The sequence below is a fragment of the Winslowiella iniecta genome, assembly GCF_001267535.1.
GTDB lineage: Bacteria > Pseudomonadota > Gammaproteobacteria > Enterobacterales > Enterobacteriaceae > Erwinia > Erwinia iniecta.
This window is the reverse complement of record NZ_JRXE01000014.1, coordinates 45602-103272: the sequence shown is the minus strand read 5'-3', so window position 1 is coordinate 103272 and position 57671 is coordinate 45602. Positions and strand designations below refer to the sequence as shown.

The 57671-nt window shown below is 54.3% G+C and carries 49 protein-coding genes and 1 other RNA gene (1 of these 50 cut by a window edge); 12 read left to right on the top strand and 38 right to left on the bottom strand.

Translation table 11 applies throughout. The features are described from left to right. From NG42_RS11535 to aas, 3 genes are all read right to left on the bottom strand, one after another. Window positions 1–46 carry the 5' end (the start) of a hypothetical protein gene (locus NG42_RS11535; RefSeq protein ID WP_052899504.1) on the bottom strand. Its footprint begins 398 nt before the window's first position, so only the first 46 of its 444 coding nucleotides appear in the window; its start codon is at window positions 44–46; its stop codon lies beyond the left edge, outside the window. Window positions 47–117: 71 nt separating this feature from the next. Continuing rightward, window positions 118–1326, bottom strand: a complete 1209-nt coding sequence (lplT, locus tag NG42_RS11530) for a lysophospholipid transporter LplT (protein ID WP_052899503.1) — start codon at window positions 1324–1326, stop codon at window positions 118–120. Next, window positions 1323–3479, bottom strand: coding sequence for a bifunctional acyl-ACP--phospholipid O-acyltransferase/long-chain-fatty-acid--ACP ligase (gene aas, locus NG42_RS11525; RefSeq protein WP_052899502.1), 2157 nt, complete (start codon window positions 3477–3479; stop codon window positions 1323–1325). Before aas ends, lplT begins: the two co-directional genes overlap by 4 nt. 364 nt (window positions 3480–3843) lie before the next feature. Between aas and NG42_RS11520 the strand changes: the two genes are divergently transcribed. The 3 genes from NG42_RS11520 (at window position 3844) to NG42_RS11510 (ending at window position 8016) form a co-directional block, all read left to right on the top strand. Continuing rightward, on the top strand, window positions 3844–4314 hold the full coding sequence (locus NG42_RS11520) for a heme-degrading domain-containing protein (RefSeq protein ID WP_052899501.1): 471 nt from the start codon (window positions 3844–3846) through the stop codon (window positions 4312–4314). A gap of 289 nt (window positions 4315–4603) precedes the next feature. Then, entirely contained in the window at window positions 4604–5983 is a 1380-nt protein-coding gene (locus NG42_RS11515; protein ID WP_052899500.1) for a glycoside-pentoside-hexuronide (GPH):cation symporter, read from the top strand. Then, entirely contained in the window at window positions 5980–8016 is a 2037-nt protein-coding gene (locus tag NG42_RS11510) for a glycoside hydrolase family 31 protein (protein ID WP_052899499.1), read from the top strand. Before NG42_RS11515 ends, NG42_RS11510 begins: the two co-directional genes overlap by 4 nt. Before the next feature lie 73 nt (window positions 8017–8089). Here NG42_RS11510 and NG42_RS11505 read toward each other — a convergent pair whose 3' ends face one another. Next, window positions 8090–9805 carry a penicillin-binding transpeptidase domain-containing protein gene (locus NG42_RS11505; RefSeq protein WP_052899498.1) on the bottom strand — a complete coding sequence of 572 codons (1716 nt, stop codon included), beginning with the start codon at window positions 9803–9805 and terminating at the stop codon, window positions 8090–8092. Between the two features lie 276 nt (window positions 9806–10081). Beyond that, window positions 10082–12361, bottom strand: a complete 2280-nt coding sequence (locus NG42_RS11500; RefSeq protein WP_052899497.1) for a molybdopterin guanine dinucleotide-containing S/N-oxide reductase — start codon at window positions 12359–12361, stop codon at window positions 10082–10084. A 220-nt stretch (window positions 12362–12581) separates the two neighbouring features. Here NG42_RS11500 and galR point away from each other — a divergent pair, with 220 nt between their 5' ends. Next, window positions 12582–13583 carry an HTH-type transcriptional regulator GalR gene (gene galR / locus NG42_RS11495; RefSeq protein WP_052899496.1) on the top strand — a complete coding sequence of 334 codons (1002 nt, stop codon included), beginning with the start codon at window positions 12582–12584 and terminating at the stop codon, window positions 13581–13583. A 34-nt stretch (window positions 13584–13617) separates the two neighbouring features. Here galR and NG42_RS11490 read toward each other — a convergent pair whose 3' ends face one another. The 6 genes from NG42_RS11490 to NG42_RS11465 form a co-directional block, all read right to left on the bottom strand. Beyond that, window positions 13618–14709, bottom strand: a complete 1092-nt coding sequence (locus NG42_RS11490) for an RHS repeat-associated core domain-containing protein (protein WP_052899495.1) — start codon at window positions 14707–14709, stop codon at window positions 13618–13620. 196 nt (window positions 14710–14905) lie between these two features. Continuing rightward, window positions 14906–15511 (bottom strand): YitT family protein, encoded by a 606-nt coding sequence (locus tag NG42_RS11485; protein WP_241488344.1) that lies wholly within the window; start codon window positions 15509–15511, stop codon window positions 14906–14908. Beyond that, window positions 15508–16281 (bottom strand): FCD domain-containing protein, encoded by a 774-nt coding sequence (locus NG42_RS11480; RefSeq protein WP_052899493.1) that lies wholly within the window; start codon window positions 16279–16281, stop codon window positions 15508–15510. The genes NG42_RS11485 and NG42_RS11480 overlap by 4 nt, the downstream gene beginning before the upstream one ends. A 115-nt stretch (window positions 16282–16396) precedes the next feature. After that, window positions 16397–16714, bottom strand: a complete 318-nt coding sequence (locus NG42_RS11475; RefSeq protein WP_052899492.1) for a PTS sugar transporter subunit IIB — start codon at window positions 16712–16714, stop codon at window positions 16397–16399. 11 nt (window positions 16715–16725) lie between these two features. Further along, entirely contained in the window at window positions 16726–18153 is a 1428-nt protein-coding gene (locus NG42_RS11470; RefSeq protein WP_052899491.1) for a glycoside hydrolase family 1 protein, read from the bottom strand. Beyond that, window positions 18150–19487: a PTS sugar transporter subunit IIC gene (locus tag NG42_RS11465; protein WP_052899490.1), complete on the bottom strand. Its 1338-nt coding sequence runs from the start codon at window positions 19485–19487 to the stop codon at window positions 18150–18152. Before NG42_RS11465 ends, NG42_RS11470 begins: the two co-directional genes overlap by 4 nt. 185 nt (window positions 19488–19672) lie before the next feature. Here NG42_RS11465 and NG42_RS11460 point away from each other — a divergent pair, with 185 nt between their 5' ends. Then, window positions 19673–19984, top strand: a complete 312-nt coding sequence (locus NG42_RS11460; RefSeq protein ID WP_052899489.1) for a PTS lactose/cellobiose transporter subunit IIA — start codon at window positions 19673–19675, stop codon at window positions 19982–19984. Window positions 19985–20140: 156 nt separating this feature from the next. On the opposite strand, the gene lysA is transcribed toward NG42_RS11460, so the two are convergent. Further along, window positions 20141–21394, bottom strand: a complete 1254-nt coding sequence (gene lysA / locus NG42_RS11455; RefSeq protein ID WP_052899488.1) for a diaminopimelate decarboxylase — start codon at window positions 21392–21394, stop codon at window positions 20141–20143. Window positions 21395–21509: 115 nt separating this feature from the next. Between lysA and NG42_RS11450 the strand changes: the two genes are divergently transcribed. Further along, window positions 21510–22430: a LysR family transcriptional regulator gene (locus tag NG42_RS11450; protein ID WP_052899487.1), complete on the top strand. Its 921-nt coding sequence runs from the start codon at window positions 21510–21512 to the stop codon at window positions 22428–22430. On the opposite strand, the gene NG42_RS11445 is transcribed toward NG42_RS11450, so the two are convergent. Next, window positions 22427–23590 carry an MFS transporter gene (locus NG42_RS11445; RefSeq protein WP_052899486.1) on the bottom strand — a complete coding sequence of 388 codons (1164 nt, stop codon included), beginning with the start codon at window positions 23588–23590 and terminating at the stop codon, window positions 22427–22429. The genes NG42_RS11450 and NG42_RS11445 overlap by 4 nt on opposite strands. Window positions 23591–24076: 486 nt before the next feature. On the opposite strand from NG42_RS11445, the gene NG42_RS11440 reads away from it, so the two are divergent. Further along, the gene (locus tag NG42_RS11440; RefSeq protein WP_052899530.1) at window positions 24077–24703 is read left to right on the top strand and encodes a hypothetical protein; all 627 of its coding nucleotides are present in this window, start codon (window positions 24077–24079) and stop codon (window positions 24701–24703) included. 47 nt (window positions 24704–24750) lie between these two features. On the opposite strand, the gene fbpC is transcribed toward NG42_RS11440, so the two are convergent. From fbpC to xerD, 11 genes are all read right to left on the bottom strand, one after another. Beyond that, the gene (gene fbpC, locus NG42_RS11435) at window positions 24751–25827 is read right to left on the bottom strand and encodes a ferric ABC transporter ATP-binding protein (RefSeq protein ID WP_052899485.1); all 1077 of its coding nucleotides are present in this window, start codon (window positions 25825–25827) and stop codon (window positions 24751–24753) included. A gap of 10 nt (window positions 25828–25837) precedes the next feature. Further along, window positions 25838–27913 carry an ABC transporter permease gene (locus NG42_RS11430; protein WP_052899484.1) on the bottom strand — a complete coding sequence of 692 codons (2076 nt, stop codon included), beginning with the start codon at window positions 27911–27913 and terminating at the stop codon, window positions 25838–25840. A 67-nt stretch (window positions 27914–27980) separates the two neighbouring features. After that, window positions 27981–29012, bottom strand: coding sequence for an ABC transporter substrate-binding protein (locus tag NG42_RS11425; protein WP_052899483.1), 1032 nt, complete (start codon window positions 29010–29012; stop codon window positions 27981–27983). 46 nt (window positions 29013–29058) lie between these two features. Continuing rightward, window positions 29059–30366 carry an MFS transporter family glucose-6-phosphate receptor UhpC gene (gene uhpC / locus NG42_RS11420; protein ID WP_052899482.1) on the bottom strand — a complete coding sequence of 436 codons (1308 nt, stop codon included), beginning with the start codon at window positions 30364–30366 and terminating at the stop codon, window positions 29059–29061. Window positions 30367–30453: 87 nt separating this feature from the next. Continuing rightward, window positions 30454–31992 carry an MASE1 domain-containing sensor histidine kinase gene (locus tag NG42_RS11415; RefSeq protein WP_052899481.1) on the bottom strand — a complete coding sequence of 513 codons (1539 nt, stop codon included), beginning with the start codon at window positions 31990–31992 and terminating at the stop codon, window positions 30454–30456. After that, window positions 31992–32621, bottom strand: a complete 630-nt coding sequence (locus tag NG42_RS11410; RefSeq protein WP_052899529.1) for a response regulator transcription factor — start codon at window positions 32619–32621, stop codon at window positions 31992–31994. Before NG42_RS11410 ends, NG42_RS11415 begins: the two co-directional genes overlap by 1 nt. A 170-nt stretch (window positions 32622–32791) precedes the next feature. Further along, the gene (lysS, locus tag NG42_RS11405) at window positions 32792–34315 is read right to left on the bottom strand and encodes a lysine--tRNA ligase (protein WP_052899480.1); all 1524 of its coding nucleotides are present in this window, start codon (window positions 34313–34315) and stop codon (window positions 32792–32794) included. A 9-nt stretch (window positions 34316–34324) separates the two neighbouring features. Continuing rightward, a protein-coding gene (gene prfB / locus NG42_RS11400; protein WP_156322106.1) for a peptide chain release factor 2 occupies window positions 34325–35423 on the bottom strand; the annotation gives its coding sequence in 2 pieces (ribosomal slippage) (window positions 34325–35347 and window positions 35349–35423; 1098 coding nt in all). Window positions 35424–35629: 206 nt separating this feature from the next. Further along, window positions 35630–37360 (bottom strand): single-stranded-DNA-specific exonuclease RecJ, encoded by a 1731-nt coding sequence (recJ, locus tag NG42_RS11395; RefSeq protein ID WP_052899479.1) that lies wholly within the window; start codon window positions 37358–37360, stop codon window positions 35630–35632. 6 nt (window positions 37361–37366) lie between these two features. Beyond that, window positions 37367–38071, bottom strand: coding sequence for a bifunctional protein-disulfide isomerase/oxidoreductase DsbC (gene dsbC, locus NG42_RS11390; RefSeq protein ID WP_052899478.1), 705 nt, complete (start codon window positions 38069–38071; stop codon window positions 37367–37369). Between the two features lie 34 nt (window positions 38072–38105). Further along, window positions 38106–39020 carry a site-specific tyrosine recombinase XerD gene (xerD, locus tag NG42_RS11385; RefSeq protein ID WP_053115805.1) on the bottom strand — a complete coding sequence of 305 codons (915 nt, stop codon included), beginning with the start codon at window positions 39018–39020 and terminating at the stop codon, window positions 38106–38108. A gap of 76 nt (window positions 39021–39096) precedes the next feature. On the opposite strand from xerD, the gene fldB reads away from it, so the two are divergent. Next, complete coding sequence (gene fldB / locus NG42_RS11380) at window positions 39097–39615, top strand: flavodoxin FldB (RefSeq protein WP_052899477.1); 519 nt, start codon at window positions 39097–39099, stop codon at window positions 39613–39615. 22 nt (window positions 39616–39637) lie between these two features. Here the strand turns inward: fldB and creD are convergent, their stop codons facing one another. The 5 genes from creD to sdhE all read right to left on the bottom strand — a co-directional run bounded on the left by creD (window position 39638) and on the right by sdhE (window position 43810). After that, on the bottom strand, window positions 39638–40957 hold the full coding sequence (gene creD / locus NG42_RS11375; RefSeq protein WP_052899476.1) for a cell envelope integrity protein CreD: 1320 nt from the start codon (window positions 40955–40957) through the stop codon (window positions 39638–39640). 89 nt (window positions 40958–41046) lie between these two features. Further along, the gene (gene creC / locus NG42_RS11370) at window positions 41047–42465 is read right to left on the bottom strand and encodes a two-component system sensor histidine kinase CreC (RefSeq protein ID WP_052899475.1); all 1419 of its coding nucleotides are present in this window, start codon (window positions 42463–42465) and stop codon (window positions 41047–41049) included. Beyond that, window positions 42462–43160, bottom strand: coding sequence for a two-component system response regulator CreB (gene creB / locus NG42_RS11365; RefSeq protein WP_052899474.1), 699 nt, complete (start codon window positions 43158–43160; stop codon window positions 42462–42464). The genes creC and creB overlap by 4 nt, the downstream gene beginning before the upstream one ends. Next, window positions 43153–43563, bottom strand: coding sequence for a protein YgfX (locus NG42_RS11360; RefSeq protein WP_052899473.1), 411 nt, complete (start codon window positions 43561–43563; stop codon window positions 43153–43155). The genes creB and NG42_RS11360 overlap by 8 nt, the downstream gene beginning before the upstream one ends. After that, on the bottom strand, window positions 43544–43810 hold the full coding sequence (gene sdhE, locus NG42_RS11355; protein WP_052899472.1) for an FAD assembly factor SdhE: 267 nt from the start codon (window positions 43808–43810) through the stop codon (window positions 43544–43546). The genes NG42_RS11360 and sdhE overlap by 20 nt, the downstream gene beginning before the upstream one ends. 229 nt (window positions 43811–44039) lie before the next feature. Between sdhE and ygfZ the strand changes: the two genes are divergently transcribed. Then, entirely contained in the window at window positions 44040–45020 is a 981-nt protein-coding gene (gene ygfZ / locus NG42_RS11350) for a tRNA-modifying protein YgfZ (protein ID WP_052899471.1), read from the top strand. A gap of 38 nt (window positions 45021–45058) precedes the next feature. Here ygfZ and trhA read toward each other — a convergent pair whose 3' ends face one another. The 8 genes from trhA to NG42_RS11310 form a co-directional block, all read right to left on the bottom strand. Then, window positions 45059–45712 carry a PAQR family membrane homeostasis protein TrhA gene (gene trhA / locus NG42_RS11345; protein ID WP_052899470.1) on the bottom strand — a complete coding sequence of 218 codons (654 nt, stop codon included), beginning with the start codon at window positions 45710–45712 and terminating at the stop codon, window positions 45059–45061. Between the two features lie 894 nt (window positions 45713–46606). Continuing rightward, window positions 46607–49477 carry an aminomethyl-transferring glycine dehydrogenase gene (gene gcvP / locus NG42_RS11340; RefSeq protein WP_052899468.1) on the bottom strand — a complete coding sequence of 957 codons (2871 nt, stop codon included), beginning with the start codon at window positions 49475–49477 and terminating at the stop codon, window positions 46607–46609. 104 nt (window positions 49478–49581) lie between these two features. Then, window positions 49582–49968, bottom strand: coding sequence for a glycine cleavage system protein GcvH (gene gcvH, locus NG42_RS11335; protein ID WP_052899466.1), 387 nt, complete (start codon window positions 49966–49968; stop codon window positions 49582–49584). A 30-nt stretch (window positions 49969–49998) separates the two neighbouring features. Further along, entirely contained in the window at window positions 49999–51096 is a 1098-nt protein-coding gene (gene gcvT, locus NG42_RS11330) for a glycine cleavage system aminomethyltransferase GcvT (RefSeq protein ID WP_052899464.1), read from the bottom strand. A gap of 500 nt (window positions 51097–51596) precedes the next feature. Then, a complete protein-coding gene (gene ubiI, locus NG42_RS11325) occupies window positions 51597–52799 on the bottom strand; it encodes an FAD-dependent 2-octaprenylphenol hydroxylase (protein ID WP_052899462.1) in 1203 nt (400 codons plus the stop codon). Window positions 52800–52812: 13 nt separating this feature from the next. Further along, complete coding sequence (ubiH, locus tag NG42_RS11320; protein ID WP_052899460.1) at window positions 52813–53991, bottom strand: 2-octaprenyl-6-methoxyphenyl hydroxylase; 1179 nt, start codon at window positions 53989–53991, stop codon at window positions 52813–52815. Next, a complete protein-coding gene (gene pepP, locus NG42_RS11315; RefSeq protein WP_052899458.1) occupies window positions 53988–55310 on the bottom strand; it encodes a Xaa-Pro aminopeptidase in 1323 nt (440 codons plus the stop codon). Before pepP ends, ubiH begins: the two co-directional genes overlap by 4 nt. Before the next feature lie 60 nt (window positions 55311–55370). Then, a complete protein-coding gene (locus NG42_RS11310; protein WP_052899456.1) occupies window positions 55371–55949 on the bottom strand; it encodes a YecA/YgfB family protein in 579 nt (192 codons plus the stop codon). Between the two features lie 172 nt (window positions 55950–56121). Here NG42_RS11310 and zapA point away from each other — a divergent pair, with 172 nt between their 5' ends. The 3 genes from zapA (at window position 56122) to NG42_RS11300 (ending at window position 57327) form a co-directional block, all read left to right on the top strand. Further along, entirely contained in the window at window positions 56122–56451 is a 330-nt protein-coding gene (gene zapA, locus NG42_RS11305; protein WP_052899454.1) for a cell division protein ZapA, read from the top strand. 41 nt (window positions 56452–56492) lie between these two features. Continuing rightward, window positions 56493–56677, top strand: a non-coding RNA gene (gene ssrS / locus NG42_RS22015) — 6S RNA. Between the two features lie 59 nt (window positions 56678–56736). After that, on the top strand, window positions 56737–57327 hold the full coding sequence (locus NG42_RS11300; protein ID WP_052899452.1) for a 5-formyltetrahydrofolate cyclo-ligase: 591 nt from the start codon (window positions 56737–56739) through the stop codon (window positions 57325–57327). A 47-nt stretch (window positions 57328–57374) separates the two neighbouring features. Here NG42_RS11300 and NG42_RS23510 read toward each other — a convergent pair. Then, a partial coding sequence (locus NG42_RS23510) for an ACT domain-containing protein (RefSeq protein ID WP_241488343.1) occupies window positions 57375–57671 on the bottom strand: 297 nt, incomplete at its 5' end.

Below are 57671 nucleotides of genomic sequence, written 5' to 3'. Positions count from 1 at the left end.
CGGAAACCACGGTTAACAGCGCAGAAATTAAGATTTTTTTCAGCATACCTTCATCCTTTTTTTAACAGCTCCATTAAGATATGCACCGGTGGTGGTGCATACCGCTCTTCTTTACTGTCAGCCGGCACGCCTTTGTTGCGCTAACTGCCAGCCCCACAGCACGGCAATGGCCAGCGCAAACAGTGCGCCAAAGCCGACGCCAGTAGCGACTGCCGGTGCGCCCAGCTTGATCGCCAGCGAATAGAGTCCCAACATCATCAGCATCGCGCTGTTCTCACCGAGATTCTGCACCGCAATGGCGTTACCGGCGCCGACCGTCGCTTTGCCGCGCTCCTGCAACAGGGCATTCAGCGGCACCACAAAGAAGCCGCCCAGCACACCAATAATCACCAGCAGCGCATAAGCATTCATCAGGCTGTGCTGAATGGCGAAAAAGATCACCGCCACGCCAATTAGTACCCCCGCAGGCATACAGCGCCCGACGGTTTTTAACGTCACCAGTTTTGCCGCTGCCGCCGCACCAATCACAATACCAATCGCCACCATCGCATTCAGCAGCGTCGGGGTTTTGTTATCGGTGATGCCCAGCGCCACCGGCACCCACAGCACCAGCAGGAAACGCAGCGTGACGCCAGCGCCCCAGAACAGACTGGTGCCCAACAGTGAAAAGCGGGTTTCGCCATTGCGCCACAGCACTTTGCAGGCGCTAAAGAAGCTGCGCGACATACTGAAAGGATGCCAGCTCTGCCCGGCTCGCGCTACAGACAGTTTCGGAATCAACAGGTTAGCAGCCACCGCCAGGCCATAGGCCAGCACACAGGCAATCAGCGCCGCCAGCAGACTCCAGTCGGCTAACACGCCGCCCGCGACCGACCCCAGCAGGATGGCGGCAATCGTAGAGGCTTCCATTAAACCGTTCGCCTTCACCAGTTTTTCACCACTGGTGATTTCGCCGAGAATGCCATATTTTGCCGGAGAGTATGCCGCCGCCCCGACGCCCACCAGGCTGTAACCGATAAACGGATTGAAGCCAAAGCAGATCACCAGCGCACCGAGCAATTTCAGGGCGTTGGCAAACATCATTACCCGGCCTTTGGCAAAGCTGTCGGCAACCTGCCCGACAAACGGTGCCAGAATGATATAGGTGGCGACAAACACCATCTGCAATACCGGCTGGCTCCAGTCGGGATAGAGCTGATTTTTAATCACTGCCAGAGTGGCAAACAACAGGGCGTTATCGCCAAATGCCGAGAAAAACTGGGCGGTGATAACCGCCATCATACCGCGTGACAGCAGCGGCTTATCGTCCGTCAGAGCCGAATTCATGCGGGTTTTGCCTCTTCTTCTGCCATTTTACGCAGGGTAACAAAGTCCGGTTTACCGCTACCCAACTGCGGCAGTTGCTTCATATAGCGAATATCACGCGGTACTGCCAGTTCCGGGTTGCCAAGGGCCCGTGCCGCACTCTGCAACTGGTCACGCGTCAGCGCTTTGTCGGTGGTAAACAGCACCAGCGCTTCACCACGATTACCATCTGGTTTAATCGATGCCGCATGTTGCTGCTCTGAAGAGGCTTTCAACGCTATCTGTTCCACCATTTCCAGCGAGACCATTTCACCGGCAATTTTCGCGAAGCGTTTTACTCGCCCCTGAATCTGGCAGAAACCGTGCTCGTCAAAACTGACAATATCACCGGTGTCGTACCAGCCCGCTTCCATCTGCCCTTCACCGTTGTCCGCCTGGGGTGCTTCAAGGAAGCCAGGACGTTCCACCCGCAGATAGCCTTTCATAATATTCGGACCACGCAGTTGCAGCAGGCCACCATTTTCAATGCCTGGCACCGAGATCAGCCGCGAATCCATGCCCGGTAAAATGCGCCCGACGCTGTGTGGGCGTGCCGCCATCGGCACATTAATCGCCACCACCGGCGCACACTCCGTCACGCCATAACCTTCGAGAATACGCACGCCAAAGCGCTCCTGCCATACCTGGCGGGTATTCTCCTGTAGCTTCTCCGCACCGGCGACCACATAGCGCAGCCGGGCAAAGTCGTAAGGATTCGCGAAACGCGCGTAGTTACCGAGGAAGGTCGAGGTGCCAAACAGCACGGTGCAGTTACGGTCATAGACCAGTTCCGGCACGATGCGGTAATGCAGTGGGCTTGGATAGAGGAACACTTCTGCGCCGGTCATCAGCGGGGTAAACATGCCGACCGTCAGACCGAAAGCGTGGAACAGCGGCAGCGCTGCCATAAAGCGGTCGCGCGGGGTGAAATCCGCCACGGTGCGAATCTGCTCGACGTTAGCCAGCAGGCTTTTATGTGAATGCACCACGCCTTTCGGATTGCCCTCTGAACCGGAAGTAAACAGTACCATCGCGGCATCTTCTGGCTGCTGCGGCACCATTGCACTGCGCGGCATCAACAGGCGGCTGAGGATCCATAATTTGTCCTGCAAGGTGACGGTATCTTTCAGATCTTCAAGGAAAATCCATTTCGCGCCGGTGACTTCCTCCGGCAGGTGCGTCAACTTGCCCTTTTCAAGGAACTGGCGTGAGGTAAAGACCGTTTTCACTTCGGCAGCCTTCAGCGCACTGGTTAATCCCTGCACCCCGGCGGTGTAATTCAGCATCGCCGGAACTCGACCGCGCATCGACGCACCAAAAATTGCCGCGGCGGTCACGGTAGCATTGGGCAGCATCAGACCGATGACCTCGCCCTGACGGGTGTAGCGTTCGAGGATACGTCCGACGCCCAGCGCTTTCTTTAACAGGCCGGTGTAACTGTCGGGTTTAAAGTTGATATCTTCGATGCAGTTTTTAAAGTAGCCATAACGGGTACGCGCACTGAGAAAGGCTTCATACAGCGTTTCTCGCGGACGCACCGCCATCCGCGCTTCCATCATCACATGATGCAGATGCTCACCTGCCAGCATGCGGCGATCGCGCGCACGTGGCGCATCCGGCATTGGAATGGTGGTGGCAGGCAGCACCGTCAGGGTGATGCGCGGAAACAGACGGCGTTTAAATACGCCGCCCAGACGACCAAATGGCGTGTACTCAGCGCCTTCAATTCGCAGTGGCACCACCGTCGCCTGTGATTTGGCGGCAACGAAACCGGCACCGCTATAAATTTTCATCAGTGAACTGGTCACCGTGATGCGCCCTTCCGGGAAGATCACCACCGGACGCCCCTGACCAATCATCCGTACCAGATGCTTAACCGCCAGCGGTTTGGAGGGATCGAGCGGCACAAAATCAATCACTGACTTCAGCCAGCGCATATACCATTTTTCACTGATGGAAGAGTAGACGGCAAACACCGGCTTAATCGGCAAAAACACCGCCAGCAGGACACCGTCGAGAAATGACATGTGGTTGGGCGTAATCAGCACCCGCTCTTTGTACAGCGCAGCAATATCCCCGCGCAACTCAGCGCGGTACATAAGACGGAACAAAAAGCGGAAAAACGTAAACAACATGCCGACTCCTTTAGCATTCAGAAACATTACGTATCACGATGCAGGATATGTCGACTTAACTCAATGCACGAAACAGCAAAACTGGATAATTTCCCCAAAAAAACCGCAGCCTTTTATCTGTTACGCCTGGCTGATGGCGCCTCCTGCACATCCCCATTTCTGCGGCAGTTATTTGTGATATGTCTCACAAATAAGCTGAATAATATGCAGACCTTAATTACCGAAATAAAAAAACAATATTTAATCAACCAGTTAACACAAGTTAAGCACCATTATTTCATAATAACAATTATTGAAATATTTATTTTAATCACTTACTCTTTTCCGCAGCTTATTCTCACGCTTTATCACCGGAGTTACCGTTATGAGCCATGCTTTAACCCTCGACGTATTACTCGCCCAGGAACAAGAGAACCGCTGTAAGGATTTTGATTTTAATGCTGCGTGGGAAATTGGTGAGGCAATCCGCACGCGTGCACTGGCAGACCATGCGCCGATTGCTATCGAAGTTTACGCCTTCGGACAGCAGCTGTTTTTCGCTGCCCTGCCCGGCTCCTGTGCCGATAATATTGAATGGCTGAAGCGCAAACGCAATACCGTATTGCGCCTCGCTCACTCATCGCTGTATGCCGGAATAAACTATGAAAAAACCGGGCAGCGTATGGAACATCATGCCTTTATTCATCAGGCAGATTACTGCGATCACGGTGGCAGCTTTCCAATACTGAACCAAAGCGGAGCCATTTTGGGCGCGGTCAGCGTCAGTGGTCTGCCTTCCGCAGAGGATCACGCGCTGGCCTGCTGGGGCATCAGCCAGTATCTGAATAAACTGTAACGCTTACAGACCGCAGATAACGGCTGGCAGGCCGTTATCTATCCCGGCCTGCCTGCTGTAAAATCCTGTCCGGCGTAACCCGTTGATTAAGCAATGATGAACTACACCATTTTGCTGAGCATAAAAGAGATTGTCGTTCTTGTTACCCGTATCACAGAAAATAAAAAACATAAAACCGTAAGTAAATCCCGCAATTGTCGCACTCCCCGCCGCTTTCTATAACTAACCTCCGAAGCAAAACGCAGGCATTCATGTCCATGAGCGACAGCAAAGACAGGTGGGAATAATCATGCAACACAGATTATCGGCTAAAGAAAAAATCAGTTACGGCCTCGGTGATATGGCAAGCCATATCGGGCTGGATAACGTCATCATTTTTCTGACTTTCTACTACACCGATGTGGTCGGTTTACCGGCAGTATTTGTCGGCACGCTGTTTCTGCTGGCACGCGTGGCCGATGCCATTATCGATCCGGCAATGGGAATGGTTGCCGACCGCACCCGCACGCGCTGGGGCAGATTTCGCCCGTGGCTGCTGTGGTTGTCGGTGCCTTTTGGCGTCAGTTGTTTATTGATCTATGCAGTACCCGAGAGCCTGTCGCTTTCTGGCAAGATGATCTATGCCAGCGTCACTTACAGCCTGATGATGCTGATGTACACCGCGATCAATATCCCCTACTGCTCAATGGGTGCGATTATCACGCCGGATAATACCCAGCGAATTTCATTGCAGTCCTGGCGCTTCTTCCTCGCCACGCTGGGCGGCGCGATGTCCACTTTCCTGATGATGCCGCTGGCGGAATGGCTTGGCGGTGGCAATAAGCTGGATGGCTATTTTGGTGCGATGTCGGTGATGGCCAGTCTGGCAGCGCTGATGTTTTTAATCTGCTTCTTCAATACCCGCGAACGCGTCAACGCACCGCCCAGCCATGGCAATTTTATCTCCGATCTGCGCGATCTGCTGCGCAATGATCAGTGGCGTGTCGTCGCGCTGCTGGTGTTTTTCAATATCTCTTTCGGCGTGGTACGCCTCGGCGCCATGATGTACTACGTCACCTATTTCCTCGGTGATGCCAGCCTGTTTATGTGGCTGCTGGCTGCCCATATTGTTGGCAAAAGTGTCGGCAGCGTGATGGCGAAATGGTTGACCCGTAAGTTAAGTAAACTCACGGTTTTCACCCTCTGTACGGTGATTACAGGCCTGCTTAGCATCAGCATTATGTTTATGCCCGCCACCCTGCCGCTGCTGGTTGCGATGACCTTTGTGGTCTCCAGTTTTTATCAGGTCACCACCACGCTGATGTGGGTGATGATGTCTGATGTGGTGGACTATGGCGAATATAAACAAGGCAAGCGGATGGATGGTACCGTGTTCTCTACCTTACTCGCCGTGCTGAAAATGGGGATGGCGGTCAGCGGTGCCATTGTCGGCTGGACCCTGGGTCTGAGCGGCTATGTCGCACAGGCTCCTGTTCAGCAATCCTCGGCCATGCTGGCGATCATTGCTCTGTTCTCTGTGGTGCCCGGCATACTTGCGCTGCTCAGTGCAGTGGCAATGCGCGGCTACAAGTTGAACGACGCCACCATGCACACCATTAATCTGCAAAAACTGTCGGCGGCACAGCCCGCGGCAGGCCCTAACGCTTTACAGCCACAGGAGTCGTTATGAGTGAATTACGCGCCGAGTCCCGGCGCATTATCTGGAAATTTGATCGTCAGACCCTGGTTATTGAGCCCTGGGGTGCCAACAGCCTGCGCGTGCGCGCCACTTGTCAGCCAGAGCTGAAGAACAGCGACTGGGCACTGTTACCGCCACCGTCTGCCGAGGTAGAAATCAGCCAGCAGCCAGAGTTGCTCAGCCTGCGCAACGGCAATATCACTGCCACGGTCAATATTCGTGGTCAACTGGCGTTTTACAACCAGCATGGAGAACTGCTGCTGGAAGAGTACTGGCGTCAGCGCAGTACGGTGGGCATTGGCGCTACCGAGAAAAGTCAGGATAAATATATCAGCGCCCTGAAGCTGGATGCCCGCGCATTTCGCCCGATCCCAGGCGGTAAATATCAGCTCAGCGTGCGTTTTGAAGCGCGTGCGGAAGAGAAAATTTACGGCATGGGGCAATACCAGCAGGAGTGTCTCGACCTGAAAGGCTGCACGCTGGAACTGGCGCAACGCAACTCGCAGGCCAGCGTACCGTTTATGGTTTCCAGCCTCGGCTATGGCTTGCTGTGGCATAACCCGGCGGTTGGCGAAGTCACTTTCGGCAAAAACGGCACCCGCTGGCAGACCGAGGTGACCGACCAAATGGACTACTGGATCACAGCCGCCGGGACACCCGCAGAGATTGTACGCCAGTATGGCCGTGCTACCGGCACCGCGCCGATGATGCCTGCTTTCGCGACCGGTTTCTGGCAGTGCAAACTGCGCTATCGCACACAGCAGGAAGTGCTGGAGGTGGCACGCGAATACCGCCGCCGGCAACTGCCGCTGTCGGTGATTGTGATCGACTTTTTCCACTGGCCGAATCAGGGCGACTGGTGTTTCGACACTCGTGACTGGCCCGATCCTGAGGCCATGGTGCAGGAACTGAAGGAGATGGGCATTGAAACCATGGTCTCAGTCTGGCCGACGGTAGACAGCCGCAGCGAGAATTATCGCCGGATGAAGTCAAAAGGCTTACTGGTGAACAGCGATCGCGGCGTTTCGGTCAATCTCGACTTCCTTGGAAATACCACCTTTTTTGATGCGACTCATCCTGCCGCCCGCGATTTTGTCTGGCAGGAGGTAAAACGTAACTATTATGACCTCGGCATCCGCACTTTCTGGCTGGATGAAGCCGAGCCAGAATATCGCGCCTATGATTTTGATAACTATCGCTACCACCTCGGCCCGGTGCAGGAAGTTGGCAATATCTATCCGCAACTGTTTGCCCGTGGATTTTATGAAGGGCTGCAACAGCAGGGCGAAAGCGAAATCGTCAATCTGGTGCGTTGCGCCTGGGCTGGCAGCCAGCGTTATGGCGTCCTGGCCTGGTCGGGGGATGTGCACTCGTCGTTTCACGCGCTGCGTAACCAGTTTGCTGCCGGGCTGAATATGGCGATGGCCGGTATACCGTGGTGGACCACCGATATCGGCGGTTTCCAGGGCGGCAATGTGAATGATCCGGCTTTTCACGAGCTGTTGATTCGCTGGTTCCAGTGGGCGGTCTTCTGCCCGGTGATGCGTTTGCATGGCTATCGTGAGCCGCAGATTGAGCCAGAAGAGAACTGGCGCGACGGCATTGCCCAATGCAACAGCGGATCGCCGAATGAAGTCTGGAGCTACGGTGAGCAGAATTATCAGCTGATGCAAACCTGCCTGCTTCAGCGCGAACGGCTGCGTCCTTATATTGACCAACTGATGCGGGAAGCCCATGAAATCGGCGATCCGGTCATGCGTCCGCTGTTTTATCATTACCCGCAGCAGCCTGAAAGCTGGCAGGTGGAGGATCAATATTTACTGGGTGGCGATGTGCTGGTTGCGCCAGTGCTGCACGCGGGTCAGCGTGAACGTGAAGTCTGGTTGCCGGCGGGTGAAAACTGGATTGCACGTAATGGCGAGCGCTATCCTGGCGGGCAGCGGCTTACCGTCGCGGCACCGCTTAGTGCAATTCCGGTCTTTCTGCGGGAAGGCGGCCAGGCCGATATCCTCGAGAACCACTAATGGGTGCCAAAGGGCTGTGCGTTTAACAGAACAGAGGGCGGCAATAAAAGCCGCCCTCACTCAAACAGCTCAGTTATCCCTGACCATACAGCGCATCCGGCGCAACATTCATATGCTTCAGCACCGGGCCGATAATATTGCCAAATACCGGCGCGGCGACCGAACCACCGAAGTGATCGCCAGCGGTAGGATGGTTAATCATAATCACCAGCGCCACCTGCGGATTGCTGGCCGGCGCAACGCCGGCGGTATAGTTGATATAACCGCCATCATATTTCCCTTCCGGCCCCATCTTCTCGGCGGTACCGGTTTTAATCGCCAGCCGGTAGCCCGGCACCGCCGCACGCACGCCGCTGCCGCCCGGCAGTGCATCACTTTCCATCATATGGATTACCGCTTTAACCGTGTCGGCATTCGCCACCCGGGTACCGATAACCGGCGGCGTCACTTTGGTAATCGACAGCGGACGATAGATGCCCAGGGAACCGAGCGTGGCATATTCGCGGGCAATCTGTAATGGCGTCACTCGCAGACCGTAGCCAAACGAGAAAGTCGCGCGCTCGATATCTGCCCAGCGCTGACGATGCAGCGGGAAATAGCCGACACTCTCGCCGGATAATCCCAGCCCGGTCGGTTTACCCAGGCCAAAGTTACTGAAGGTATTGACCAGCACCTGTGCAGGCATCGCCAGCGCGATATGCGACACGCCAATATCACTCGATTTCTGCAAAATACCGGTCATTGTCAGACGCGGCCAGTGACCGACATCACGGATTAAGTGACCATTGACGCGATACGGCGTGGTGTCGATCACCGAATCCGGGCGCACCAGCTTACGTTCCAGCCCTTCCATCACCACCAGCGGCTTGACGGTGGAACCGGGTTCAAAGCTGTCATTAATCGCCGCATTACGCATCTGCGCAGGGGATACATCAGCAAAATTATTCGGGTTAAAAGAGGGATACGACGCCATGCCCAACACTTCACCGGTATCGATTTTAATCAATACCGCCGCGCCGGAATCGGCTTTATTCAGCAACACACCGTCACGCAATTTGGTATACATGGTGTACTGATCAAACTTATCGATACTCAACTGCACCGTCGGCGGCTGCCGCGGCGGCTGATAATCGAGCATCGCGATAATATTGCCCTCGCCATCCTGGCGATACTGTTCGTGACCCGGCTCGCCCTGCAACACTTTATCGTAACCGTGCTCCAGTCCGTTAAGCCCTTTATTATCGGTGCCGACAATCCCCAGTAACGGCGCGGTGGCTTCACTCATCGGATAAAAGCGGCTGTCGTCATAGACCGTGCTGATGCCTTTCAGATGCAGCTGAGAGATATCTTTGGCAATGCCCAGCTCAATTTTTCGCCCAAGATAGAGAAAGCGGCGACCGGGATTAGCATTAATTTGCTGCGCAATTTGATCGACCGGTTGATTCAGCGCATTGGCGAGATATTGCCATTTTTCACTGGTGAAATCGGGATGGGCTTCCAGTACTCGTTTAGGATCGGCAATGATATCGCGCGACGGCACGCTTAATGCCAGCGCCTCACCGTTACGATCCAGCAGTGTGCCACGGTTAGTCGGCAGCGTTACAGTGCGCAATGAGCGCTGATCGGCCTGATGTTCCAGCATCGGATGGTTAATCAGTTGCAGATCGGCCACTCTTGCCAGCAGCACCGCCATACAGCCCAGCACGGCAAGGCAGATCAGGCGAAACCGGAACGGGTTGAACGGTGCTTTGACCTGATCTTTACCCAATATTTTTTTAAGTCGCGGCATAGGGATTCGGCAGATTTTCAGATGATAACTAACTGGAAGTTATAAAGAATAGTATGGGCAGATAACAGAAAAACTGTGTTTCATTTCATGATTGCGGTTTTCAGGGCAAAAAAAACCTGCGCATCTGCGCAGGTTGGTGTAATCAACTAAAAACAACAAATTTTTGATGTTCACCCATCAATACCTCTGGGACTTAAAATCTAGCAAGTCCGGTCGATGGGTCGCCATCACTGATTCGCAACAGTTAACCGCAAAGTGTAACCAGCCATTAGATTGTTAGGCAGTTATGCTACTAACGGCTTTTTCTACTTCAACCAGACAGCTCATGGCGTTCGGCCCCTGGGTTAATGACGACGTGCCAATATCGAGGGTTAACACATTCGGATTACCGGCGCGGTCATACGGCTGCCAGTTCGCTTTGCCAAAACCAGGGTCAAACCATGCACCGGTTGAAATCAGTACCACGCCCTGCGTAACGCCGTCCGTCAGCCTGACACCAGCCAGCATCACGCCGCGGCTATTGCTGACTTTAATCGCTTCGCCGTCATGAATACCACGCGCGGCCGCATCCTGTGGATGCATCCACAAGGTTTCATGACCGGCGGTTTTATTCGCCTGCACGCTGGCGGTAGCATCAAGCTGGCTGTGCAGACGGTCGCCCGGCTGAATTGAGATCATATGCAACGGATAATCCCGGCTAAGTGCCGACCCCAGCCACTCTTTCGGCGGCTGCCATTGCGGGTGTCCGGCGAAATCATCCAGCTGGTAATCCGCAATGGTTTGGCAGAACAGTTCAATCTTTCCGCTGCGGGTTTTAATCGGGCTGGCTTGCGGATCGTTGCGGAAATCTTCCATAAAGATAAACGGCTTGTCGCCCTGTGGGATCTCGACAAAACCCCGCTGCCAGAACTCGTCAAACTCCGGCCAGTGCACGCCTTTATTGGCATGTGCCAGCGCGCACTGCTGATAAAGATGCTCAATCCACTGCATTTCGTTGCGATTTTCCGTGAACTGTTCGCGATAGCCCAGACGATCGGCGATGTCGGCAAAAATATCAAAATCGTTACGTGCCTGGTGCTGCGGTTTAATCGCCTGATGCATGGCTAACACATAGCGGTCACGCGATGAACCGCCGATATCATTGCGCTCCAGCGTGGTGGTGACCGGCAGCACGATATCAGCCATCTGCGCGGCGGGCGTCCAGACAATATCCTGCACGATCACCGTATCCGGGCGCTGCCAGCCCTCTACCAGCCGGTTGAGCTGCTGATGATGATGGAACGGATTACCGCCCGCCCAGTGCACCAGATGGATATCAGGATAGTGATGGGTTTCCCCCTGGAAGCGGTACGGCTGACCAGGGTTAAGCAGCATATCGCTGATACGCGCCACCGGAATTGAGAGTCCTGACGGATTAGGCCCGGTCGACATTAACGGCGCTGGCGCTTCAATACGTGGATTGCCGACGCTGTTCATCGAGCCGTGACCAAAGGAGAAACCGCCGCCCGGCAAGCCCGGCTGACCGAGCATCGAGGATAAGGCAATCATCATCCAGTAAGGTTGTTCGCCGCGATGCGCACGCTGAACCGAATAGGAACAGGTGATAAAACTGCGCACGCCAATAAGCTGTTGCGCAAGTTGGGCAATACGTGCCGCCGGAACGCCGGTAATCGCGCTGGCCCACGCCGGCGTTTTGGCCATGCCATCGCTTTCACCGGTCAGATAAGCGCGCAGCTCGGCGTAACCCACACAGTGACTCTGCAAGAAAGCGTTATCCACTGCGCCCAGACGTTCAATCTCATAACCCAGCGCCAGCATCAGTGCCACATCGGTATTCGGTCGAATCGGAATCCATTCGGCATTAACGAACTCCGGGCAGTCGTCGCGCATCGGACTGATATTAATCACCCTTGTGCCCTTCGCGGCCAGTTGCTGAAGTGCTGGCTTAAGACTGTGTTGCCCGGCACCGCCCGAGGCAACCTGCGCATTTTTCAGCGCCAGCCCGCCAAAGGCGATAAACAGCTGGCAGTGTTCCACCACACTCGGCCAGTCGGTGACGCGCCCGGTCAGCGGCATGTAGGTGCCGATGACATACGGCAGGAAAAACTGCGCCGCGCCCCAGCTATAATTACCTTGCTGATCAACCCCCCCGCCACCGTTAAAGTAGAAACGGCGCACTAAGGTACGCGCATGGTTTACCCGACCGGCCGATGACCAACCGTAAGAACCGTTGAAAATGCCAGAGGCACCGTAGCGCTCACGTACCCGGCGATTTTCGTCCGCCACCAGATCCAGCGCAGTTTCCCAGCCCACTTCAACGAAATCTTCGCGGCCACGCAACGTGCGATCGCTGTTCTCACGCGATGTTAACCACGAGCGGCGCACCATCGGTTTTCGGATACGTTTATCGGAGTAGACCAGCTCCGGGATGGTGTTCAGCATTGGTGACGGATCCTGATCGGCAAAAAAAGGCTCACAGCCCGTCAGCTTGCCGTTTTGGGTTACGGCGGTAAACGCGCCCCAATGGGCGAGATGTGGCACTTTTTTAATCGTCATAGGGTGTCCGGCAGGCAGTTAAAAAATCGTTCGCCAGCATAGCATTTTTTACGCTGTCGTCCGCAGCAATCTGCCGACGCGGGAAAGCCCAATAGCCGCATCGCTGCCGGATATTTCCTCCTGCTTTGCGACACCGCTGGCATTCTCTCAGCTTGAACAAGGGCGCATTTTCCGCAACACTGAATGATGTGTAAACGCTTTCCCAGGATCAGGTAAACAGATGGCTACCATAAAGGATGTTGCAAAAATGGCTGGCGTTTCCGTCGCCACCGTATCACGTGTGATTAACAAATCACCGAAGGCCAGTGAAAGCTCCCGGCTGGCGGTAACCAGCGCCATGGAGCAGCTGCAATATCATCCAAACGCCAATGCACGCGCGCTGGCGCAGCAATCGACCGAAACCATTGGTTTGGTGGTTGGCGACGTTTCCGATCCTTTTTTTGGGGCGATGGTGAAAGCGGTTGATGAAGTGGCCTGGCAAACCGGCAACTTTTTGCTGATTGGTAACGGTTACCACAATGAGCAAAAAGAGCGTCAGGCGATTGAGCAACTGATGCGTCACCGCTGCGCGGCTCTGGTGGTGCATGCCAAGAAAGTGCCTGATGAAGAACTGATTGGCCTGATGAAGCAAATTCCCGGCATGGTGCTGGTCAATCGGCTACTGCCGGGCTTCGAAAATCGCTGTATTGCCCTCGACGATCGCTATGGTGCCTGGCTGGCGACCCGCCATTTAATTCAGCAGGGCCATAAAAATATCGCCTTTATCTGCTCAACCCACGCCATTTCCGATGCGGAAGATCGCCTGCAAGGCTATTACGATGCGCTGCGCGAGCATAACCTGGCGGAAAATGATCGCCTGGTGGCGTTCGGTGAGCCGGACGAGCTGGGTGGCGAGCAGGCCATGACCGAACTGCTCGGCCGTGGGAAAAACTTTACCGCCGTCGCCTGCTATAACGATTCTATGGCAGCAGGCGCGCTGGCGGTGTTAAGCGATAACAGTATTCGCATCCCGGAAGAGATTTCACTGATTGGTTTCGATGACGTGCTGGTGTCGCGTTATGTACGCCCGCGCCTCACCACGGTACGCTACCCGATTGTTACCATGGCGCAGCAGGCTGCTGAACTGGCGCTGGCGCTGGCCAGTAACGCACCGCTGCCGGAAGTGACCAATATGTTTAGCCCGACGCTGGTACGCCGACATTCAGTCGGCTCGCCGGGATAATTCTGCGGGCAGCGATTGCGTCCCGCAGCGGTGACTAGCCGTCAAACCTGTCAATGATCAATGGCTCACCCGGACGAACCCGAAATGAAACCGGATTACCCGCCACAATGCGGAAAAATGGCGCATTGTGGTCGAAAATATTTACGCCTGCGGCCATGGTTCTTTCCGGAAAGATATCGCCCAGCTGATTAAACGCGGGTATAGACAATTCCCGGCTCGAATATTCCCGGAAAGCACGAACCGCCTCACCTTGCAAAGTTACTACGCCACGAAAACCGCTGGTTGGCCACAGTGTCTGATAGGTAAATTCCCGGGCAAAGTGCGTCGAGTTACAACTAATAAACCTGAGTTCATGATACTCATCCAGCACAATACCATGCTCATTTAATAAGGTAGCCAGTTGGCGAGGGGCAATCATCCGATCCCCGAGCGAGATGCGGTTTCCATTAGTGAAAGCCCATATATTCAGCCTTTGTTGCGCCTGATGGCTGGCGTCCTGATAAGTGTCCTCAAAAATCACTGACATAAGCGAGTTGGCACCGCCAGCTGCACCACGCGGCGAGCTTCGTCCCAGTGTTGCCCGATAACGAAACTCGCTGTCCAGATCCATATCGATCGTATCCTCAGCCAGTCCCGCTCCCCGGCCTGCTAAAGAGGAGGCCGCGTTCGCCCCGATACGTGCGGCTGCCAGCATGCCGACAGCACCGACAATCCCTACCGCCAGTGATGCCCAGCCTAACGCCTGTGCCAGCTTTGGATGGTGTGGTTGCTCCAGTTGACCGATTAAACCCAGCGCCGAGCTGATGGCGGTGGTCGCCAGCGCGGCACCGATCGCCAGCGAGGTTCCGCCGCTAAATAGCGCGCCAAAAATGCCAACGCCCACTCCCACGCCAAAGCCGACCCAGTTCAGCCAGCTCATATGGCCGGAAGGATCGCTACGGTTAATCGGATCGCCTGCACACCAGGCATAGGGGTTAATCCCCCCGGCAGCAAAAGGGCTCCAGCTGTCCGGGCAGTGAAAGCGCATCAGCGCGGGGGGGTAAGCCCGATAGCCATTACCGGAATGAAAAGCGTGGCTAACCGCATCGGAACGTTCACCGTTAAATGCCAGTACTGAGTTATTCATAAACAAGCTCCTGTTGTTTAAATAACCCAGTAATACGGCATGAATCCATTTTTAGCCAGGGACAAAAACATCAATAGAATCATTGTTATTCGTGCATCAAATAATGATGCTGGCAGTTTTGCAGGGGAGCCATTTTTGGGCTCCCGTCTTGATGGCAGGCAGAGTACAAACCCTTGGCACCGGCGGCGATAACGGATTACGCCCCGGAATAACGTCCAGGTTTATGCCAGCGCAATAACATGGCATTCATGGCGACTGCGCTGGCGATTGACCAGAGTAATAAATCACCGGGAACTTTGATTAATGCAACCATGAACACGATCACATCCAGCACCATTTGTGTTTTACCGGCATTCACGCCATACACTTTCTGCCCCCACAGCGTAATCACGCCGGTGCCACCGACCGAGGCATTATGACGGGCTAAACATAAAATTCCCATACCGATCAGGGTTCCGCCAACCAGGGAAGAAAATACCGGATGGATATAGCTTATCGCCAGCAGCCCCGGCAGCGTGAGCGAAGCCACCATCAAGATAATATTGACCATCAGGGTTTTCAGGGTAAAAGCCGCGCCCATCTTCCACCAGGAGAAAAACATAAACGGGATATTGATTACAATAAACAGCGTGCCAATCGGCATCGCAACAAAGTAAGAAAGCAGCAGCGCGATCCCGGCCACGCCGCCGGTTACCATGCCGGATAAATGCAGCATATTCAGACCAATGGCGATAAACATCACGCCGAGCGTCAGCCCGTAGATATCGTCCGCCCTGGTGTGTGAAACTGAAGCGATCTTCACATCAGTTTCCCCTGAAAGACGGGAACCGATTCAAACAGATAACCGTCAAAATCTGGTGCATCGGCATCAGATAACTCCAGCAGGGTATTTTTGACGTTTTCCAGGTGTTGCCACATTGCCTGCCACGACCCCATGACATCGCGACGACGCAGTGCGGCAAGGATGGTCTGGTGATCGCCCAACCATTTCAGCCGATAGCTGCGGGTTTCGATATGGCTGCGTAGCTGCTGCCACAGCGGGCTACTGTCGTGGTGTCGCCAGACGCTGTTGACCGTATCCAGCAGCATTTGATTCTGCGTGGCACCCGCCAGCAGCAGATGGAACATTTTGTCGTTATCCTGGCTATAGTCATTCATCGCAATCGCCTTCTGCTCTTGCTCAAGCGTGCGTTTTAAATTCTCGATATCCGCTTTGGTGGCCATTTTTGCGGCAAAAGCGGCGATATTACTCTCCAGCAGCTGACGCGCTTGCAGCATCTCAAACGGGCCAACATCACTGCGGAAAAACGCCTCTTCTTCATCACTGCTTTCAGAGGGGATCCGCATCACGTAAACCCCGGAGCTTTGGCGGATATCCACCGTGCCTTCCAGCTCCAGCATCAGCAATGCTTCACGCACAATCGTGCGGCTGACGCCCCAGGTCTCGGCGATATGGCGTTCTGGTGGCAGGCGGGAACCCACCGGATAGTGGCCATCAATAATTTGCTGACGCAAATGCTGACCAATTTCCTGATACTGCTTCTTCTCTTGCGGAGGTGCGACCTTATCCACTTAATCACCCTTAATCCATTGACGATGTTAATGATATCGCCGACTCGCTTCCGCTTCGAGCTGTAACGCTTACGGGCCAGAGCGTCTCTGCTGGCCCGTTTACGACGATATTCGCTTAGTCTACCAAAGCCAGCGCCTGATCGAGTACTTTTGCACCGTTAAGTGTGCCGTAAGCCACCGTATCGATCACCGCAATCGGGATGTGATAACTGTCGGTAAGTTTTCGATTTTCATCAAGTTTAAATCGCACCTGCGGCCCCAACAGCACGGCGATCACTTCTGTACCATAGTTTTGCAGCTCATCACGCAGGTTCTGCTCCGGAATGGCGTAAATCTGAACCTCAAGACCCCGCGCCGCCGCCTCTTTTTCCATCCGTGTCACCACCATTGAGGTGGACATGCCTGCCGCGCAGGCCAGTACGATACGTTTCATTATCAGCTTCCTTATTTCCATTCATCATCAAGCGTTAGCGTCAGCCGCTGGCTGTCACGCAGGCCACGATACCAGTGAGCCGATTTTTTCATCCGACGCTGGCGCTGGTTTTCCAGATCGATCTCAATTAATCCGTAACGGTTTTTAAAGGCGTTCATCGGCGAAACGTTGTCGGTAAATGCCCACAGCATATAGCCCTGACAGTTGGCTCCCGCCTCGCGCGCTTTCAACGTCTGGTACAGATGCTCGGCGATAAACGCAATGCGATAGTCATCCTGAATTTCGCCGTCGGCATTTTTAAATTGCGCTTCGTTTTCAATGCCCATGCCGTTCTCTGCCACAAACCACGGGAAGTTGTCATACTCATCTTTTATCCGCATCGCCATATCAAAAATAATCTGTGGCATGATTTCCCAGCCGCGTGACTTGTTCATCCGACGGCCAGGCAGCTCAAAATGCTCGTAGTAATAAGCCGGATGAAACGGTGTTTCCGGGTGCCAGGCGCGCGAAGGGGCCTTCACGCGATGCGGATAGTAGAGATTGATACCGACTTCATCGACGCGGTAGTCGGCGATCAGTTGCAGTTCCGCCTCATCGTACTGCCACTGCACCCCATGCTTATGCAGCAGCGTAATCAGCTCTGCCGGGTATTCACCCTTAATCGCCGGGTCGAGAAACACCCGGTTATAAAACAGATCGTAGCGTTGCGCGGCTTGCACATCATGCGCGGCGCGGGATCGTGGATAAGTCACTTCCGGATTGAGAATCGTGCCGACCGTGCCGGGATAACCTTTCTCACGAAACAGCTTTACCACTTTGGCGGTGGCCAGATTTTTATGATGATTCCACTGCATCCATTTATCGGTATTTTGCTCGTAAGGCCAGCGCAACGCGTCAAGATAGACGCGGGTCTGTACCACAATCGGCTCATTAAAGGTGAACCAGCGGGTGACCTTATGCGCATAACGTGCAAATACCTGTTCGGCATAGCGGAGATACAGTTCCACCACTTTTTTCGACGCCCAGCCGCCATACTGCTCCAGCAGAATCGCCGGCAGCTCATAGTGTTCCAGGCAGAGCATCAGCTCAATTCCCTGGCGCTGCATCTCATCAATCAGATTGTCGTAATAGCGGGCGTACTCTTCATCCACAGTCACGTTTTCATAATCGGTGAGAAAACGTGACCAGTTAATGGAAGTGCGATAGTGCGTCAGTCCGGCCGCTTTCATCAACGCCACATCCTCTTTGTAGCGATTAATAAAGTCGGTGGCTCCCGCCGGACCGTAACCGTTATGCCAGACGTGGCGGTCGTGCTGATACCAGGCATCAAGATAAGAGTCCTGCCCTGATTTTTTGCCGCTCCAGCCTTCGGTTTGCCAGGCTGATGCGGCTGCGCCGAGAATAAAATCTTCCGGAATGGAGACACTCACCTTGCTCATGCCAGCTCCTGTTTTTCGGGTTGCAGCAATTTCTCTTCCGCAGCCTGTGCGCGGCGGGCAGCGATTTTGACAAACGGGAAGTAGATCACCACCGACACCAAAATACAGACAATTTGCGTCACTACCGCGCCCATTGAACCGGCGGTTGAGAGCCAGGCGTTAATAATCGGTGGCGTGGTCCATGGCACCATCACCACCGCTTTACCGGCAAAACCGGTTACGGTCGCGAAGTAGCCAATCGAGCCGGTAATTAACGGGGTAATAATGAACGGGATCGCCAGGATCGGGTTGAGCATAATCGGCATACCGAAGATCACCGGCTCATTGATATTAAACAGTCCGGGACCGAAAGAGAGCTTGGCAATTTCGCGCATCTCTTTGCGCTTCGTTGCCAGCATCACTGCGGTCAGCAGGCCAATCGTCAGGCCGGAGCCGCCAATACTCATATAGACATCCCAGAACGGCATGGTGATGATATTCGGCACTTCTTTGCCCTGCTCGAAGGCATTCATATTGACCAGAATCGCGCCGAGCAGTAGCGGTTCGCGGATCGGTTTAATCATCTGGTTGCCGTGAATACCAATCACCCAGAATAGCTGGGCGACAAACATCAGCAACAGAATGCCCCACAGGCTCTGCACTACCGATTCCAGCGGTTGCTGCACCACTTTGTACACCGCATCATACAAATACATTCCGGTGACACGGTGGAAGATAAAGCCAAAGGTGGCGATGGCGGAAACTGTGATAATTGCCGGGATCAGCGCGGAAAACGAGGCGGCAACATTCGGCGGCACGGTATCCGGCATTTTGATTTTCAGTCGGTTAACATTTTCCAGTCGACAGTAGACCTCCACCGACAGGATGGCGATAAACATGCCGAGGAACAGGCTTTTGGTATCGGAAAACTGTTTCGCCAGCACATCGGTTACCAGCTGCATCTCACCGCCGACCATCATTTGCAGCGTGGTCGGCGTCACCGCGATAAAGCAGATAATCGCCAGCAAACCGGGAAATAGCGTTTTAATGCCGTTGATTTTGCCCAGCTCAATACCAATCAGAAATACCGCGCCGATATTCAGGAAACTTAGCGTGGCGTAGTTAATACTGGTGGTGATCGGTTTTAGCTCGGCAAGAAAGGCCAGTGAGGCGAAGCTTGCCAGACCATTTTTCGGATCCAGCACCATATTGGAGATCAAGACGGAAAACGCCCCGACAATAATCACCGGCATCAGGGTAATAAATGACGCCTTGATCGCCATGATATAGCGGTAACTATTAAATTTAGTGGCGAAACTCCCCAGAGAGTCGATTAGACGATCCTGTAGAGACATGAGTGAACCCTCAAAGTAAAAGTGTCAGCATCCGGTTATTGCGTAACTGGCGAAATTCCGTTCACCTGGCATACCAAAATTAACCATATCGATTTATTTTTCTGTGATTAACGTCTCGGAACGCTGTTTTGGCATTCCATTAAGATAAATTTCACAAATTTGGCATACCAATAATTGAGGTGAGTATGGATTTTGAACAAACCATGATGGAGTTGCTGATCAATGCCGGCGAAGCACGATCCCATGCGATGAGCGCTATCCAGTTTGCCCGTAAACGCGAATGGCAGCGTGCTGATGAGGCGCTGGCGGCCTCGGTGGAAGCGGCAAAAGCGGCTCACCATATTCAGACCCGGTTAATTGGTGCTGACGAGGGGGTCGGGAAAGTGCCGGTGACGCTGATCCTGGTACATGCCCAGGATCATCTGATGAATGCTATGTTGTGCCGCGATTTGGCTGAGGAAATCGTGCTGCTGAGGAAGGAGATTTTTGCCGGGTAAAACACCGCCCTGATTAAATATCGGTGTTTCGTAGGGAGCCGTGTTCGGCTCCTGACCTGATCGCATGCAGGGTGCAAAAGTTTAGCACGGGCGGCAGGAACGCCGCCCGACAGAAAACAGGGTTTGATTTTTACTTTTCAGTAAGTTAAATCAATATTAAATTTCTAACGCCAGTAATTCAGTAATCGTCTGACGGCGACGGATTTCACGTGGCTGCCCGTTTTCAAACAGCACTTCCGGCAGTAACGGACGCGTGTTGTAGTTTGATGACATCGATGCACCATAGGCACCGGTATCATGGAACACCAGATAATCCCCCACCTGCACCGCAGGCAGTGCGCGGGTTTCCACTTTACCGCCCTCTTGTTGGGTAAACACATCACCGGATTCGCACAGCGGCCCGGCGATCACGCTTTCAACCGTCTGCTGTAAATCGATTTGACGCTCATCACCGGTCAGCGCCGAAATATGATGATAACTGCCGTACATCGCCGGACGCATCAGGTCGTTAAAGCCTGCATCGACCAGCACAAAGTGACGGCTGCCCATCGCTTTCACCGCTCTGACCTGGGAAACCAGTACGCCTGATTCCGCCACCAGGAAACGGCCCGGTTCAATTTCCAGTTTCACCGCATGCCCCAGATGGGCAGCAATACGCTGGCGCGCACCATTCCACAGGCCGAAGTAGTGCCCGGTATCTATCGCTTCTTCACCAACGTGATAAGGAATCGACAGACCACCACCCGCAGAGATCGCTTCCAGATCCTGGCCAAAACTCACCACCTGGTCGACCATCGCATCACACACCTGCTCAAGATGACCGTAATCAACGCCCGAACCGATATGCATATGAATGCCAACCAGTTTCAGGCCGTGCTGCCTGATTGCATTCAGCGCCAGCGATAAATCGGTGTGCCAGATACCGTGCTTGCTGTTTTCACCGCCAGTGTTGGTTTTCTGGCTGTGTCCATGGCCGAAACCAGGGTTAACTCGTAACCAGACGCGATGTCCAGGCGACACCTCACCCAACTGATGCAGCATATCCACCGAACCGACATTGACCGGAATTTGCAGCTCCGCTACGCGTGCCAGCGTCGGCGCATCAAACACATCGGCAGTAAACACAATCTCATCACCGCCCGGCTGAAAACCGGCCACCAGTGCGCGCTCAATCTCACCCAGTGAAACTGAATCGACTTTGACTCCCGCCTGCTGCATCAGACGTAAAATATGAATATTGGAACAGGCTTTTTGCGCGAAACGAATCACGTCAAATTGCTGTAACTGCTGGATGCGCTCGGCAATGATGCTGGCATCGTAAGCCCAGACCGGGCAGTCGTAGCGACGGGCCAGTTGCAGCAGATTTTCGCCGTTCAGGGCGGTTTCGGTGTTATTCAGCGGACGTGGCATAGCAATTCTCCTGATGTCATGGTGCTATTACGCCACAGACAGTTCTTGCTGAAAAATATCTGTTTAATTCATGTCTATGCAAATATGATATGGCTTTACCTGACGGATGCCGAAGATGGCTCATATCAACCTGCGTCATATCGAGATTTTCCATGCGGTAATGACCAGCGGTAACCTTACCGAAGCGGCGGCAATGCTGCATACCTCACAACCGACCGTCAGCCGTGAACTGGCACGCTTTGAGAAACTGATCGGCTTGCGATTGTTTGAACGGGTGCGCGGCCGCTTGCAGCCGACCGTACAGGGCTTACGGCTGTTCGAAGAAGTGCAGCGCTCGTGGTACGGGCTGGATCGGATTATTAATGCGGCAGAAGGCTTGCGCCAGTTCCGCCAGGGGGAGCTTTCCATCGCCTGTCTGCCGGTATTTTCTCAGTCACTGCTGCCGCTGGTCTGCCAGCCGTTTCTGCAACGCTATCCCGATCTCAGCCTGAATATCATTCCGCAAGAGTCGCCGCTGCTGGAAGAGTGGCTCTCCGCCCAACGTCACGATTTAGGCCTGACTGAAACCACACTGACGCCAGCGGGCACCGATCGCATCGAATTGCTGACGCGGAACGAAGTCTGCGTGCTGCCAAAAGGCCACCGACTGGCGGCGCGTGCGCAGCTGGAACCACAGGATTTCAATGGTGAGAACTATATCAGTCTGTCACGCAGCGACAGCTATCGTCAGCTGCTGGACCAACTGTTTGCGGAACGTGGCGTGCAGCGTCGAATGGTGATGGAGACGCATAGCGCGGCGTCGGTCTGTTCGATGGTTAAAGCAGGCGTGGGAGTGTCAGTGGTGAATCCGCTGACGGCGCTGGATTACGCCGACAGCGGAGTGGTGATTCGCCGCTTCAGTGTCGATGTGCCGTTTACCGTCAGTTTAATCCGGCCTCGTCATCGTCCGGCCTCGGCGCTGGTGGAGGCTTTCAGTCAGCATCTGCAACAGCAGATTGGCCTGTTCAGCCAGCGCCTCGACGCGTTACTGGCTTAAGCGCTGACCGTTTCCGGCTGGCTGCGTGAATTGCGGAAGGTGATCAGGCAAACAACCAGCCCGATCGCTGCCAGCACGGCAGCGGCAACCGGCACTGCCGTCAGGCCATAGCCACCGCCAATTACCGCACCGCCTACCCAGGCACCCAGCGCATTGCCGACGTTAAACGCCGAAATATTCAGGGTTGAGACCAGGTTTGGCGCATCCTTGCCGTGGCGAACCACGTTAATTTGCAGACCCGGAACGGTAGCAAAGGTCGCCATCGCCCACAGGAACAGCGTGATTTCCGCCAGCCACAGCGCATGGCTGGTCCAGCTGAACAGCAGCGACAATACCGCAATCAGTGAGAAGCTCAGGATCAGACTGAAAGAAACGCGCCAGTCCGCCAGCTTCCCGCCGAGGATATTACCGACCGTCAGACCACCACCAATCAGGAACAGCGTCCAGCTAACGCCACGGTCGCTGATACCGGTCACTTCCAGCAACAGCGGCGCGATATAGCTGAACAGCGCAAACATTGCCGCAGCGAAGAACATCGTCATCAGCAGCGACAGCCACAATTTACCGTTCGCCAGCGCGCTGATTTCACTCGCCAGATGCACCGGCTTCTCTTCTTTATTGACCGGCAGGCTGACGATCAAAGCGATAAACGCCAGCACACCGATGACCGATACCGCCCAGAAAGTGGCGCGCCAGCCAAACAACTGACCGAACCAGGTGCCTAATGGCACACCCAGCACGTTGGCCAGCGTCAGTCCGGTAAACATCAGCGCGACCGCCGATGCCTGCTTACCCGCCGGTACCAGACTGGCAGCCACTACCGCGCCAATACCGAAGAAGGCACCGTGACATAATGCAGTCACCACGCGAGCCAGCATCAGCAAGTTATAGCTGTACGCCAGTGCACAGAGAATATTGCCGACGATAAAGATCGACATCAGCAATATCAGCGTGCGCTTACGCGGCAGTCTGGCGGTCAGCAGCGCCATAATGGGTGCGCCGATGGCAACGCCCAGGGCATAGCCGCTAATCAGCCACCCGGCTGAGGGTATAGAGACTTGCAGATCGTTCGCCACTTCAGGCAACAGCCCCATAATGACGAACTCAGTCGTGCCGATTGCGAATGCACTCAGCGCCAACGCCAGTAATGAAACAGGCATATCACACTCTCCCAAAAAAAAATTTACATACTGCAGGCAGGAGGTTTTCCGAAAAAAACCCTTCTAAGTGACGTAATTTATGAATACTTGAATTTGATCCACGTCACAAAGCGCTATTAAAACATAGCCGGCAATCATCATACACCCCGCGTGCGGCAAGGGTATATTGCCCGGTGAGCAATAATCATGCTGAAATCAATCAAGAAAAGTATGTAAAAATGTAAATAACCAGTGGAAGAACCATTTATTTTTCTATCCGAATATTTGTTCTAAGATAGATTATAAACTTCAATCATACTTAACATTCCGCGTTAAGATTGATCCCGTTTTTGCCGTATTTAACAATCAAGCATTGCTATATCAACAAAGGTTGTTAGGATTTTTCACCATTTCACCTTAAAGAATAATGCTTTGCGGCCGATACCAGGTTAATGGAGTGACCTGGTGAAAGTTACGTTGCTTGATAATCAAGGTCGGGGAGACATGATGCGACTGGTTATATCCTTAATGTGTTTGTGCCTGAGTGGATGCTCAGTAGGCAAATATGAGTACAGTGGAGAAGCTCTGAAAAGGGTCGATATGACGGTTACGGGAATCCCAACGGTGATGGGGATCGGCACCCTGGGCACCACCATCCCTTTAACCGAGGAATACAGTCTCACCGCCGCACATGTGGCTAAATTTTCGACCTATAAAGTCAAGGCATATCATCCTGATTGCGATCTGGCGATAGTGTATCGCAAAAACAATGAACCCAACCTGCCACCGCACTTCCGTAATGGCAAGATGGGCGACCGCGTAAATCTGTATGGTTATAGCTTTATTTCGGCGATGCCGGTCGCTTCCAGCGGCACCAATCTGGCCAATACCGGACTGAAAAATAGCTGGAACAAGCTGAAATGTGTGGTGGTGGCGGCCAATGCCGGCGTGGTGAAAGGTATGTCAGGTGGGGCCGTGTATAACGCCACCGATGACAGTATCGCGGGTGTGATTGTTGGTTTTACCGATGAAATCAACGAAAGCAAAACCGGTAAGAATTTGTATAAAAACGTGGCGCTGTACGTCCCTTACGCCAGCTTTAAGGACTGGCTGGAGCAGACGATTAAATCTTAGCCAGTTAACCCTGAACGGCATCAGTGCCGCCCAGGGTTAACTATTGATCAGGCGCTATCGCGCAGTTCAAACATGCCAAACGGGTGAATCTGCAGATAGTAGTGATCGCCCGGAGCCGGTTGTAGCTGGATAGCATTGACCTGCAGCAATAGCTGCTGTCCGTGCCAGTCAACCAGTACCTCATACTGCGGCCCCATATAGGCCACCTTTTTAATCGTGCAACGCTGGCTGGCATCGCCGTGCGGGCTGAGGGTAATCGCCTCCGGGCGCACGCCAACCGCACATTGCTGCAACCCGGCGGCGAAACCTTCAGGCCGGGCAATCGGGTAACCAAAAATCTCAACGCTGCTGCCATTGATGCGTGCGTCAAAGATATTGGCATCGCCCATAAAACCGGCCATAAAGCGCGACGCCGGGTAGCGGTACAGCTTTTGCGGCTCACCAAGCTGCATGATTTTGCCTTTATTCATCACCAGCACGGAATCCGATACCGCAAACGCCTCGCTTTGATCGTGCGTGACATACAGTGAGGTGATATTAAATTGCTGCTGCAGTTCACGGATTTTTTCACGCATGCTACGGCGCAGGTTGGCATCAAGGTTACTCAGTGGCTCATCAAACAGCAGCACCTTGGGTTTCAGGATCAACGCACGCGCCAACGCCACACGCTGCTGCTGCCCGCCGGAAATCTGGTCAACAAAGCGATCTTCAAACCCTTCCAGATCCACCAGCTTCAGCGCTTCATGCACCCGATCGCGGATTTCTGCTTTCGGACGACCGAGCATCCGCAAACCGTAGCCAATGTTTTCTCCCAGTGACATATGCGGGAACAGCGCGTAAGACTGAAACACCATACAGATATCACGCTGCTGAATGGAGCGGTGGGTGACATCTTCACCATCAATCAGGATCTGCCCTTCGGTGGGTTTTTCCAGCCCGGCCACCAGCCGCAGCACCGTGGTTTTGCCGCAGCCCGACGGCCCCAGCAGCGTGACCATCTGCCCTTGCGGGATCGCCAGGCTAAGATCGTCAATCACCGCATTATTACCAAAGCGCTTACCAATATTTCTCAGTTCGACGAAATGTTTTTTATTTTCATTTGGTTGTGCAACGTTAGCGTTCATAAGCACCCTGTTAACTGTTTTTTGCCCGTGAACGGGCCACGCGCGCTTCACCGACCAGCGCATCAAAGATAAAAATGATTGCCAACATCACCACGATCAGTATCGAACCATAGGCAATCGCCATGCCGTATTCGCCATCCTCAACGCGGTTAAGGATGTACGAGGTCGCCACACGGGTATCTGGCGTAACGAGGAAAACAATGGCGCTGACGGTGGTAATGGCACGCACAAAGCTGTAGATCAGCGCCGAAAGGATCGCCGGTCGTAGCAGTGGCAGCACGATAAACAGCACGGTTCTTAACGAACCGGCACGCAGGCTGAGTGAGGCTTCATCCAGTGATTTATCCAGCTGTCCCAGCCCGGCAATCCCGGCGCGAATCCCGACCGGCACGTTACGCATCACCATCGAGATAATCACAATCGCTGCGGTGCCAGTGAGATAAACCGGTGCGCTGTTAAACGCCAGAATATAGGAGACGCCCGCCACGGTTCCCGGCACCGCAAAGCACAGCATGGTGGTGAACTCGATCACTTTTTTACCGGTGAAATGCTGGCGCACCACAATATAAGCAATCAACAAACCGAAAATAGCGGTAATCGGCGCGGCAATGCCGGCATACAGCAGCGTGTCGAGCAGCGAAGGCCAGGCACCATCACTGAATCCCTGTCCGAACAGCTTGCTGAAGTTATCCAGCGTCAGGGTGTAATCAACGCCCCAGTTAACGGTAAAGCTGCCGTAGAAAATGCTGCCATACAGCAACACATTAAAACCGATCCATACCCACAGCAGCAGCGTGACCGCCGTGACCAGCGAGCCAGGCAACGGTTGCACATCGCCACGCGAGGATTTACCGGAAATGGTGACGTATGAGCGCTTACCAATCCACATATACTGGATACAGAACACCAGCAGTGAGAACAGCAGCAGAATGACGCCGAGCGTACTGGCGGCAGAATAATCCAGCTGAGCGCCGGTAATATAGAAGTAGATTTGCGTGGCCAGCACGTCAAAGTTACCGCCGAGTACCAGCGGGTTACTGAAGTCAGCCAGCGACTGGACTATCACAATTAAAAATGAGTTCGCCAGCGCCGGTTTCAGCAGCGGTAAGAATACCCGCTGAAAGGTCTGATAACGGTTGGCACGCAGGGTATACGAGGCTTCTTCCAGCGACGGGTGAATGGTTTTAATCGCACCGTCGAGGATCATAAATGACATCGGGGTAAATGCCAGCACCTGCGCCAGCCAGATGCCGGTAAAACCGTACAGCCAGTTGCTGTTGGTCAGCCCAAGATACTGCACCATAAATTCAGTAACATAGCCGGAACGCCCCATCATCAGGGTCACGCCTAAGCCGACAACAAACGGCGGAGTGACAATCGGCAGAATCGAGAAGATACGGCCAATCAGCGCCGAACGTTTGGCAATACGCGTGGTATAAATCGCCAGCACCAGTCCGAAGAAGGTACAGCCGACTCCCACCGCTGCGCTCAGCAAAAATGAGTTCCAGATAACCTGAATAATATGCGCCTGACCGAGAATATTCATAAACTGCAACGGCGCAAAGGCTCCGCTGTCGTCGCTGAACATCGGTTTAAAAATCGCCAGGCTTGGATAGAGGATAAACAGGCTAATCAGCGCCACAATGGCGATCAGCGAGCCGAGCACAAAACGATCGCCGCCCAGCCACTCCAGCCGCGACAGTGCCAGCGTCATAATGGCACCGAGGCTGATCAGAATCAGAATCGAGCCATAACCCAGTCCGCGCCCGATCAGCGTGGCGCTGACCACCATAAACAGCGCGCAAAACAGCGCATAGCCGGCATCAAACAGATGACGGCCACGCTGCTCGCGACTGACGCTGTGCGCCGGACGCACCAGCAACAGCAGCGGCAACAGCAACCATGCCAGACCGATATGGATGCCGGACCAGCCGTAGGCCGCAACAATCTCATCGGCGGTCGATTCCAGCAGTCCGTAGTCGAGGCTGAATACCGGCAACAGCGCAAACGCCAGCACCAGAATTCCCAGCCAATAGAAAATAGCATCCCGTCTCTGCGCCGGGCGCAAAGCTATAGCATCACTCATGGTGTTCCCCGGTAATGGGTAAAAGAGAGCAGCAGCACGCCGCTAACGACGTGCCAGTGAGCGTGGGTTATTGACCCATCTTGACTTCATTGACCCACTTGGTGATCAGGTGCTTACGGGTATCGGAAGCGCCGTATTTATCCATGTCATAATCGATCAGTTTCAGGTCATCAAGCTTCAGCGAGTTCGGCGAGGTTTCGGCGGTGGTGTTGGTCAGGATCTGGTAGGACTGACCCTGTTTCCATGACAGCTCCTGTGCCTCTTTTGACAGTGACCAGTCAACGAACAGTTTGGCGTTCTCCATATTGCGCGCATTTTTCAGGATGCTGACGCCGCCTATTTCGTAGCCCGAACCTTCACACGGCGAAATCAGCTCCAGCGGTGCACCCTTCTCTTTCTCCAGCGAATAGTCGTGCAGGAAGCCAATACCGATTGCCGTTTCACCGCGTGCCGCGTTACGCGCCGGTGCAATCCCCGACTTGGTGTACTGCGAAACATTACCGTTAAGCTTTTTCAGATAATCAAAGGCTTGCTCTTCGCCCCACAGCTGAGTAAAGGTCGCCAGCGCGGTATACGCGGTACCGGAACTTTGCGGATCGGCAATCTGGATTTCGCCTTTGTAAACCGGATTGGTCAGATCCTTCCAGCATTTAGGCACCGGCAGATTTTTCTCTTTCAGGCGGTTGGTATTCACCCCCATGCCGAGAATGCCGATATAAATCGCTGATGAGTAGTTGCCTTTCACCTTTGCCGGATCGCGGAACTGCGGCATGATCTGCTCAAGGTTTGGCGATTTATAGGCCGCCAGCAAGCCCATCTCGCCTGCCTGCGACTGCGGATCGAGCGTGCCGCCATACCAGACATCCGCCTGCGGGTTATTTTTTTCCGCATCGACTTTCGCCAGCGTGCTGCCGGAACCGTTGCGAATAAAACTGGTTTTCACATCATACTTTTCGCCGAAGGCTTTGGCTTCGGTTTCACACATGGTGTTGGTGGCGCTGCAATAGATCACCAGCCGACCTTTGGCTTGCGTACTGCCAGCGAAGGCGGCCAGTGTCAGTCCGGCGGCAATCAGGGTAGCGAGAGGGACGAGTTTCATTTTTTATCCTTATCTTTTTGGGTACAGCCAGTGAGTAAGAGTACGATTACGACGCCTGTTTAAATCTCAGTCGGTTCAGCCCGGCTATCAGCAACGGCATCAGCAGCAAACCAATACAACTGGCCGCCAGCGTCAGCAGTGCAAAGAAACCCGACCAACCGTAATGCTCCAACACTTGCGCCAGTGGCCATCCCGCCAGGGCCGCCCCCAGATAGGCAAATAACCCCAGAAAACCGGTGACGGTTCCCGCTGCGTCTTTGTGACAATATTCAGCCGCCGCCAGACCAATCAGCATTTGCGGGCCGAAGATAAAAAATCCCAGACTAAAAAAGCACATCGACAGCAAACCATAGTGGTGCACCGGCGCCAGCCACAGCGCGGTCATGCTGAGAAACAGGCCAAAGGCAAACAGCAAAATCATTGGCGCACGCTGACCGCGAAACAGCAGATCCGATCCCCATCCGGCGAACAGTGCGCCTGTCAGTCCGCCAAGCTCGAACAGTGACAGCGTGGCATTCGCGCCTAACAGTGAAACGCCGTGGCTTTCCGCCAGCCAGATATTGCCCCAGTCATTCAGCGCGATACGAATCAGGTACACCAGCACGTAGGATGCCGCCAGCAGCCAGAGGGTACGGTTCGCCAGAATCGCCTGGCGCAGAATCGTCCGCATACTCATCGGCGGGCTGTGTTGCTCCTGCCATAACTCCAGCGGATCGCGCCGCCAGCTGCCGACGGTGGGCAATCCCTGTGCGGCGGGTTTGTCACACAGTTGCCAGCACAGCCAGATTCCCAGCAACATCCCCATCACGCCGGGCACCAGCAGCGCCGTCTGCCAGCCATATTCAGAGGCGAGAAAGCCCGACAGCAGCGGTACCAGCGCACCACCCATGGTGATCGAGGTATTCCAGCAGCCCCACCAGAAGCCGCGCTCGTTGCGCGAATACCAGCTGGTGAGCAATTTGGCGCACGGCGGCCAGCCCCATCCCTGAAAAAAGCCGTTCAGCGTCCAGACCACCAGCAGTGCGCTCCACGAGTGGCACAGCGTAAACACCACATTCAGTAACCCGGTGATAAACAGCCCGGTACCCATAAACCAGCGCGCCGAGGTTTTGTCACTGATGATGCCGGAGAAAAATTTTGATGCGCCGTACACCAGGTAAAACAGCGTGCCGAGCAGGCCGATATCGGCTTTATCCAGCCCCAGCTCCAGTTGCATCACCGGCATCGCGTAACTGACGCTTTTGCGCGTCAGATAAAAGGCGGCATAGCCGACTACCATCGAGAACAACAGTCGCGGACGCCAGTAGCGATAAACTGCGCCGATCTGTTGCTCGGTCAGAACCGTTGTCGACATGCGCGCCTCCAGGGTTGTGGCGAGTATAGGGAACCGGGTGAGGTTGGGGATGAGACAAAGTTGGAGGGCACTAAGAATTTTTCCTGGTTAAGGCGTTATTTGACTCAGTTTTGTGGGCAAGTTAACAATTATGCGCGTTCCCTGCTGCTGCGACATCTGCCAGTCGCCGCCCAATGCACGCACTCGTTCCTCAATACCGCGCAAACCGAAACCACTACCGGTATTCGCCGTGATGCCAATACCGTCGTCACTGACCACCAGAGTAATCAGCTGATTATCCTGCGTCAGGCTGACGCTGACCCGCTGCGCCTGCGCATGCTTGCTGATATTGTTCAGTAGCTCCTGCACCACCCGGTAAAGGGTAAAAGTCAGGGTTTCATCCTGCGGCGCATCGCGTAAGTGATAGTCGAACCGGAAATCCACGCCCTGTTCAGCAAACGAGAATTCCCCCGCCAGCTGCTGCAATGCTTTATCCAGCGCCATCTCCTCCAGCACCGGCGGACGTAACTGTCGCAGCAGCTGGCGCGTGGTGTGATGAATTCGTTGCGACAAATCGCCAATCTGTCCGGCCGCCTGCTTCGCCGCCAGCGTGTCGGCAGTGCGGTTGACCAGCATCGCCTGAATCTGGATAGCGGTAATATTCTGACCAATTTCATCGTGCAGCTCGCGCGCCAGCGCCTTGCGCACCGCTTCTTCGGTATCCACCAGCTGTGTCATCAGCTGACGACGCGCCTGCAACTCTTTTTCCAGCTGCTGGCGATAACGCTGTAGGTGTTGCGCCAGTTGCTGCTGACGGCTGACCGCAATCCCCAGCCCGGTGCCGAGCAGCGCCTGAGTCGAGAGAAACAGCTCCAGCTCGCGCAGATCGTGAAACGCCCCACTGGCCTGCCGCGTCAGCGTAATCAGTACGCTGCCGAGAATCGCCGACAGCACCCCACCCTGCCAGCCAAACTTATAGGCCATAAAGACGTTAGGCAGAAACACCAGAATCAGCAGCAGCCCTTCCATCTCCGGCGCAATGGCCACCTGAATACTGATGCCGATGGCAAAAAACACTGAGCACCAAATCAGCAGCGAGGTACGCAGCGGTGGATCGGGCATGCGCTGGGACAGCATATCGCTAAGGTGCTGTTGTCGCAGATATTCATAAATCAGGTAGCTAAACGGCGTCAGCAGGATACCGCCGGTAAACGAGGCCAGCAGCGTTTGCGTGATGCCTTCCAGCAGCCACGGGCCAATAATCACTCCCTGCAATAGCGCATTGGCGGTCACCGCCGCCAGCAGCACCGTCAGCCGCTGCCAGTAGAGGGTATGGCGATGCCAGACGCGCTGACTGAGCCAGGCGGGCAGCAGGCTAAGCAGGGGCGACAACAACACCCGCGAGTGCGTCAGTAGTTGCTCCCACAGCAAAGCACTCAGCATCACCCCTTCAACCAGCAGCAACGGCAACCAGTAGCGGCGCGGCAGCAGAATCATCAATGCCAGATGCAGCCCCTGCGGCAACAGCATTACCGCCTGTTGTCCGTTCTGGCTAAGATAGAAACTGATAATCCACAGCGCCAGCCAGCTTAGGGCAAAAAACAGCGCCAGAAACAGCGAGAGAATCAGCTGACGAGATGGCGGCATTAGCGGCTACTCAGTAACTGATGCTGCAACGCAAAATGAACCAGCTCAACGGTGGTGGCACACTGCAATTTCCCCAGCACATTAGCGCGATGCACATGCACCGTTTTATGGCTTAAGTCGAGCTGAGCGGCAATCGCTTTCACGCTTAGCCCATTGACCAGCAGGTCGAATATTTCTTTTTCACGCGGCGTCAGCTCCGCCAGTTCCTGCGGTATTTGCGACGTTTGCCGCAACGCACGCAGCGCATCGGCACAGAGATACAGACCACCGACGCTGACGGTGCGTACCGCCTGCACCAGCTCTTCCGGGCCACAGCGCTTGGTCAGATAGCCACTGGCACCGGCATCCACCGCGCTTTGCACAAAGGCGCTGGAGTCATAAATGCTGAGGATAATGGCGCGAAAGCCAGGACGCTGCTGACGCAGCCGCTGCAACAGGCTGAGACCACTCTCTTCCGGCATCGCAATATCAAGCACCACCACGTCGATAGCATCACGCAATAAATGCGGCCAGGCCTGCTGCGCTCCCGAAAACTGCCCCACCACCTGGATATCATTTTCCAGCGACAGCAACTGGGCAAAGCCGGAACGCACCACCACATGGTCATCGACCAACGCCACATTAATCATCATTTAGTCACACCACTGTCCTGTTTTTTGCATGATGCGTGGGAAATGACTGACAGGCAAACTAACGGCAGGAAATTGCTAAGGGGTTAACAGATTGCGACGAATAAAAGCTGGCAGCAAAAAAAACGGCCAGCATCAGCTGACCGTCAGTTTTGCGTCGTACTACCCGATTACTTATTGGTTGGACGCAGCGCCGGGAACAGGATCACATCACGAATAGTGTGGCTGTTAGTAAACAGCATCACCATACGGTCGATACCAATGCCCAGTCCGGCAGTCGGTGGCAAACCATGTTCCAGCGCGGTGACATAGTCTTCGTCATAGAACATCGCTTCGTCATCACCGGCATCTTTCGCATTAACCTGCTGGGAAAAACGCTCAGCCTGATCTTCTGCATCATTCAGCTCGGAGAAGCCGTTACCGATTTCACGGCCGCCAATAAAGAACTCAAAGCGGTCGGTGATTTCCGGGTTATCGTCATTACGACGCGCCAGCGGGGAGACTTCAGCCGGATACTCAGTGATAAAGGTCGGCTGAATCAGATGGCTTTCTGCGGTCTCTTCAAAGATCTCAGTAACGATGCGACCCAGACCCCAGCTCTTCTCGATTTTGATTCCCAAAGAAGCAGCAATAGCAGACGCTTTCTCCAAATCATCAAGATCGGCCAGATTGGTTTCCGGACGGTATTTCAGAATCGCTTCTTTCATCGTCAGTTTTTCAAACGGCTTACCGAAATCAAACTGCTGATCGCCATAAGGCACCACGGTGCTGCCCAGTACATCCTGCGCCAGAGTGCGGAACAGGCTTTCAGTCAGCTCGATCAGATCTTTATAATCAGCGTACGCCATATAGAGTTCCATCATGGTGAACTCTGGGTTATGACGTGGAGAAATACCTTCGTTACGGAAGTTGCGGTTGATCTCAAATACGCGATCAAATCCGCCGACCACCAGACGCTTCAGATACAGCTCCGGCGCAATACGCAGGTACATATCAATGTCCAGCGCATTGTGATGGGTGATAAACGGACGCGCAGACGCACCGCCTGGAATCACCTGCATCATTGGCGTTTCGACTTCCATAAAGTCACGGCCAACCATAAACTGGCGAATACCGGCCATGATCTGGGAACGCACTTTGAAAGTGTTACGTGATTCGTCGTTAGCAATCAGATCAAGGTAACGCTGACGATAGCGGGTTTCCTGATCGGCCAGGCCGTGGAATTTGTCCGGCAGCGGACGCAACGCTTTGGTCAGTAAACGCAGCTCGGTGCAGTGAATCGACAGCTCACCGGTTTTGGTTTTGAACAGCTTACCGCGTGCGCCAAGGATATCGCCTAAGTCCCACTTTTTGAACTGCTCGTTGTAGTGACCTTCCGGCAGATCGTCACGCGCCACATACAGCTGAATGCGGCCACCCACGTCCTGCAAGGTCACGAATGATGCTTTACCCATAATGCGGCGCGTCATCATACGACCAGCAACGCTGACTTCGATATTCAGCGCTTCCAGCTCTTCGTTCTCTTTGCCGCCAAATTCGGCGTGCAGCTGATCAGAAGTGCGGTCGCGGCGGAAATCGTTGGGAAACGCCACGCCGTTTTCACGCAGCGCACCCAGCTTTTCGCGACGCGCTTTCAGTTCGTTGTTAAGCTCAACTGCGGCATCAGCAGCGCCCTGCGGTTGTTGTTCAGACATGTCGGTTCCTTATAACCCTGCTTTCAAACTTGCTTCAATAAATCGATCCAGATCGCCGTCGAGTACCGCCTGGGTATTACGTGTTTCTACCCCGGTACGCAGATCTTTGATGCGTGAATCATCAAGAACGTAAGAACGAATCTGGCTGCCCCAACCGATATCGGACTTGTTGTCTTCAAGCGCCTGTTTATCAGCATTTTTCTTTTGCATCTCAAGCTCATACAGCTTCGCTTTCATCTGCTTCATGGCTTGATCTTTGTTCTTATGCTGAGAACGGTCGTTCTGACACTGGGTCACGGTGTTGGTTGGCAAGTGGGTAATACGTACCGCAGATTCGGTACGGTTAACGTGCTGACCACCCGCGCCAGATGCGCGATAAACGTCGATACGCAGATCGGCCGGGTTGATTTCGATATCAATATCGTCATCCACTTCCGGATAGATAAACGCAGAGCTGAACGAGGTATGACGACGGCCGCCGGAGTCAAACGGGCTTTTACGCACCAGGCGATGGACGCCAGTTTCGGTACGCAACCAGCCAAAGGCGTAGTCACCGCTGATACGCAGCGTGGCGGATTTGATACCGGCCACATCGCCATCGGACTCTTCGATCACTTCGGTTTTAAAGCCTTTGGCTTCGGCCCAGCGCAGGTACATACGCACCAGCATGCTGGCCCAGTCCTGAGCTTCGGTGCCGCCGGAACCGGCCTGTATATCGATATAGCAGTCAGCGCTGTCGTATTCGCCAGAGAACATGCGGCGGAATTCCAGTTCGCCCAGCTTTTTCTCCAGCTCGTCCAGTTCGCTGACGGCTTCATTAAAGGTGTCTTCATCGTCGGCTTCGACCGCCAGTTCCAGCAAGCCGGCAACATCTTCCAGCCCCTGCGACATCTGGTCCAGAGTGGCTACAATGGCTTCTAACGAGGAACGCTCTTTACCCAGCGCTTGTGCACGATCGGGTTCGTTCCAGACGTCAGGCTGCTCTAGTTCTGCGTTGACTTCTTCAAGACGTTCTTTCTTCGCATCATAGTCAAAGATACCCCCGAAGAACGCCACTGCGCTCGGTGAGATCCTGAATACGGTTTTTTACCGGATTAATTTCAAACATAGTTTAAGAATCTTTATTTAGGAATGTCTGTATTGTAACGGGGCAGTTTAACTGAATTGCTGCGCAGTTTGTAGCACAGATACGCGGTTTACCTCCGGGCATTCGCCTCTGTCGGGGAGCCGTTTTCGGCTCCTGTCCTGATGATATGCCGGGTGTTAACCTTCGAAACGGGCGACGAAGACATCGCCACGACGAAAATATCCGCGTTATAACGGCCAGAGATGTTCGATAATCAGCTGTACAGTGCGGTTGCCACGAAACTCATTCACATCGAGCTTATAGGCCAGTTCAACCTGCTTTACACTCGGGTCAGGCCACAGTGCCGTATCGATATTAAAGGCGATACCATCCAGCAACGGACCGCCGCCCAGCGGCTCGATCATCACTTTTAAATGGCGTTCACCCACCAGACGCTGCTGCAACAGCGTAAACTTGCCGTCAAAAATCGGCTCCGGGAAAGCCTGCCCCCACGGGCCAGCTTCACGCAGCAGTTCAGCCGTTGTCAACGTCAGTTCCTGCGCGGCTAATTCACCATCGGACCAAATCACACCCTGTAGCATCTCAGCATCCAGCCACTCACCGACCAGTTCGGCGAAACGCTGACTGAACTCCCCGAACCGCGCCTCTTCCAGCGACAAACCGGCCGCCATTGCATGACCGCCAAACTTCAGCACCAGACCCGGATACAGCGTATCAATACGCTCTAATGCATCGCGCATATGCAACCCGGACACCGAACGACCAGAGCCTTTCAGTGTGCCATCACCCGCTGGCGCAAAAGCAATGACCGGACGGTGAAAACGCTCTTTCAGCCGTGAAGCAAGAATGCCCACCACGCCCTGATGCCACTCGGGGTGATACATGGCGATGCCCAGCGGCAACGCATCACTGCTGCGCTCCAGTTTGTCACACAGCGCCAGCGCTTCCGACTGCATGCCCTGCTCGATCTCTTTACGCGTCTGATTCAGCGCATCCAGTTCATGCGCCAGCATGCGCGCCTGCGCCGGATCTTCACTTAATAGCAGCGCAACGCCCACTGACATATCATCAAGACGCCCTGCCGCATTCAGACGTGGGCCAAGCGCAAAGCCAAGATCGCTGGCGGCCAGCTGGCGCGCATCGCGATTCGAAATTTCCAGCAGCGCCCGAATGCCCGGGCGGCATTTACCGGCACGAATACGGCTTAAGCCTTGCCACACCAGAATACGGTTATTGGCATCAAGAGGCACCACATCGGCGACGGTTCCCAGCGCGACTAAATCCAGCAGTTCGGCAAGGTTAGGCATGGCTATCCCTTGCTCAAACCAGCCCAGTTCACGCAGGTGCGCACGCAGCGCCAGCATCAGATAGAACGCCACGCCGACACCGGCCAGCGAGCGTGACGGGAAGTGACAGTCAGTGAGATTCGGGTTAACGATCGCTTCAGCATCCGGCAAGACTTCACCCGGCAAATGGTGATCGGTAATCACCACCGGAATGCCTTTCTGATTGGCTAAGCTGACGCCACTCAGGGATGAAATGCCGTTATCAACCGTGACAATCAGTTCCGCACCGCGTGCTGCCGCCTGCTCCACCACTTCGGGGCTTAAACCGTAGCCATCCTCGAAACGGTTGGGCACCAGATACTGGATATTACGCCCGCCCATGCTGCGTAACGCCAGCACGGAAAGCGCGGTACTGGTCGCGCCATCGGCATCAAAATCGCCGACGATCATAATGCGTTTATTGTCGACCAGCGCCTGATGCAGAATTTCAACCGCGCGCTGAATTCCGCTGAGTGACTGATAAGGCAGCAAATTTTTAGCGCCGCGTTCCAGTTCACTGGCCTGCTGCACGCCGCGATGGGCATAAAGACGTTGTAGCAGCGGATGAAGATCCGCCGGTAACTGCGCCTCGCCCGTCGCCTCACGGCGACGGAGTTGAGTTGGTTTATTCACTGAAACTTAGCCACCACGCTTCTGGCTATCAAGCAACTGCTTCATCTCTTGCGGCCCCTGATAACCCGGTACCATCATGCCGTTTTCCAGCAGAATTGCCGGTGTACCCTGAATGCCGTACAGCACGCCAAGTTTGTAGTGCTCATCAAGGTTGATTTTACAGTCGACCGGTTGCACCTCATCACCTTTCATTGCAGCATCTAAGGCTTTCTTACGATCGGCGGTGCACCAGATTGACTTCATCTGTTTTTCCGTCGGGCTGTTCAGCCCCTGACGTGGGAAGGCCAGATAGCGCACGGTAATGCCCAGCGCATTATAATCGGCCATTTGCTCGTGCAGCTTGCGGCAGTAACCACAGGTGATATCCGTAAACACGGTAATCACATGCTGCTCTTTCGCCGCCTTATACACGATCATCTCTTTAGCCAGCGCGTCGACTTTTTTGCCCAGCAACTGGTTGGTCACATTCACCGGCTGTGCGCCGCTGACGTCATACAGTGGCCCCTGGATAAAATGCTTACCGTCGTCGCTGACATACAGCACGCCGCTTTCGGTCAGCACCGTTTTGGTGCCTGGCAGCGGAGAAGGCTGGATCTCAACCTGTTCTAAGCCCAGTTTTTTCAGTGACTGCTGAATCGCCGCATCGTCGGCGTGCACAGCACCCGACACTGACGCAATCAGAAGTGACAGCAGCATAAAACGCTTTTTCATAGTAATCCTTTATTATCACTCTCTATCCCGCACCTCAGGCGCGCGGATGGTGCTTTTGATGTAATTGACGCAGCCGCTCGGTGGCGACATGGGTGTAAATTTGCGTTGTCGATAAATCGCTGTGACCTAAAAGCATCTGTACGACACGCAAATCCGCACCGTGGTTCAGTAAATGGGTAGCAAAAGCGTGACGCAGAACGTGCGGCGACAGTTTTTCGCTGTCTATAGCGGCCAGCGTGGCATAGTACTTAATGCGGTGCCAAAAAGTTTGTCGCGTCATATGCTGGGCACGATTGCTGGGAAACAGCACATCGCCCGTCTGACCATTCATCAGCCACGGCCGCCCATACTCGACAAACTGCTCGATCCAGTGCACCGCCTCTTCGCCCAGTGGCACCAGTCGCTCTTTATTGCCTTTACCTATCACCCGCACTACGCCCTGGCGCAGACTGACATCGCTCAAGTTTAAGCCTACCAGTTCTGAAACGCGAAGTCCGGTCGCGTAAAGCAATTCCAGCATCGCCTTGTCACGCAGTTCAATCGGCTGCTCGGTGCCGGGCGCTTGCAACAGCCGCTCAATCTGGGCTTCCGACAAATCCTTTGGCAAGCGCTGTGGCAGTTTCGGCGAGGAGAGCAAGGCGCTGGGATCGTCGTCGCGCTGCTTTTCCCGGTAGAGAAACTGGAACAGGCGACGCATCGCGCTCAGCAAACGCGCCGAGCTGCTGGCTTTATAGCCCCCCTCAAGACGTTCCGCGAGAAAGGATTGTAAATCCATCGCCTGGGCATTGATCAGACTGCGATCGTGGAGCTTCAGCCACAGCGCTAATGCCTGTAGATCCAGACGGTAAGAAGCCAGCGTATTTTGCGCAAGGTTGCGCTCAATCCACAGCGCATCCAGAAATTGCTCGATTAAATCGGTATCTTGCACGGTTACCTCATCAGTGTGCATTCGTGCTCATTATGCCTGATCCGGCACCTCTTCTGATACAATCGGCGTAATTGTACTAAGAATGAGCTTTCCCGGCATGAAAATTGGTCTTTTCTATGGCTCCAGCACCTGCTATACCGAAATGGCAGCGGAAAAAATTCGTGACTTTATCGGTGAAGAACTGGTTACTCTGCATAATCTGAAAGATGATTCTCCCGCCCTGATGGAGCAGTATGATCTGCTAATTCTCGGTATCCCGACCTGGGATTTTGGCGAATTACAGGAAGACTGGGAAGCGGTCTGGACCGATATTGCCAGCCTGAATCTGCGCGGCAAAATCGTTGCGTTGTATGGTATGGGCGATCAGTTTGGCTACGGCGAGTGGTTCCTTGACGCGCTCGGTATGCTGCACGAATTACTGATGCCGATGGGCGTGAAATTTATTGGTTACTGGCCGCTGGAAGGTTACGAATTCACCAGCCCGAAACCGCTGACCGCCGATGGTAAGCAGTTTGTCGGCCTGGCGCTGGATGATGTTAATCAGTATGACGTCAGTGACGAGCGCATCGAACAGTGGTGCGAGCAGGTGCTGACAGAAATGGCGGAGCTGCTGTAACCGTCAGCACCGCCACCGGTTATTAGGGTTTGTCTGACGCGCGACTGAGTGAAATACCATACCAGTCAATTTTGCGCGTCAGTAACATGACTGCCGCCAGCGCAACCATCAGTACGCCGGTTCCCAGCAGCAAGGCGCTGTCTTCCGACTGCAACAGCAGCCAGAGCACGGCATCCAGCAGCAATAAGCCGAGCGCAAAGGCCAGTGCCGCCCGCCGCCCCTGCAACACCGCCCGCAAATAGACACCATTTAGCGTGGCGCAGCTCAGACTCGCCGTCAGCCAGGCATAATTGAAGCCAATATGTTCTGACAGTGCTAATAGCACGAGGAAAAACATCACCAGTGACAGACCAATCAGCAGATATTGCATCGGGTGCACCCGCAGTGAGGTCAGGGTTTCAAACAGGAAGAACGCCATAAACGTCAGGCAAATCAGCAATACCGCATATTTTACTGCACGTTCTGTTAACTGGTAATGATCGACCGGATTGATTACCGTGCTGCTGAATACCGGTAAATTGGCAAATTTCGGCGATGAATCATCGCTACGAAAACGTGAGTCAATATTGTTGGCAAACCAGCTGCTTTGCCAGCTGGCATTAAAGCCGCGGGCGCTCACCTCCCGGCTCTCCGGCAGGAAATTGCCAATAAAGCTCGGATGCGGCCAGTTGCTGTTCAGCGCGAAACTGCTGCTGCGACCCAGCGGCACCACGTCAAGATATTGCGTGCCAAGCAGAGTCAGTGAAAACGACAGGTTGAGGTTTTTCTGGCTGAGAATCTCTGCGGGTATTTCAAGATGCACGCCCTGGGGTAAGTCAGTAATGCCGCTACCAGGCTGAAAGTTGTAGCGTTCCTCATTCACCGCAAGACTGGATAACTCACTGATACCCCGCGAATCTCCCACCGCCATCACCACCTTTGGTGTGCCAATAGCAATATTGGGTTGCTGCAAATCTTTTAAGCTTTCAGTCGCAAAACGGGCTTGCAATTGTGTTTTCGCCCGCCAGATTTGCCCGTCATAAATTCCAATGGAACGCGTCGAGACCTGCTGGTCAGCGCTGACTTTCAGTTGTTCAGGTAACAACCAGCGCACTTTATGCTCCACCTGATCGACCGGCTTACCATCCTGCCAGACCTTAACGGTTTCGCCATAAGGAATGGCGATAAACGGCCCCACCAGCCGCTGCCCGTTGCTGGTACTCTGGCTAAGCTGTTGTTCAACGCTATCGCGATAGAGGCTACGTTCCGAAACCAGTGAACTCAGCATCGACAGCGGAACCAGTAACAGAACCATACATCCTGATAGTGTAATGACTTTCCAGAACAGGGGGGATTTCAACATGATGCTCTCCTCAGATAAGTGAGCGAGAGCCTAACTGCCTTATATGGGGACAAAATGAAGTTATGTGAAGCCAGTGTGAAGTCAGCGGATTATTTTGGCAGAGTTAAGCGGGCGGCCACGCCCTGCGGCTGTCGGTTATCCAGGCTGATGGCTCCCTGATGCAGGCGCGCCACTTCGCGCACAAACGCCAGCCCCAGCCCGCTACTTTTTTGTCCGTCGGCACGCGCCAGCGAATAGAATCGCTCGAAAATCCGCGCCAGCGCAAAGTCAGGAATACCACTGCCGTTATCCTCAACGATAAATGCAATTCCTTGCTCACATAGCTCAGCGCGCAGCACCACCTCACCACCCACGGCGGTAAAATCCAGCGCATTATCCAGCAGGTTGCCGAGCGCCTGTTCGAGCAGCAGCCGCTCGGCATAACAGTTTAACCCGCTGCGAACATCCAGTTTTAGCGCAATCTGTTTCCGTTGCGCCGGGACTTCACGGCTGACGATCAGCCCGCTTAGCATGGCCGCCACATCAATCTGCTGCGGTTCAACGGTGGCGCGACTTTCCAGCTTCGCCTGACGCAGCATAGTGTCAATTAACAGCTGCATACGCTGATTTTGCTGCAATATATTGGCGGAAAAGCGGCTGACAACCGGCGATGGCGGTGCTTGCTGCAAAATTTCCGCCGCGCCCGCTATCGCTGCCAGCGGGCTTTTCAGTTCGTGGGTCAGCGCATAAACATACTGTTCAATATAACTTTTCCCTTCCAGTTCCAGCCGCATGGTTTCCAGCGCCTGAGCCAGTTTACGCAGCTCGCTGCTGTCCATACGCGGTAAGGCGGTTGGCTCACCGGCTGTCACCGCGTCGGCGTAGCTGACCAGCCGCCCGACCGAACGATTGATCCACCACACAAAACCAATGCCAATCAGCAGCGCAATGCCCAGTAACACCGCGCCAGCCCAGAGAACCCGCTGCTCGCCACCGTGAATCACCGCCGCCATACTGCTATTCGGCTTACCGAGACTCACTACGCCGATAATCCTGTCGCCATCGCGCACCGGCGCGGCCACATACATGGTTGATGAGGCATCATCATCAGGATCGCTGCGGGTACTGCGCGCGCCATACTGGCCGCGTAGCGTTAACCAGACGTCGTTCCAGCGCGAGTAATCCGCGCCCAGCGCTTCGCCAGCCGAATCGAACAGGACTTTGCCCTGCGCATCAGTAAGATACAACCGGTAGTCATTATGCTGTTTTACCATGCCGCTGATATTGGCACTTATCGGCTGCTGATTCAGTCGCGAAAAAGCCTGCGCCAGCAGCCCCTGTTGCGCATTGCCGCTGAGTAAGTCCTGACGAGCAAACTCCGCCAGCAAACTGGCCGTATCCACCAGCGTGCTTTCGGTCGCCCGTCGCACGCCAGGTTTAATTTCTTGCAGAAAGATATTCAGCACAAACCACGCCGCGACGGCGACGATCAGAAAATAGCCCAGCAGCAGGCGCATACCGATTCTCATTTGCTGATGCTCAGGCTATAGCCCATGCCACGATGCGTAACGATCGGCGCATGCTGGTCATTAATCTCTTTAAGTTTGGCGCGCAGGGTTTTGATATGGGTATCGACAGTGCGATCGCTGCTCTCTTCAGCATCGTTCCAGATGAGTTCCATCAGTTGCTGGCGAGAGTAAATCCGCGTGGGTGCCAGCAGCAAGGTTTTCAGCAGCAAATATTCGTAGCGCGTCAGGTGCAGCGGCTGCTGATACCAGCGGATCGCCGCCGCCTGATCATCCAGCTCAAACTCCGCAATGCGCTGCAACGAACTGTGACGAATGCGCTGCTGTTTTTCCAGCCGGCGCAAAATAGTACGCACCCTGGCGCTGACTTCGCGCAGCGAAAAGGGCTTCGCGATATAGTCATCCGCACCGATTTCCAGACCAATCAGGCGGTCAATCTCTTCGCTGCGGGCGGTAAGAAACAGCACCGGCACATCCGGACAGCGCTGCTGAAGCTGGCGACAGAGTTCAAAGCCGCTGATATCCGGCAATCCCACATCGAGAATAAACAGGTCCGGTTGCTCAGCGGCAAGCGCTTCCAGCATCAGCAGGCCACGACCAAACCAGCGCGGCTCGAATCCGTCCTGCTGCAGGGTATATTGCAGCGTCTCGGCAATGGCGATTTCATCCTCAACCAGCCACAATACCGGCTTACTCATCGACGGATTCCTTGCTTAACAAGCATTGCCGCAGCTGACGCCACGATGCTTCATCCATACTGTCACGCAGCAGCCACAGGCGCTCTCGCTGCCCGTTATTGTCACGTAACATCAGTAACATCGCCGACCCGATTTGCCACGGGCGTCGGGTGATACGCCACTCCTTCTGACGCCAGCGTAAACGGCGCTCGGTTAACAGGGCGATCGCCCCTTCGCGGCGACGAATACGCCGCTGGCTGCGCACGCTTTCCAGTACCACCAGCGTTAACAGCACCATCCAGGCAACGGTATAATTGGGTGGCCACGGTGCCAGTAACAGCAGCAGAATAACCACCCCGTGCAGCATCAGTGAAACCCACTGCGCTTGCCATGAAACGTGCAGATCAGATTGCCACTGGACCACGTTGTTGGTTTCTCTGTTGAATCAGTTGCACCATGCGTTTCAGCTCGGGATCGGCAGGTTCGCCATGGTTCATCAGCCAGTTAAACAGATCGGGATCGTCACTTTCCAGCAGGTGAATAAACACTTGCTTGTCGGTGTCGCTCAACGAGTCATATTCATACTCAAAGAACGGCATAATTGAGATGTCCAGCTCACGCATACCGCGACGGCATGCCCAGTGAATTCGCGCTTTATTGTTAATATCCATTTTCAATCATCAGTTAGCTAAACATGGGCGCTAGTTTAGCGCTTTTTAAGCAAAGTGCGCGATACGCAAATTTCACTGTTCTGGCCTGACGCGCATATCTCAGCTACCAGATGCAGGCATAACACGCGTTTTGTGCGTCATCTTCAGAAAACAGGTTGCAAAGCACAGGTGCTCTTTTAACATGAGAAGCATATTGATGGCTTTTGGACACCCTTTTCAGGATATAACTATGCCAACCTTTACTTTACCGCCGCGTCAGCCGGTTGCCTCAGCGCGTTTGCCGCTGACGTTGATCTCGCTGGAAGATTGGGCGCTGACGACCGTGCAAGGTCAGGATCGCGTCAGTTATTTACAGGGCCAGGTGACACTTGACGTCGCCGCACTGGCCGCGACTCAACATCTTCTTTGCGCGCACTGCGATGCAAAAGGAAAAATGTGGAGCAATCTGCGCCTGTTTCATCGTGGCGAAGGCTTTGCCTATATTGAGCGACGCAGCGTGCGTGAAAATCAAATCACCGAGCTGAAAAAGTATGCGGTGTTCGCCAAAATCACCATTGCCGCCGATGATGAGTCGGTCTTGTCTGGCGTGGCGGGTTTTCAGGCGCGGGCGGCACTGGCTGGCCTGTTTGAACAGCTGCCGGATGCTGAAAATCAGGTCGTACAGCAGGGCGACAGCACGCTGCTGTGGTTTGCCCACCCTGCCGAGCGTTTCTTGCTGATCACCAGTACGGAAAAAGCGCAGGAAATTCAGCAAAAACTGGCCGGTGAAGCGCAGTTTAATGACAGTGCGCAATGGCTGGCGCTGGACATAGAAGCGGGTTTACCGATTCTCGACGAAAAGAACAGCGCGCAGTTTATTCCGCAGGCAACCAACCTGCAGTCGCTGGATGCTATCAGCTTTAAGAAAGGCTGCTATACCGGCCAGGAGATGGTGGCGCGCGCCAAGTTCCGCGGTGCCAATAAACGTGCGCTTTACTGGCTGGCCGGCAATGCCAGCCGGGTACCGGAAGCGGGCGATTCACTGGAAATGCAACTGGGTGAAAACTGGCGTCGTACCGGCACTATTCTGGCCGCTACCCAGCTGGATAACGGCGAAGTGTGGGTGCAGGTAGTCATGAATAACGACCTTGAAGCCGATACCGTGCTGCGCGTTCAGGGTGATGAAGGCGGTAAGCTGGCGATTCAGCCACTGCCTTATACCATCGATTAAGAACCCTCTCGGGCGAGGCTGGCTGCCTCGCCCGACGATCAAATCACGTAAAAATAGATCGCCAAAAAGTGGCACAGACTGCCACCGAGCACAAAGCCATGCCAGATGGCATGGTTATAGGGAATTCGCTCAATGGCGTAGAAAATCACCCCCAGCGAATAGATAATCCCGCCGGCCGCCAGCAACCACACGCCTCCCGCTGATAAGGTCATTGCCAGTTGATAAATCACTACCAGCGACAACCAGCCCATCAGCATATAAGTGATCAGCGACATTGCCTCAAAACGATGAGCAAACAACAGTTTAAACACCACGCCAATTAAGGCCAGGCTCCAGATCACCCCCATCAGTCCGTGTGCCAGCGGCGATTTCAAACCCACCAGCAGAAACGGCGTATAGGTTCCGGCGATCAACAGATAGATGGCGCAATGATCGAGTTTTTTCAGCCAGTATTTCGCCCGCTGATGGGGAATCGCGTGGTAAAGCGTTGACGCCAGAAACAGCAGAATCATACTGCCGCCATACACGCTGTAACTGGTAATCGCCAGCGCACTGGCGCGTGCATCAATGGCCTGGTCAAGCAGTAACACTAATCCAATAATCCCCAGCAGACAGCCGACACCATGACTGATGCTGTTGGCTACCTCTTCTGCCAGTGAATATCCCTTGGCTAAAAGCGTGTTATTCGTCATATATCCGGGCTCTCCCGCGTCAGAAACAGAGATAACGTTACCGAACCAGCCTAACTGAGAATAATTTCAGAGTACACCTGTAAGCTAAAATTAAACGGTGAAGCCGTGTAACAGCAGCGGAACAGGTTTGGCAGGCAATCCGAAAAATGAGATCTGCATCACAAATAAAAAACTTTATTGCAATTTTACAACTGACGTGAAGTCGGTGTTTTTTCGCAAAAACAACTTATGAGCTTAAATATTGACTGAACAAAAGGGATTTATTTATTGAATGCGTGTGGATATCACTTATCTTTTTCAATAGCGTTAATTTCCACCTTAATTTATAGCACCATAACCCAAGATATATAAAAGAGGAATGATTATTTCCTGTCTTTATTTTTTATTCAGTTTGATTTAATAATTTCATTGCCACCTCCAGAACAGGTGGTATAGATAAAAAGGAAATTTTATGAAAACGCTGAACGTTAAGGATAGTGCAGTTTCCGCCGCTTTAAGCAGTTGTAATAACAGTCCCTGTGGTGGTAATCATAAAGGAAAGTCAAACTCCGGCAGCTCAAATATTGGCGGGGAATGTCATTGGTAACAGGTGGTTCGAAATGATTAAATTGGGTCCCGGTAGTCGTTTGCGAAGGACAGTCATACATATTCTATGGGTGGCGACTGTATTTCCTGTCGTTCTTAATGACAATCCATGCCGGTTTGCTGTTACAAAAAATTCTTATGACCTGGCTACCATGTTATTTTCAATTATAGGCATTTATGCGTTTTATTCCGGCCTGTTCCGGTTTCATGACTGGTTTAATGGCAGAGATTAACGCTTTCTGTTTAAAGCCTCATCGTACGATGAGGCTTTATATTATCCAGGCTTAATCACGCCATTAAAGCTTTTACTCAATATTCGCTCATCGGTACACAAGAGCAGAACAGGTTACGGTCACCAAATACATCATCCAGACGCTTCACTGTCGGCCAGTATTTGTTGTCGCTGCCCGCCGGGAATACCGCCAGTTCACGGCTATAAGGGTGCGACCACTCGCCAACGATTTCCATTTGGGTATGCGGTGCGTTAACCAGCGGGTTATCCTCCGCAGGCCATTCCCCCTCAGCCACACGGTCGATCTCGATACGGATTGACAGCATCGCGTCGATAAAGCGATCCAGCTCGATTTTACTTTCCGATTCCGTCGGCTCGACCATCAGCGTACCCGCCACCGGGAATGACATGGTTGGCGCATGGAATCCGTAGTCGATCAGACGTTTGGCAATATCCAGTTCGCTGATGCCGGTTTGCTCTTTCAGCGGACGAATATCCAGAATACATTCGTGCGCCACACGACCATCGCGGCCAGCATAGAGAATCGGATACGCTGACTGTAAACGGCTGGCGATATAGTTAGCATTCAGGATTGCCACCGAGCTGGCCTGCTTCAGTCCCTCCGCACCCATCATGCGGATATACATCCAGCTGATTGGCAGAATCGATGCGCTGCCAAACGGTGCGGCAGAGACCGCGCCCTGTTGGGTCAGCATGTCATCAATCTGCACCACGCTGTGACCGGGTACAAATGGAGCCAGATGCGCCTTGACGCCAATCGGTCCCATACCCGGACCGCCGCCGCCATGCGGGATACAGAAGGTTTTATGCAGATTCAGGTGCGACACATCCGCGCCGATATAGCCTGGGGTAGTGATGCCCACCTGCGCATTCATATTGGCACCGTCGAGATACACCTGGCCGCCAAACTGATGCACAATCTGGCACACTTCACGGATAGTCTCTTCGTAAACGCCATGGGTCGACGGATAGGTCACCATAATACAGGAGAGCGCTTCACCCGCCTGCTCCGCCTTCTGGCGCAGATCGTGCAGGTCGATATTACCCTGCTTATCACAGGCGACCACCACCACTGACATGCCAGCCATCTGCGCCGACGCCGGATTTGTGCCGTGAGCCGAGCTGGGGATCAGGCAGATATGTCGACCGGCTTCATTACGGCTCTCGTGATAGCGACGAATCGCCAGCAGACCGGCGTATTCGCCCTGCGCGCCAGAGTTTGGCTGCATACAGAGCGCGTCATAACCGGTCAGTTGCACCAGCCATTGTGACAGCTGGCCGATCATCTGCAGATAGCCGCCAGCCTGATCCGCCGGACAGAACGGATGCAGGCCGGCAAACTCTGGCCAGGTAATCGGAATCATTTCGGCGGCCGCGTTCAGTTTCATGGTGCAGGATCCCAGCGGGATCATTGCCTGATTCAGCGCCAGATCTTTCCGTTCCAGGCTGTGCATATAGCGCATCATCTCAGTTTCACTGTGATGACGATTAAACACCGGATGCGTCAGAATCGCCTCTTTACGCAGCAGATCCGCCGGAACTGACTGGCTGTTGGCGGCGAGCTGTGCGTCGAGCGCCTCGATATCCACACCATGATCTTCACCCAGCAGAATCGCCAGCAAGGCCGCCACATCTTCGCGAGTGGTGGTTTCATCCAGCGTAATACCGACGGCATGATGGATATCGGTACGCAGGTTTGCGCCAAAGCTCAGTGCGCGATCCAGCACCGCAGCTTTGTCAGCCACGTCGACGGTGAGGGTATCGAACCAGCTATTATGGCGCAGTGTCAGGCCGCCCTGTTTCAGACCCGCAGCCAGAATATCGGTCAGACGGTGAATACGCCCGGCAATGCGCTGTAGTCCGACCGGTCCGTGGTACACCGCATACAGGCTGGCGATATTGGCCAGCAGTACCTGCGAAGTACAGATGTTGGAGTTCGCTTTCTCGCGACGGATATGCTGTTCGCGCGTCTGCATCGCCATACGCAGCGCGGTGTTACCTGCCGTATCACGCGATACGCCGATAATGCGCCCCGGCATTGAGCGCTTATGCTCATCACGCGCAGCAAAGAATGCCGCATGTGGCCCGCCGTAGCCCATCGGTACGCCGAAACGTTGCGCCGAACCAAAGACAATATCCGCGCCCTGCTTGCCGGGCGCTTCCAGCAGCACCAGCGACATAAATTCTGCGGCAACGCTGACGATCACTTTACGATCTTTCAGTTCCGCCATCAGCTGGCGATAGTCATGCGCCTCGCCGGTGGTGCCAACCTGCTGCAACAACACACCAAACAGATCCTGATGATCGAGTGCTTTATCAGCCCGATCCACCAGCACTTCAAAACCAAAGGTTTCCGCGCGGGTACGCACCACATCCAGCGTTTGTGGATGAATATCCTCAGCCACAAAGAATTTATTGGCATTTTTCAGCTTACTGACGCGTTTCGCCATCGCCATCGCTTCTGCCGCCGCAGTCGCTTCATCCAGCAACGATGCCGAGGCGATATCCAGCCCGGTCAGATCCAGCGTCACCTGCTGGAAGTTAAGCAGCGCTTCCAGTCGGCCCTGGGAAACTTCTGGCTGATAAGGGGTGTAAGCGGTGTACCAGCCCGGATTTTCCAGCATATTGCGCAGGATAACCGGCGGCGTTAATACCGGGGCATAACCCATGCCGATATAAGATTTATACAGCTGATTCTGACTGGCAATCGCTTTCAGCTCGGCCAGCGCCTGATGTTCTGTCAGCGCGTCACCAATCGCCGGAGGGCTGGGTAACTGGATATCGGCTGGCACAATCGAGCCGATTAAATCGGAAAGCGAGCGGGCGCCGACGGTCGCCAGCATCGCTTCCTGCTGCTGCTGCGAGGGGCCAATATGGCGTTCGATAAACGCGCCGGTGTGTTCAAGCTGGCTGAGAGTCTGAGTCATTAGCGGTGAATCCTGAATCGTGCATGTGAGTGTGTCATTCCCTCCTCCGGCAAGCGGAGGAGGCAGCCTTCCTCCATCTGCGGGAGGAAGGCGCAGTCTGTGTGTTACTCGTCGATAGACGACTTGTAAGCGTCCGCGTCTAACATCGCGTCCAGCTCTGATTCATCACTGGCTTTGATTTTAAACAGCCAGCCTTCGGTGTACGGCGCGCTGTTCACCAGCTCAGGCGCACCTTCCAGCTCGCTGTTTACCGCGATAATTTCGCCGCTAAGCGGAGCATAAATATCAGACGCAGCCTTTACCGACTCGGCCACTGCACAATCCTCGCCGGCAGCGAAAGTCGCGCCCACGTCAGGCAGATCGACAAACACCATATCACCCAGCAGTTCCTGCGCATGCTCGGTAATACCGACGGTGTAGCTACCGTCCGCTTCCTTACGCACCCACTCATGGCTATCACGATACTTCAGTTCATCAGGCACATTGCTCATCGACATACTCTCCAGAAAAAAAGAAACAGATTACTGAACGACCGGCTTACCGGAACGAACAAAAACGGGTTTAGTCACTTTCACCGGCATTTCGCGGTTACGAATCTGCACAATTGCCTGCTCGCCAATACCCGCCGGCACGCGCGCCAGCGCAATGCTGTAGCCTAACGTGGGAGAAAACGATCCGCTGGTGATCACGCCTTCATGCAGGTTACCGGCGTCATCGCTAAAACGGACCGGCAACTCATTACGCAGGACGCCTTTCTCGGTCATCATCAAGCCAACCAGCTTATCCGTGCCCTTCTCACGCTGGCTCTCCAGCGCTTCGCGACCAATAAAATCACGATCGGCAGGCTCCCAGCTCACCGTCCAGCCCATATTAGCGGCCAGCGGCGAAACACCTTCATCCATCTCCTGACCGTACAGGTTCATCCCGGCTTCCAGGCGCAACGTATCGCGCGCACCGAGTCCCGCCGGCTTAACCCCTGCAGCCAGCAGTTGCTGCCAGAAGTCCGCCGCTTGCTCAACTGGCAGCGCAATTTCATAACCGGCTTCACCGGTATAGCCAGTGGTGGCGATAAACAGCTCACCGGCCTGCACGCCAAAAAAGGGCTTCATCCCGGCTATCGCCTGACGCTGCGTATCATCCAGCAGGGTTTGCGCTTTTTGCTGCGCATTCGGCCCCTGCACTGCGATCAGCGCCAGATCGTCACGCTCCGTCAGCTGAACGCCAAACTCAGCGGCGTGTTCGCCAATCCATGCCAGGTCTTTTTCACGGGTAGCCGAATTCACCACCAGGCGGAAATAATCCTCGCTCATAAAGTAAACAATCAGATCGTCAATCACGCCACCCGACGCATTCAGCATCCCGCTGTACAGGGCTTTGCCCGGTGTGGTCAGTTTGGCGACATCGTTCGCCAGCAGATAACGCAGAAATTCGCGCGTCCGTGCGCCGTGCAGATCGACAATGGTCATATGTGAAACATCAAACATACCGGCGTCATTGCGCACCGCATGATGCTCATCCAGCTGTGAACCGTAATGCAGCGGCATCATCCAGCCGTGAAAATCCACCATGCGGGCACCGCAAGCCTGATGCTGTTCGAACAAGGGAGTCTGCTGAGTCATATCTGTCCTGTGCATAAACTGATGTTGGTAGAAATCGCAGTGAAAACCGGCAAAACGGCGCGACGCAAACGTTACCTTTACCCTGAAGTTACCACTGAACGTGTGGATTAACCATAAGCTAAACGAGGGTGAACCCGCTCTGCACTATTACAATGCGATGATGATTCTGCAGAGTTTTTCACTAAAAAACTGCGCCACAAGGCACATAATTAACAACAAAACGATCACAAAGCAGACTAATGATAAAGATTTAAAGGATCGGAGATAAAAAATGACTGCGGCGAAAAGCATTATGCATGAAAAAAAGTAATGCGAAATGGCAGGTAAAATTAGAATTTTTCAAATGCGCCCTAAAAAAGGGCAAAAAATTTCGGAGGGAGTGATGGAAATGGCGTAGAGGAGCCGTTTTCGGCTCCTGTTATGACGGTAGTAAGGGTGCTAACGCTCGGGACGAGCGGCGAGAACGCCACCCTGGGCTTAACCGCACGCGATCAGAAGTATTATTTCAGCCAGTCGGGCAGATCGTTCAGCCCCATCGCCTGTTTTAACAGTCGTGGCTTCACGCCTGGCAAGGTATCCGCCAGTTTAAGGCCGACGTCGCGCAGCAGTTTTTTCGCCGGATTCTCGCCCGCAAACAGCTCACGAAAGCCCTGCATGCCTGCCAGCATCATGGCTGCGCTGTGCTTTCTGCTGCGCTCGTAGCGGCGCAGATAGAGATGCTGGCCGATATCTTTGCCCTGCTGATGCAGACGCTTAATTTCGCCAATCAGTTCCGCGGCATCCATAAAACCGAGATTCACTCCCTGTCCGGCCAGCGGATGCACGGTATGCGCCGCATCCCCCACCAGAGCCAGACGGTGCGCCGCGAAATTACGCGCATAGCGACCCATCAGCGGGAAAGTCTCACGCTCACTCTCGACCTGACACAGCCCCATCTGCATATCGAATGCCACCGAAAGTTGCTGGTTAAACAGCTCGACCGGCATCGACTGTAAACGGCTGGCCTCCTGTGGCGACACTGACCAGACGATAGAGCAGAGGTGCGGATCGCTGAGCGGTAAAAATGCCAGAATACCGTCACCGTGAAACACCTGACGCGCTATCGCATCATGCGGCTGTTCGGTGCGGATATTCGCCACCAGCGCATGATGCTGATAATCCCAGAAGGTTAACGGGATATCAGCTTTATTCCGCAGCCAGGAATTCGCGCCATCGGCCGCCACCAGCAGCCGTGCACTCATCATATTGCCATCCTGGAGGGTGACAAAAGCCTCGTTGTCGCCAAAGGCCACCTGCTGCAACTGTGCCGGTGCAATCAGCGTGATATCGCTCAGCTGGCTGGCTTTTTGCCACAGCGCCTGGTGAATCACTTGATTTTCAATAATATGACCAAGATGCGACAGCCCTTGCTGCTCATCATCAAAGGCAATATGCCCAAAGCTGTCGCGATCCCACACCTGCATGCCGTGATACGGCGCGGCGCGCAGGGCAAGAATCGCAGACCAGACATCAAGATGCTGCAACAGACGCTCGCTGGCGGCATTGATTGCTGAGACCCGCAGACCCGGTGCCGCATCGGCAGCCATCTCCTGCGGCGGAGACTTCTCCAGTACCGCAACCCGCAATCCGCTGCCCTGCAAGCCGCAAGCCACCGCCAGGCCAACCATACCGCCGCCGGCGATCACTACGTCAAATGTTTGCATTAAAATCCTCTTATCAACGCTTTACCCAGCCGAGCGTGCGCTCGGCCAGCATATTGCGCATCAGCGGTAAATTGTCCATGGCCATCAAGCCGAGATTGCGTCCGACAACCAACGGCGCATAGCGGTTCGCGAACAGTCGCACCAGGCCGTCGGTAATGCCTACGGTCGCCTGCCGATCCGGCTGACGGCGCTGTTGATAGTGTTGCAGCACGGCAAAACTGCCGGGATCCTGCTGCTGACGGTGCGCGCCCGCCAGCGTTTCTGCCAGCGACATCACATCACGCAGGCCGAGGTTAAACCCCTGCCCGGCAATCGGATGCAGGGTTTGTGCCGCGTTGCCCACCAGCGCCAGACGATGACTGCTGGTCTGCGACGCGGTTTGCAGCGCCAGCGGATAACTGAGCCGTTGACCGACATGGGTAAATTTCCCCAGCCGCCAGCCAAAAGCCTGCTGCAACTGCCGTAAAAATTCCTCATCACTCCAGCTATCCACCTGCGCCTGTTGCGCCAGCGGGTGGCACCAGACTAATGAGCAGCGTCCCTGTGACATCGGCAACAGCGCCAGCGGCCCGTGGCGGGTAAAACGCTCAAAGGCGCGGCCATGATGCGCAAGCTGGGTGGAAACATTGGCGATGACCGCGACCTGTTGATAGTCCTCGGTTTGCCACTGAATGCCACAGGACGCTGCCAGCTTCGAGCGTGCGCCGTCGGCGGCGACCAGCAGCTGACCTTCTAGCTGTTCACCGCGATCCAGCGTGACCGTCACCTGCTGCTGACTGCGGCTTACCGCAGTGACCGCCGCCGGACAGCGTAGCGTCACACCAGGTGCCTGCTTCAGCAGGGAAAACAGCCGCTGGCCGACATCATGCAGCTCGACCACCTGGCCGAGCGCTGAAACCTGATAATCCTGCGCGTCCAGTGAGACAAAACCAGCATGACCGCGATCGCTGACATGCACATGGGTGATCGGCGTGGCGCACTCCTGCAATGATGGCCAGAGATTAATCGCCGCCAGCTGCTGACAGGTGCCAGCCGCCAGCGCAATTGCCCGCCCGTCATAACCAGGGTGATCGCGTTCTCCCGGTGCGCTGGCTTCTATCAGCGTCACCGGCAGACTGCCTTGCGAAAGATGTGAAATCGCCAGCGCCAGTGTGGCACCGGTCATTCCACCGCCTGCAATGATAATGCTCATAACGCTTTTGCTGCCGCCATTAACGCTTCAATTTCATCGGCATCTTTCACCACGCTGTCAGTAAGATTTTCGTTACCGTCAGCGGTGATCACAATGTCATCTTCAATACGGATGCCGATACCGCGATACTCGGCCGGTACATCAGCATCCGGTGCAATATACAGCCCCGGTTCGACGGTCAGTACCATGCCCGGTTCCAGCGTGCGACCACGATCGACCGTGCCGTAATGACCGACATCATGCACATCCAGCCCCAGCCAGTGGCTCAGGCCGTGCATAAAGAACTGACGGTGCGCCATATCGGCAATCAGCTGATCGACATCGCCGTGCATAACGCCCAGCTTGACCAGTCCGCTGACCATAATGCGCACCACTTCATTATTCACTTCACGAATGCTGATGCCAGGGGCAAACAGCTCCAGTGCGCGATGAAGCGACGCCAGTACGATGTCGTAAATAGCGCGTTGCGGCGCGCTAAATTTGCCGTTAACCGGGAAAGTACGAGTGATATCACCGGCATAGCCGTGGAATTCGCAGCCGGCGTCAATCAGTACCAGCTCGCCGTCACGCAGCGGAGATTCATTTTCGGTGTAGTGCAGGATGCAGCCGTTTTCGCCACCGCCGACAATGGTGTTGTAGGCCGGGAAGCGCGCGCCGTGGCGGCTAAATTCATGTTGAATTTCGCCTTCCAGCTGATATTCATACATGCCCGGACGGCATTTCTCCATCGCGCGGGTATGCGCCAGCGCGCTGATTTTTCCCGCCTCGCGCAGGATCTCAAGCTCTTCCGGCGCTTTAAACAGGCGCATTTCATGCACCCACGGACGCCAGTCAACCAGCGTACCCGGTGCCTGCAAGTTCTGACGGAAGCCGTGACGCAGCTTATCCAGCGCGCCGAACAGCATGCTGTCCGCTTGTGCGTATTCGCCCTGAGCGTGGTACACCACGTCCAGACCGTTCAGCAACAGGTGCAGCTGTTCACCAATATCGTCATACGGTAATGCACGATCTACGCCCAGCTTTTCCGGCGCAGCCTCCTGACCCAGACGACGACCAAACCAGATCTCCGCGTTCTTATCGCGCACGCGGTTAAATAACACGCTGTGATTGTGCGTCTCATCGCTTTTAATCAGCACCAGTACCGCTTCCGGCTCGTTAAAACCGGTGAAGTACCAGAAATCGCTATTCTGGCGATAAGGATACTCGCTGTCTGCGCTGCGGGTGGCTTCGGGTGCAGCAAAAATGACGGCCGCGCTGGCCGGAGCCATTTTGGCTAACAGTGTCTGGCGGCGCTGCAAAAACGCTGAAAGATTAACCACGTTACGGCTCCCTGTTAATACATTGGCACGGGCGGCCTGAATGCCGCACCTGAAAATAGTTTAGTGTAAAGTCGGTTTCTTCATTTCCACCGCGGTCGGCACCGGGCGGGTGAAGGTATCATGGCAAAGTAACGCCGCGACACGTACATATTCAATAATCTCTTCCAGAGACTGCTCCAGCTCTTCCTGATCTTCGTCTTCGTCATAGCCCAGCTGAGCAATGGTGCGCAGATCGTCGATAGCCTCACCAGTTTCGCCTTTTACCTTGTCGAGCTTAGGCTGCGTGACGCCCAGCCCCAGCAGGAAGTGGTTAACCCAGCCCGCCAGTGCGTCAGCGCGGTCGAACACCGTGATGTCGTCATCTTCCGGCAACCACAGCTGGAACATAAAGCCTTCGTCCTCCAGTGTGTCCGAGACGCTCTGATGCAACTGTTGCAGCGGTTGCGCCAGCGCCTGTGAGAACGCCATCCCTTCGTTGGTCAGATCGTGAACCAGCGTTTGCCAGCTGCGATCCTGGGTACCACCGCAGATGATTCCGCTGATTAAACCGTGCATTTCAGCAGGAGTCATACCGACTCCCTGCTGCGTAAGCGCTGAGGCCAGCGTGTTGTAAGCCGGCATTGTGTTCTGTATAGACATACGTATTCATCATCGTTGGCAGGATTAGTTCGTGTTATGCTACCACCAGGTGCCTCGACGATTCCAGAAAGGGCTTGTTTCTTCTCTTTGGGGTATATATAGTGGCGCCCCTCCCAAGCCATTGAGTGGCAAGGGCGATATTGCGGGCGCAGTAATCAGTCAGGAAGGTGGCATGTCTGCACAACCGGTAGATATTCAAATTTTTGGCCGTTCATTACGAGTGAATTGTCCGCCTGAACAGCAAGATGCGCTGAACATGGCTGCGGAAGACCTCAATCAACGGTTGCAAGATTTAAAAGTTCGCACTAGAGTCACTAATACCGAGCAACTGGTGTTTATTGCTGCGTTGAACATTTGTCATGAACTGGCACAGGAAAAAGTCAAAACACGCGACTATGCTGCCAACATGGAACAACGCATTCGGATGTTGCAAACGACCATTGAACAGGCATTACTTGAACAAGGTCGCATATCTGATCGCCAGGGTGCAAAGTTCGAATAACACTTCATGGTTGGCTGTGATACAGTGACGGTGAAGTAAAATTTTCTCTGAGATGTTTGCAAGCGGGCCAGTCCCCTGAGCCGATATTTCATACCAAACAGAGTGTGGCGCTCTGTAACCTGTGAGCATGCTCGGTCCGTCCGAGAAGCCTGATGGTTGCGACGGCACATTCACCTTGAACCAAGGGTTCAAGGGTTACAGCCTGCTGCGGCATCTCGGAGATTCCCCTTCCCTTTAACGGCCAGACCGTTTCAGCCTTCGGGCGCTATTTTCCAACGAGTCCTTATGACATCCATCTCTCTGTCAGATCGTCAGGATATTCGTAACCACATCCGCCATATGCGTCAGTCGCTCAGTGCTGATCAACATCAACGCGCTGCCGAACAGGTCGCGGAGCACGCGCTTAACTTCGTCCCCATTCAGCAAGCGCAAAATATTGCCCTGTTCCTTTCGGTGGATGGTGAACTGAACACCCGTCCTTTGATCGCGAAACTGTGGCAGCAGAAAAAACAGGTTTATCTGCCGGTCCTGCATCCATTTTGCCGCGGGCAGTTGCTGTTTGTGCGCTACGATGCCAGCACCCAGCTGCAACTCAACCGACTGCGCATTCCCGAGCCGCCGCTGACGGTGGGCAATCTGCTGCCGCTAAGCGAGCTGGATGTGGTGCTGATGCCATTAGTGGCCTTCGACCATCATGGACATCGTCTGGGCATGGGAGGCGGCTTCTATGACCGCACCTTGCAGAACTGGCGGCAGCGGCGCTTTGTACCGATAGGTCTGGCGCATGATTGTCAGCAGGTGGATGATTTACCGGTAGCGGAGTGGGATGTGCCGTTATCAGCGATGATTACACCATCGAAATTGTGGCAATGGTAATACCGGCCAGGGATTTTTAGGGGGCGGCGTTGTCGCCGCCCGAACGATCAGTACAGCAGACGTGCGCGAATGGTTCCCGGAATTGCTTTCATCAGTTGCAGCGCTTTATTCGCCACATCTTCTTCGGCATCAATATCAATCACCACATAACCCATCTGCGGCGTGGTTTGCAGATACTGCGCGGCAATGTTGATACCCTGCTCAGCGAAAATCTGGTTAATCGCGGTCAGCACGCCTGGACGGTTTTCATGGATATGCAGCAGACGGCTGACGGCAACGCCATGCATTGGCAATGACACTTCCGGAAAGTTCACCGCCGACAGCGTGGAACCGTTATCGGAATA

What these genes read in the sequence shown, in the direction of transcription:
- lplT (WP_052899503.1), bottom strand. Translation starts at nt 1,326, where the DNA reads ATGAATTCGGCTCTGACGGACGATAAGCCGCTGCTGTCACGCGGTATG.
- aas (WP_052899502.1), bottom strand. Translation starts at nt 3,479, where the DNA reads ATGTTGTTTACGTTTTTCCGCTTTTTGTTCCGTCTTATGTACCGCGCT.
- NG42_RS11520 (WP_052899501.1), top strand. Translation starts at nt 3,844, where the DNA reads ATGAGCCATGCTTTAACCCTCGACGTATTACTCGCCCAGGAACAAGAG.
- NG42_RS11515 (WP_052899500.1), top strand. Translation starts at nt 4,604, where the DNA reads ATGCAACACAGATTATCGGCTAAAGAAAAAATCAGTTACGGCCTCGGT.
- NG42_RS11510 (WP_052899499.1), top strand. Translation starts at nt 5,980, where the DNA reads ATGAGTGAATTACGCGCCGAGTCCCGGCGCATTATCTGGAAATTTGAT.
- NG42_RS11505 (WP_052899498.1), bottom strand. Translation starts at nt 9,805, where the DNA reads ATGCCGCGACTTAAAAAAATATTGGGTAAAGATCAGGTCAAAGCACCG.
- NG42_RS11500 (WP_052899497.1), bottom strand. Translation starts at nt 12,361, where the DNA reads ATGACGATTAAAAAAGTGCCACATCTCGCCCATTGGGGCGCGTTTACC.
- galR (WP_052899496.1), top strand. Translation starts at nt 12,582, where the DNA reads ATGGCTACCATAAAGGATGTTGCAAAAATGGCTGGCGTTTCCGTCGCC.
- NG42_RS11490 (WP_052899495.1), bottom strand. Translation starts at nt 14,709, where the DNA reads ATGAATAACTCAGTACTGGCATTTAACGGTGAACGTTCCGATGCGGTT.
- NG42_RS11475 (WP_052899492.1), bottom strand. Translation starts at nt 16,714, where the DNA reads ATGAAACGTATCGTACTGGCCTGCGCGGCAGGCATGTCCACCTCAATG.
- NG42_RS11470 (WP_052899491.1), bottom strand. Translation starts at nt 18,153, where the DNA reads ATGAGCAAGGTGAGTGTCTCCATTCCGGAAGATTTTATTCTCGGCGCA.
- NG42_RS11465 (WP_052899490.1), bottom strand. Translation starts at nt 19,487, where the DNA reads ATGTCTCTACAGGATCGTCTAATCGACTCTCTGGGGAGTTTCGCCACT.
- NG42_RS11460 (WP_052899489.1), top strand. Translation starts at nt 19,673, where the DNA reads ATGGATTTTGAACAAACCATGATGGAGTTGCTGATCAATGCCGGCGAA.
- lysA (WP_052899488.1), bottom strand. Translation starts at nt 21,394, where the DNA reads ATGCCACGTCCGCTGAATAACACCGAAACCGCCCTGAACGGCGAAAAT.
- NG42_RS11450 (WP_052899487.1), top strand. Translation starts at nt 21,510, where the DNA reads ATGGCTCATATCAACCTGCGTCATATCGAGATTTTCCATGCGGTAATG.
- NG42_RS11445 (WP_052899486.1), bottom strand. Translation starts at nt 23,590, where the DNA reads ATGCCTGTTTCATTACTGGCGTTGGCGCTGAGTGCATTCGCAATCGGC.
- NG42_RS11440 (WP_052899530.1), top strand. Translation starts at nt 24,077, where the DNA reads ATGCGACTGGTTATATCCTTAATGTGTTTGTGCCTGAGTGGATGCTCA.
- fbpC (WP_052899485.1), bottom strand. Translation starts at nt 25,827, where the DNA reads ATGAACGCTAACGTTGCACAACCAAATGAAAATAAAAAACATTTCGTC.
- NG42_RS11430 (WP_052899484.1), bottom strand. Translation starts at nt 27,913, where the DNA reads ATGAGTGATGCTATAGCTTTGCGCCCGGCGCAGAGACGGGATGCTATT.
- NG42_RS11425 (WP_052899483.1), bottom strand. Translation starts at nt 29,012, where the DNA reads ATGAAACTCGTCCCTCTCGCTACCCTGATTGCCGCCGGACTGACACTG.
- uhpC (WP_052899482.1), bottom strand. Translation starts at nt 30,366, where the DNA reads ATGTCGACAACGGTTCTGACCGAGCAACAGATCGGCGCAGTTTATCGC.
- NG42_RS11415 (WP_052899481.1), bottom strand. Translation starts at nt 31,992, where the DNA reads ATGCCGCCATCTCGTCAGCTGATTCTCTCGCTGTTTCTGGCGCTGTTT.
- NG42_RS11410 (WP_052899529.1), bottom strand. Translation starts at nt 32,621, where the DNA reads ATGATTAATGTGGCGTTGGTCGATGACCATGTGGTGGTGCGTTCCGGC.
- lysS (WP_052899480.1), bottom strand. Translation starts at nt 34,315, where the DNA reads ATGTCTGAACAACAACCGCAGGGCGCTGCTGATGCCGCAGTTGAGCTT.
- dsbC (WP_052899478.1), bottom strand. Translation starts at nt 38,071, where the DNA reads ATGAAAAAGCGTTTTATGCTGCTGTCACTTCTGATTGCGTCAGTGTCG.
- xerD (WP_053115805.1), bottom strand. Translation starts at nt 39,020, where the DNA reads ATGCACACTGATGAGGTAACCGTGCAAGATACCGATTTAATCGAGCAA.
- fldB (WP_052899477.1), top strand. Translation starts at nt 39,097, where the DNA reads ATGAAAATTGGTCTTTTCTATGGCTCCAGCACCTGCTATACCGAAATG.
- creD (WP_052899476.1), bottom strand. Translation starts at nt 40,957, where the DNA reads ATGTTGAAATCCCCCCTGTTCTGGAAAGTCATTACACTATCAGGATGT.
- creC (WP_052899475.1), bottom strand. Translation starts at nt 42,465, where the DNA reads ATGAGAATCGGTATGCGCCTGCTGCTGGGCTATTTTCTGATCGTCGCC.
- creB (WP_052899474.1), bottom strand. Translation starts at nt 43,160, where the DNA reads ATGAGTAAGCCGGTATTGTGGCTGGTTGAGGATGAAATCGCCATTGCC.
- sdhE (WP_052899472.1), bottom strand. Translation starts at nt 43,810, where the DNA reads ATGGATATTAACAATAAAGCGCGAATTCACTGGGCATGCCGTCGCGGT.
- ygfZ (WP_052899471.1), top strand. Translation starts at nt 44,040, where the DNA reads ATGCCAACCTTTACTTTACCGCCGCGTCAGCCGGTTGCCTCAGCGCGT.
- trhA (WP_052899470.1), bottom strand. Translation starts at nt 45,712, where the DNA reads ATGACGAATAACACGCTTTTAGCCAAGGGATATTCACTGGCAGAAGAG.
- gcvP (WP_052899468.1), bottom strand. Translation starts at nt 49,477, where the DNA reads ATGACTCAGACTCTCAGCCAGCTTGAACACACCGGCGCGTTTATCGAA.
- gcvH (WP_052899466.1), bottom strand. Translation starts at nt 49,968, where the DNA reads ATGAGCAATGTGCCTGATGAACTGAAGTATCGTGATAGCCATGAGTGG.
- gcvT (WP_052899464.1), bottom strand. Translation starts at nt 51,096, where the DNA reads ATGACTCAGCAGACTCCCTTGTTCGAACAGCATCAGGCTTGCGGTGCC.
- ubiI (WP_052899462.1), bottom strand. Translation starts at nt 52,799, where the DNA reads ATGCAAACATTTGACGTAGTGATCGCCGGCGGCGGTATGGTTGGCCTG.
- ubiH (WP_052899460.1), bottom strand. Translation starts at nt 53,991, where the DNA reads ATGAGCATTATCATTGCAGGCGGTGGAATGACCGGTGCCACACTGGCG.
- NG42_RS11310 (WP_052899456.1), bottom strand. Translation starts at nt 55,949, where the DNA reads ATGTCTATACAGAACACAATGCCGGCTTACAACACGCTGGCCTCAGCG.
- zapA (WP_052899454.1), top strand. Translation starts at nt 56,122, where the DNA reads ATGTCTGCACAACCGGTAGATATTCAAATTTTTGGCCGTTCATTACGA.
- NG42_RS11300 (WP_052899452.1), top strand. Translation starts at nt 56,737, where the DNA reads ATGACATCCATCTCTCTGTCAGATCGTCAGGATATTCGTAACCACATC.